The organism is Prevotella sp. P5-50 (genome assembly GCF_002251295.1).
GTDB lineage: Bacteria > Bacteroidota > Bacteroidia > Bacteroidales > Bacteroidaceae > Prevotella.
The window spans coordinates 57,672-105,775 of record NZ_NPJA01000039.1 but is presented as its reverse complement, the minus strand read 5'-3'; the positions used below and the strand labels follow the sequence as shown (position 1 = coordinate 105,775).

General features: G+C 46.4%; 38 protein-coding genes and 2 tRNA genes (1 of these 40 only partly in view). 28 read left to right on the top strand and 12 right to left on the bottom strand.

Annotated features, from left to right (window positions below):
- Window positions 1-740: 740 nt before the first annotated feature.
- Window positions 741-1,463, bottom strand: coding sequence for a Bax inhibitor-1/YccA family protein (locus tag CIK88_RS09290; protein ID WP_094436055.1), 723 nt, complete (start codon window positions 1,461-1,463; stop codon window positions 741-743).
- Between the two features lie 146 nt (window positions 1,464-1,609).
- On the opposite strand from CIK88_RS09290, the gene CIK88_RS09285 reads away from it, so the two are divergent.
- From CIK88_RS09285 to CIK88_RS09270, 4 genes are read left to right on the top strand one after another with little or no spacing between them, the layout of a single operon-like run.
- A complete protein-coding gene (locus CIK88_RS09285; protein ID WP_094389462.1) occupies window positions 1,610-2,425 on the top strand; it encodes an SGNH/GDSL hydrolase family protein in 816 nt (271 codons plus the stop codon).
- Between the two features lie 31 nt (window positions 2,426-2,456).
- Window positions 2,457-3,194: a (Fe-S)-binding protein gene (locus CIK88_RS09280; RefSeq protein ID WP_094389461.1), complete on the top strand. Its 738-nt coding sequence runs from the start codon at window positions 2,457-2,459 to the stop codon at window positions 3,192-3,194.
- Window positions 3,195-3,230: 36 nt separating this feature from the next.
- Entirely contained in the window at window positions 3,231-4,598 is a 1,368-nt protein-coding gene (locus tag CIK88_RS09275; RefSeq protein WP_094389460.1) for a lactate utilization protein B, read from the top strand.
- 21 nt (window positions 4,599-4,619) lie between these two features.
- A complete protein-coding gene (locus tag CIK88_RS09270; RefSeq protein WP_094389459.1) occupies window positions 4,620-5,213 on the top strand; it encodes an LUD domain-containing protein in 594 nt (197 codons plus the stop codon).
- A 43-nt stretch (window positions 5,214-5,256) separates the two neighbouring features.
- On the opposite strand, the gene CIK88_RS09265 is transcribed toward CIK88_RS09270, so the two are convergent.
- The 8 genes from CIK88_RS09265 to CIK88_RS09230 form a co-directional block, all read right to left on the bottom strand.
- Window positions 5,257-6,372, bottom strand: coding sequence for a DegT/DnrJ/EryC1/StrS aminotransferase family protein (locus tag CIK88_RS09265; RefSeq protein ID WP_173815659.1), 1,116 nt, complete (start codon window positions 6,370-6,372; stop codon window positions 5,257-5,259).
- Window positions 6,347-7,186, bottom strand: coding sequence for a GNAT family N-acetyltransferase (locus CIK88_RS09260; protein ID WP_371591549.1), 840 nt, complete (start codon window positions 7,184-7,186; stop codon window positions 6,347-6,349). The genes CIK88_RS09265 and CIK88_RS09260 overlap by 26 nt, the downstream gene beginning before the upstream one ends.
- An 86-nt stretch (window positions 7,187-7,272) precedes the next feature.
- Entirely contained in the window at window positions 7,273-7,686 is a 414-nt protein-coding gene (locus tag CIK88_RS09255) for an FdtA/QdtA family cupin domain-containing protein (RefSeq protein WP_094447328.1), read from the bottom strand.
- Window positions 7,667-8,854 carry a formate-dependent phosphoribosylglycinamide formyltransferase gene (purT, locus tag CIK88_RS09250; protein ID WP_094389456.1) on the bottom strand — a complete coding sequence of 396 codons (1,188 nt, stop codon included), beginning with the start codon at window positions 8,852-8,854 and terminating at the stop codon, window positions 7,667-7,669. The genes CIK88_RS09255 and purT overlap by 20 nt, the downstream gene beginning before the upstream one ends.
- A 20-nt stretch (window positions 8,855-8,874) precedes the next feature.
- Window positions 8,875-10,011, bottom strand: coding sequence for a dTDP-glucose 4,6-dehydratase (locus CIK88_RS09245; RefSeq protein WP_094389455.1), 1,137 nt, complete (start codon window positions 10,009-10,011; stop codon window positions 8,875-8,877).
- Window positions 10,012-10,031: 20 nt separating this feature from the next.
- Window positions 10,032-10,529 carry a metallophosphoesterase gene (locus CIK88_RS09240; RefSeq protein WP_094389454.1) on the bottom strand — a complete coding sequence of 166 codons (498 nt, stop codon included), beginning with the start codon at window positions 10,527-10,529 and terminating at the stop codon, window positions 10,032-10,034.
- Window positions 10,530-10,542: 13 nt separating this feature from the next.
- Window positions 10,543-11,169: an AAA family ATPase gene (locus tag CIK88_RS09235; protein ID WP_094389453.1), complete on the bottom strand. Its 627-nt coding sequence runs from the start codon at window positions 11,167-11,169 to the stop codon at window positions 10,543-10,545.
- The gene (locus tag CIK88_RS09230) at window positions 11,156-12,511 is read right to left on the bottom strand and encodes an MATE family efflux transporter (RefSeq protein WP_094436051.1); all 1,356 of its coding nucleotides are present in this window, start codon (window positions 12,509-12,511) and stop codon (window positions 11,156-11,158) included. The genes CIK88_RS09235 and CIK88_RS09230 overlap by 14 nt, the downstream gene beginning before the upstream one ends.
- Window positions 12,512-12,970: 459 nt before the next feature.
- Here CIK88_RS09230 and CIK88_RS09220 point away from each other — a divergent pair, with 459 nt between their 5' ends.
- The 8 genes from CIK88_RS09220 to CIK88_RS09185 all read left to right on the top strand — a co-directional run bounded on the left by CIK88_RS09220 (window position 12,971) and on the right by CIK88_RS09185 (window position 21,097).
- Complete coding sequence (locus CIK88_RS09220) at window positions 12,971-14,410, top strand: S8 family serine peptidase (RefSeq protein WP_094436047.1); 1,440 nt, start codon at window positions 12,971-12,973, stop codon at window positions 14,408-14,410.
- A 4-nt stretch (window positions 14,411-14,414) separates the two neighbouring features.
- Complete coding sequence (gene xseA, locus CIK88_RS09215) at window positions 14,415-15,584, top strand: exodeoxyribonuclease VII large subunit (RefSeq protein ID WP_094436045.1); 1,170 nt, start codon at window positions 14,415-14,417, stop codon at window positions 15,582-15,584.
- Window positions 15,581-15,775 carry an exodeoxyribonuclease VII small subunit gene (gene xseB / locus CIK88_RS09210; RefSeq protein ID WP_094436043.1) on the top strand — a complete coding sequence of 65 codons (195 nt, stop codon included), beginning with the start codon at window positions 15,581-15,583 and terminating at the stop codon, window positions 15,773-15,775. The genes xseA and xseB overlap by 4 nt, the downstream gene beginning before the upstream one ends.
- Window positions 15,776-15,844: 69 nt before the next feature.
- Window positions 15,845-16,894 carry a branched-chain amino acid aminotransferase gene (locus CIK88_RS09205; protein ID WP_256387341.1) on the top strand — a complete coding sequence of 350 codons (1,050 nt, stop codon included), beginning with the start codon at window positions 15,845-15,847 and terminating at the stop codon, window positions 16,892-16,894.
- Window positions 16,895-17,035: 141 nt separating this feature from the next.
- On the top strand, window positions 17,036-17,689 hold the full coding sequence (locus CIK88_RS09200) for a DUF975 family protein (RefSeq protein WP_094436039.1): 654 nt from the start codon (window positions 17,036-17,038) through the stop codon (window positions 17,687-17,689).
- Window positions 17,690-17,699: 10 nt separating this feature from the next.
- A complete protein-coding gene (gene trmB, locus CIK88_RS09195) occupies window positions 17,700-18,470 on the top strand; it encodes a tRNA (guanosine(46)-N7)-methyltransferase TrmB (protein ID WP_094389467.1) in 771 nt (256 codons plus the stop codon).
- 133 nt (window positions 18,471-18,603) lie between these two features.
- A complete protein-coding gene (locus tag CIK88_RS09190; RefSeq protein ID WP_094436037.1) occupies window positions 18,604-19,809 on the top strand; it encodes a pyridoxal phosphate-dependent aminotransferase in 1,206 nt (401 codons plus the stop codon).
- Between the two features lie 40 nt (window positions 19,810-19,849).
- Window positions 19,850-21,097: an ABC transporter permease gene (locus CIK88_RS09185; RefSeq protein WP_094436035.1), complete on the top strand. Its 1,248-nt coding sequence runs from the start codon at window positions 19,850-19,852 to the stop codon at window positions 21,095-21,097.
- 47 nt (window positions 21,098-21,144) lie between these two features.
- Here the strand turns inward: CIK88_RS09185 and CIK88_RS09180 are convergent, their stop codons facing one another.
- Window positions 21,145-21,849: a tRNA1(Val) (adenine(37)-N6)-methyltransferase gene (locus CIK88_RS09180; protein WP_094436033.1), complete on the bottom strand. Its 705-nt coding sequence runs from the start codon at window positions 21,847-21,849 to the stop codon at window positions 21,145-21,147.
- A gap of 244 nt (window positions 21,850-22,093) precedes the next feature.
- Here CIK88_RS09180 and CIK88_RS09175 point away from each other — a divergent pair, with 244 nt between their 5' ends.
- The 13 genes from CIK88_RS09175 (at window position 22,094) to CIK88_RS09110 (ending at window position 40,253) form a co-directional block, all read left to right on the top strand.
- Window positions 22,094-24,073: an alpha-L-arabinofuranosidase C-terminal domain-containing protein gene (locus CIK88_RS09175; RefSeq protein ID WP_094436063.1), complete on the top strand. Its 1,980-nt coding sequence runs from the start codon at window positions 22,094-22,096 to the stop codon at window positions 24,071-24,073.
- Between the two features lie 32 nt (window positions 24,074-24,105).
- Window positions 24,106-25,143, top strand: a complete 1,038-nt coding sequence (locus CIK88_RS09170) for an alcohol dehydrogenase (protein ID WP_094436031.1) — start codon at window positions 24,106-24,108, stop codon at window positions 25,141-25,143.
- 35 nt (window positions 25,144-25,178) lie between these two features.
- The gene (locus CIK88_RS09165; RefSeq protein ID WP_094436061.1) at window positions 25,179-25,649 is read left to right on the top strand and encodes a PaaI family thioesterase; all 471 of its coding nucleotides are present in this window, start codon (window positions 25,179-25,181) and stop codon (window positions 25,647-25,649) included.
- A 59-nt stretch (window positions 25,650-25,708) separates the two neighbouring features.
- Window positions 25,709-27,820, top strand: a complete 2,112-nt coding sequence (locus tag CIK88_RS09160; RefSeq protein WP_094436028.1) for a prolyl oligopeptidase family protein — start codon at window positions 25,709-25,711, stop codon at window positions 27,818-27,820.
- A 572-nt stretch (window positions 27,821-28,392) separates the two neighbouring features.
- Entirely contained in the window at window positions 28,393-29,310 is a 918-nt protein-coding gene (locus CIK88_RS09150; RefSeq protein WP_094436024.1) for a fimbrillin family protein, read from the top strand.
- Between the two features lie 83 nt (window positions 29,311-29,393).
- Window positions 29,394-32,924, top strand: a complete 3,531-nt coding sequence (locus tag CIK88_RS09145) for a fimbrillin family protein (RefSeq protein WP_094436022.1) — start codon at window positions 29,394-29,396, stop codon at window positions 32,922-32,924.
- A gap of 48 nt (window positions 32,925-32,972) precedes the next feature.
- On the top strand, window positions 32,973-33,869 hold the full coding sequence (locus tag CIK88_RS09140) for a fimbrillin family protein (RefSeq protein ID WP_094436020.1): 897 nt from the start codon (window positions 32,973-32,975) through the stop codon (window positions 33,867-33,869).
- Between the two features lie 56 nt (window positions 33,870-33,925).
- The gene (locus CIK88_RS09135; protein ID WP_094436018.1) at window positions 33,926-34,987 is read left to right on the top strand and encodes a hypothetical protein; all 1,062 of its coding nucleotides are present in this window, start codon (window positions 33,926-33,928) and stop codon (window positions 34,985-34,987) included.
- A gap of 1 nt (window position 34,988) precedes the next feature.
- Entirely contained in the window at window positions 34,989-35,984 is a 996-nt protein-coding gene (locus tag CIK88_RS09130; RefSeq protein ID WP_094389436.1) for a hypothetical protein, read from the top strand.
- 3 nt (window positions 35,985-35,987) lie between these two features.
- The gene (locus CIK88_RS09125) at window positions 35,988-37,634 is read left to right on the top strand and encodes a leucine-rich repeat domain-containing protein (protein ID WP_094436016.1); all 1,647 of its coding nucleotides are present in this window, start codon (window positions 35,988-35,990) and stop codon (window positions 37,632-37,634) included.
- A gap of 35 nt (window positions 37,635-37,669) precedes the next feature.
- Window positions 37,670-38,239, top strand: a complete 570-nt coding sequence (locus CIK88_RS09120; RefSeq protein ID WP_094389434.1) for a hypothetical protein — start codon at window positions 37,670-37,672, stop codon at window positions 38,237-38,239.
- 36 nt (window positions 38,240-38,275) lie between these two features.
- Window positions 38,276-39,244: a serine/threonine-protein kinase gene (locus tag CIK88_RS09115; protein WP_094436014.1), complete on the top strand. Its 969-nt coding sequence runs from the start codon at window positions 38,276-38,278 to the stop codon at window positions 39,242-39,244.
- Window positions 39,245-39,485: 241 nt separating this feature from the next.
- Entirely contained in the window at window positions 39,486-40,253 is a 768-nt protein-coding gene (locus tag CIK88_RS09110) for a LytTR family DNA-binding domain-containing protein (RefSeq protein WP_094436012.1), read from the top strand.
- A gap of 1,826 nt (window positions 40,254-42,079) precedes the next feature.
- On the opposite strand, the gene CIK88_RS09095 is transcribed toward CIK88_RS09110, so the two are convergent.
- Window positions 42,080-42,153, bottom strand: a tRNA-Arg gene (locus tag CIK88_RS09095).
- A 269-nt stretch (window positions 42,154-42,422) separates the two neighbouring features.
- Window positions 42,423-42,496, bottom strand: a tRNA-Arg gene (locus CIK88_RS09090).
- A 309-nt stretch (window positions 42,497-42,805) separates the two neighbouring features.
- Here CIK88_RS09090 and CIK88_RS09085 point away from each other — a divergent pair.
- The 3 genes from CIK88_RS09085 to CIK88_RS09075 all read left to right on the top strand — a co-directional run.
- Window positions 42,806-44,704 (top strand): cation-translocating P-type ATPase, encoded by a 1,899-nt coding sequence (locus CIK88_RS09085; RefSeq protein WP_094436006.1) that lies wholly within the window; start codon window positions 42,806-42,808, stop codon window positions 44,702-44,704.
- A 3-nt stretch (window positions 44,705-44,707) separates the two neighbouring features.
- Complete coding sequence (locus CIK88_RS09080; protein WP_094436004.1) at window positions 44,708-45,781, top strand: AI-2E family transporter; 1,074 nt, start codon at window positions 44,708-44,710, stop codon at window positions 45,779-45,781.
- A 195-nt stretch (window positions 45,782-45,976) separates the two neighbouring features.
- Window positions 45,977-48,104, top strand: the 5' portion of a protein-coding gene (locus CIK88_RS09075; protein ID WP_094436002.1) for an ATP-binding protein. It continues 41 nt past the right edge of the window; 2,128 of the gene's 2,169 nt are visible here — the first part of the coding sequence; the start codon lies at window positions 45,977-45,979; its stop codon lies off the right edge, out of view.

Here is a 48,104-nt window from a genome sequence, read left to right as displayed (position 1 = left end):
CTTCTTAAAGAAGTGTCGTGTCTCTGTTCAGAACGAATCTCATATCCGGTAGTATCATGGATCATAAAGCACCTTGATTCCTAAAAATCGACGGTTCGTAAATTCACCCAAGACTGTACTCATAAAAAGTAAGTCTCGCTTCTTGTACTACTACTTCTCTGTTTTATGTAAATCTTTCAAAGAACTCTTCCTTAAGTGCTTGTCACCAGTTTTGTGGTGAAAGCGAATGCAAAGGTACGTACTTTTTCGATATCACCAAAGAAAATCCATGTTTTTTTTCATTTTTACGCATCATTTTTCCATTTCTTTTACATCATATTTTTCTACACCTTATTATATATATGCACTCTTAAACTTTTGCCGTACGTTTTGTACATTGGAATAGGTTCGTGAAGTGGCTTAACATTTGGAGGTTAAATAAAAGAAAATTGGAGCAGAATGAGGCAATGGATAAGTTTTTCTCTTAGGCTGTGTTCGGGATGTGTTCGGGATGTGTACGGGATACGTGAGAACTTCATTCTTATCAAAAGCGTCTATCAAATTATTGTAATACTTCCCAAGTAAGTTTGATATAAGTCCGATGCAAGTCCCTTTTTTAGCGAACGATATTGGATCATAGTGGGGACTATCATGAAAATTAGACTTATATAGTCTTGATAGAATTTAAGTGAAGAAAAACAAAGATCCCACTTTAAAAGGTCAGACCTGTTTTAAAGTGGGATCTATTAGATATTATCTTTTTATTCTCTTTTTCCAAAAATACGGAGAAGATATAAGAAGAGATTAATAAAATCGAGATAGAGTGACAATGCTCCGAGTAAAGCTATTTTTTGCGCTGATTCTCCAGCATCTGGAGCTTGTGCAAGCATTATTTTTATTTTTTGGGAATCGTATGCTACCAATCCTACAAAGATTAATACTCCGGCATAGGTGATGAAGAGTTCCACTCCTGTGCTTTTAAGGAAGAATACGTTTACGAGTGTGGCAATGATTATTCCCACGAGAGCCATCATCGCCAAGCGTCCTATTGATGTAAGATCTTTCTTTGTCGTATAACCAACAACTGCCATGACAGCAAATGTTCCTGCCGTAACCAAGAAAGTAGAAGCAATGGACGATGCTGTATAGATAACGAATATACTAGAGAACATAGCTCCGTTGATAACGGAATATAGTATAAACAGAAGTGTGGCTGATGTAAGCGACAATCTGTTTATGGCAGCACTTACTCCTATAACAATGGCAAGTTGAGCTATTACCATTCCCCACAACAACATTGGGTTGGAATAAATTGTCATGAGTACACCAGGACTTGTAGCTACGGCATATGCTGTGAATCCTGTAATTGCCAAGGCAAAAACCATCCATGTATAGACTTTACGCATCAGAGCAGGAAAGGCCGAAGAAACTTCCCATTGTCGCTGATATGCGACGCGATCATTTTCAAAATAATTGTTATTCATATTCGTTTTGTATTTATTCGTTTGCAAAGTTAGTCATTTTTTCCGCTAATTGCAGCATCAATAATATTAAAAAAAACAAAGGAAGTTGGTAGTTTCTTCATTTTTTTCTACTTTTGCAGTTAAATAATCCATAATTTAATAAAATAATGAAACGATATATTTTTTTTGCGCTGTATTTCATCCTTGCACTGGCTCATGAAGTCAATGCTCAGACCATTAGCTTCCCTCATCCATGGGCGCATAAGCGCGTGGCTTATTTTGGTGATTCAATTACTGACCCCAACAACGATGGTTCTAAATTGAAGTTTTGGAATTTTCTAGAGGACTGGCTCGGTATTACACCTTATATATATGGTGTCAGCGGTCGTCAATGGGACAACATTCCCACCCAAACAGAAAAGTTGCATCAAGAACATGGTGATTCGGTTGACGCCATCATCGTTTTCATCGGTACCAACGACTTCAATGCCGGTGTTCCCATTGGAGAGTGGTATGACATCAAAGAAGAACAAGTCATGGCAGGCATACACGAGCCCAAGCACATGGTAACTCGTAAACGTATGTATCCTATAATGGATAAATCGACCTATCGTGGACGAATAAACATCGCCCTCGACAAATTGAAGCGCACCTACCCTACCAAACAGATAGTATTACTCACTCCAATTCATCGGGCAGGTTTTTATCGTAATGAAAAGAATTGGCAACCTACAGAAGATTATTACAACCTCTGTGGCGAGCCCTTTCAGCGTTATGTAGAATCAGTAAAAGAAGCCGGTAATATCTGGGCCGTTCCTGTTATCGATCTCAACTCACTTTGTGGTCTATTCCCCATGATGGACGAATATACTACATACTTTAAGGACAAGGAGGTTGACAGACTGCATCCAAATGATGCGGGTCATCGTCGGATGGCTCAAACTCTTCTTTACCAACTGAGTACTCTCCCTTGCACATACTAAACAAACAATAATAAACAAGCACAATTCTTTTATGAAAATCGGACTATTCATCCCCTGCTATGTAGATGCCGTTTATCCGGAAGTTGGTGTTGCAACTTACAAACTGTTGCGCCATCTAAATCTGGATGTCACCTATCCACTCAAGCAGACCTGTTGCGGACAGCCCATGGCCAATGCCGGTTTTGAAAACGAAGCCGTTCCTTTAGCCAAAAAGTTTGAAGACAAGTTTAAGGAGTTTGATTACGTCGTAGCTCCCAGTGTATCATGTACCGCGTTCATTAAGCTCAACTACCCAAGGTTGTTGAAAGGAAAGCACGAATGTCAGACGTCTGACAAGATTATGGACGTTGTAGAATTCCTTCACGACGTAGTCAAGGTCAATCAGCCCTTAGGAACATTCCCACACAAGGTAAGCCTCCACAACTCCTGTCATGGTGTACGTGAACTGGGCCTTTCTTCCCCATCAGAAGAGCACGTCGCTCCATTCAACAAAATCAAAGACCTTCTTCAATTAGTACAAGGAATTGATGTTGTAGAGCCCGACCGTCCAGATGAATGTTGTGGCTTCGGAGGAATGTTCTCCGTAGAAGAGACCGCAGTGTCAACGCAAATGGGCATAGACAAAGTTGAACGTCATATTGAGACCGGTGCGAAATATATTACCGGTGCCGACTGTTCTTGTTTGATGCACATGGCCGGAATTGCCCGTAAACAAGGCAAAGACATACAATTCAAACACGTTATTGAGATTCTTGCCTCAGGCCTTTAACAAGACTTTATGTATTCCTATTAAAACGCATGCACTATGAGTACATCACATTCAAAAGCAGCCAAAGAATTCTTAAAAAACCAAGAATATGCAAAGTGGCACGACGCCACATTTTGGTCAGTTCGCACCAAACGCGACAAGATGGCCTATGGACTTGAAGAATGGGAGCAATTACGTGAGAAAGCTTCAGCTATCAAGCGTCACACCTTGACCCATCTTGACGAATATCTAGATCAGTTTGCCACCAATGCTGAGAAGAACGGAGTTATTGTACATTGGGCGAAAGATGCCAATGAATTCAATGAGATCGTCTATGATATCTTGAGCAGCCACCATGTTAAGAAGATGGTGAAATCAAAATCAATGCTCACGGAAGAATGCGAGATGAATCCCTATTTGGAAGCACGTGGCATAGAAGTAGTAGAAACCGACCTTGGTGAGCGCATTATCCAATTGAAAGGTCAGAAGCCGAGTCATATCGTAATGCCCGCTATTCACCTGAATCACAACGACGTAGGTGAATTGTTTGAAGAAAAGCTCAATTCAGAGAAAGGTAACCACGATCCCACGTATCTAACCTATTGTGCCCGATTGAGTTTGCGCAATGAGTTTCTTACTGCAGATGCAGGCATGACAGGTGCCAATTTCGGTATAGCCGAAACTGGTGATATAGTGGTGTGTACCAACGAAGGTAATGCAGACATGTCCACTTCCTGTCCGAAACTACATATTGCCGCAATCGGATTAGAGAAAGTCATCCCCAATTACGATTGTCTTGCCGTTTTCCAGCGCATGCTCTGCCGTGCAGGAACAGGCCAACCCACAACAACATACACCAGCCACTTCCGTAAAGCTCGTCCTACAGCTGACAATATGCACATTATCTTAGTTGATAATGGCCGTTCGGAGTGGATAGGCAATCCTACCCATTGGGAATCTTTGAAATGTATCCGCTGTGGTTCATGTATGAACACCTGCCCTGTTTATCGCCGTAGCGGTGGTTATTCCTACAGTTATTTCATTCCAGGTCCTATAGGAATCAACCTTGGTATGCTTCGTGACAGTAAGAAACATTCAGGCAATGTATCAGCTTGTACGCTCTGCAACAGTTGTCAGTCAGTATGTCCTGTCAAAGTAAACCTTGGAGATCAGATATACCTTTGGCGTCAGCAGTTAGATGAATTCGGCACAGCCAATCCACAGAAGAAGTTAATGTGTAAAGGTATGACTGCACTTTACAACCATTCATGGCTTTACAACCTTGCCACGGGCATGGCCTCATGGGCCAATATTCTTCCATCGTTTGTTCTTAACAATGGTCTGAATCCATGGGCAGAAGGTCATAAAATGATGCAATTTCCCAAGAAGCCTTTCCATGAGTTAATTAAGGAATTAGACAAATAACACCCTATCATACAACAGATTATGAGCAACAAGGAAGATATACTTAAGAAGTATCGTTCAAATATTCATGAACGTTTTGAAATGCCCGATCTAAGTGACATCACGCCCATTACTTATAAAGAACCACTTTCGCAATTTATAGAAATGAGCAAGAATGTTGGTGGCAACATCATAGAAGTAAAAGAGAATCAAGATATTAATGCTCTGGTCAAAGAACTCTATCCTGATGCCAAAGAGATTGCCTCCAACCTCTCCGAGATTACCATCGCCACACGAAATCCCGACACAATAGAGAATGCTCAAGCTCTCAACGGGACTGACGTGGGTATAATACGAGGAATGTTTGGTGTGGCAGAAAACGGATGCATTTGGATTCCTCAGCAAATGAAAGAAAAAGCCGTTTGTTTCATCTCCGAGAATATCGTCATTCTACTTCGTAAGTCTCAGATTGTAAACAACATGCACGAAGCCTACAAGCAGATTGCATTCGACTCGAAATATGATGGTTACGGTACCTTTATTAGCGGTCCATCAAAGACAGCAGATATTGCCCAGGTATTGGTAATGGGAGCTCAAGCAGCACGAAGCGTTACTATTCTTCTGATGCCAGATTGATGTTTGCATCAATGGATACTCCCTCCTAATGAGCTAATGAGGGTCAAAAAAAATCATTCAAGAGGCGGGCAATATGGTCTGCCTCTTTTTCTTTCATCATTGGATAACAAGGCAGACTTAATTCCTGCTGATGAATCAGCTCCGTTATAGGGAATGAACGTTTTAATGCAGGATAACACTTCTGTAGATGTGGGGGAACTGGATAATGGATTACCGTTTCCACATCATGTTCTTTCAAATATGTCTGAAGTTCATTTCGTTTTTCACAAAATAGAGGATAGATATGATAGACAGCCCGAGAAGACATTTTTGCTGTTCGAATCAATGGATTGTTAATCAGTTTATCGTAGATGTTAGCAATATTTCGTCTGCTCTGATTATCCGAATCCAACCATGACAGTTTCACATCAAGAACAGCCGCTTGTATTTCATCTATTCTCGAATTTCTTCCACAGCGTTCAAACAAATACTTCTGGGAACTACCATAATTCCCTAATTCTCTGATTATTTCCGCCAATTGTTCGTCATTGGTTGTAACAGCTCCAGCATCACCTAATGCTCCAAGATTTTTTGTTGGATAAAAACTATGTCCTGCTGCATCTCCCAATGCCCCTGTTTTTATACCATTCCATTCACATCCATGAGCCTGCGCATTATCCTCCACTAATTTCAGCTCGTATTTCTTACAGATTTCAGCAATACGTTTACTATAAGCACACGAACCATATAGATGCACGATCATAACGGCACGTGTTCGTCTGGTAATCGCCTTTTCTATCTGACTTTCATCAATTTGCAACGTTTCGAGATTTGGTTCAACAAGAACAGGAACGAGTCGATTCTCTGTAATAGCCAATAAAGAAGCAATATACGTATTGGCAGGTACGATCACCTCGTCTCCTTCGTTTATCACTCCCATTTCTTTATATGCACGAAGAATCAGCCACAAAGCATCAAGTCCATTGCCACAGCCCACACAATATCGCGTTCCAATATAACGGGCATAATGTCTTTCAAAGCGTTCTGTTGCTTCCCCTCGTAGATACCACCCACTCTGTAAAACAGAATCTATGGCATCATGTAATTGCTCTTTTCTATGGTCAGACAATAATTTCAAATCGCAATATTTCATATCAAAGATTCCATTGGTACGTATCATAACAAATGCTTCTCGCCCCAAATCCTTCTTTTTGATAAGCCAAGGAAGCATTCAACAGGCAACTGTCTGTTGCTGTTGATTTTCCGAAATCAAAATAGTGGCATTCTTGCGGAAGATTTTCCAGAAGGAAATCGAAAAGGCAATCAAGTACATGTAAACGTTTGCCTTCAGCAGAAGCAGATATATACTGCACATGAACTACATTTCGAGTCATGTACAAAACAGTTCCTCCCATGACACGACCATTAATCTCTGCCACAAAAAGTCTGATTTGTTTTGGAAAAAGATGATGAAGCAAATGTATTTCATCTAACGTATGAACAGGAGATACGCCATATTTTGTCTGTAGATTCTCAGTCAGAATATTCCAAAAATCAGAATAGTTTTCCCCCCCACGAATAACACAACCATGTTGAATTGCTTTTTTAGCTCCTTGTTTACGGATATTCCTCCATGGTAGCAAATGATTTGTGCAGGCGACAGCAGCCACATCACGTCCCACGAGTTGAGCTTTACATACATTATACAAAGCATAAAGATCCTCTTCTGCAGCATACTGATGATAGATCCATGGTACTGGTTTATAGAAGACTGTCCTAAATCCTTGGTTTCGCAGGTAATCATTCATTTCTGCAAACAACACAGATATTCTTTCTGCAGTAGCCTTTTCATCCATTATCAATCCACCGTACGTCAATCCATTATGTGAGCAAAGCGTATCTCCGTCTTTGTGGGCAGGTAACAAAGCGACCAGTCTTCCTTCAAGATAAAACATCAATGAGGCATCCTGAAAACGATCAGCATGATAATCCATATAATGTCTGTCAAAAAGGAACGTAGCATTTTTCGAACGCTCCACAAAAGCATTCCATTTTTCGTATTCAGATGAATGGTAAGGAGTTATTTGGAACATTTCACATACTTCAAAAACTCGTTGTAATCATCAATATAATCTGCGGCATTATAACCTTCTGATGCTAAAACCAAACAAACGGCACCTGGTGAAAATTGATCAAGAGTCACCCATAGTGTCTTATCAATGAACAATCCTTGATAGGGATTATTGAGAAGTATCGTTTTTCGTTCGTAGCCATTATCGAGTGTGACATGACAAGCGCCACTCACAGCAACAAGAAGTTGCTGGAGCCGGCGATGTGCATGTCCTCCCCTACTGCCGTTTTCTGGGACTTCATACAACCAATAAACCCTTTTTATATCAAAGGGCACGTTATCGAAAGCCTCTGCAACGGTGAGGTTTCCCCTTGAATCGGCAATTTTTGGAAGAGTAATCAGTTTAGTGTTCAATTTTTGCATAAGGATCTGTTCCCAGCACAGTCTTTGCCAATCGTTTAGCTTTATTGCGCAAGGCATCAGTATCGGCATCAGTATCACCATAGCATAGGACCACACCCATGCGTCTTCCCGGATGAGCTTCTGGTTTTCCGAAGATACGCACTCGTGTGCATTCCTCTTTTAGTGCATCGACGAGGTTGTAATCAAGTGGACCTTTCTTTTCTATAGGCGAAAGGACTACCGCAGAAGCGCCTGCATGTTCCAGTCTAATATCGGCGATAGGCAAGCCCATGATAGCTCTGAAATGAAGTTCAAACTCCGATAGGTTTGTTGTATGTCCGAGAGTTACCATTCCCGTGTCATGTGGGCGAGGGCTCAATTCAGAGAAAATGACTTCTCCTTGTTTGGTCAGGAAGAATTCGACGCCCCATATTCCGTATCCTGTCAGCGCTTTAGTCACTTGGTCAGCCATATGCTGAGCTTGTGCAAGAGCCTGTTCTGATATTTTATAGGGTTGCCATGACTCGCGATAATCTCCGCTCTTTTGTACGTGTCCGATAGGTGGGCAGAATATTGTTGGAGCGTTTTTCTGTGTCACAGTAAGAAGAGTGAATTCAGATTCAAAATCAATAAATTCCTCAATAATCACCTCTTTTACATCTCCACGACTACCTTCCATAGCATCTTTAAAAGCCTGTTCAAGTTCGTCATCATTGTGTACATAGCTTTGTCCATGTCCAGAAGATGACATTAGTGGTTTTACCACACATGGGAATCCGATTTCGTCTGCAGCTTTTTTAAATTCATCAAATGTTTTAGCGTAAAAATACTTGGCAGTACGAAGACCCAATTCGCGTGAGGCCAGATCGCGGATAGCGCGTCTGTTCATAGTAAAATTCACGGCGCGAGCAGAAGGTACAACTTGAATGCCTTGTTTTTCAAAATCAAAAAGACGTTCTGTACGGATTGCTTCAATCTCAGGAACGATAAGATCTGGTTTATGCTTATTGACGACAGCCGTAAGGGCATCACCATCCAGCATAGAGAAAATCTCTCGCTCATCTGCCACTTGCATGGCAGGAGCATTGTCATAACGATCGCATGCCACCACGTAGGCACCTGCACGCTTTGCGGCAATTACGAACTCTTTACCAAGTTCTCCGCTTCCAAGTAGTAATACTTTCTTCATTAATAATGTTACTGTTAAAATTATGATTGTTGTGAATACATATTGTCATAGTATTTCTGATAGTCTCCCGAGGTCACATTATCGAGCCAGTCCTGATTGTCGAGATACCAGCGTACCGTTTTCTCTATACCCTCTTCAAACTGTAATGAAGGTTCCCATCCGAGTTCTTTCTGCAATTTTGTAGAGTCAATAGCATAGCGCAGGTCATGTCCAGCTCGGTCTGTTACGAAAGTAATGAGATCCATATCTTCTCCTTCTTTACGTCCGAGCAATCTGTCAACGGTTTTAATCACCACCTTGATAATATCGATATTCTTCCACTCGTTAAATCCTCCGATATTATAGGTATCAGCTATTTTTCCTTTATGGAAGATCAGATCAATAGCTTTTGCATGATCTTCCACGAAGAGCCAATCGCGTACATTTTCACCTTTTCCATATACGGGCAATGGTTTGCGATGACGTATATTGTTAATAAACAAAGGAATCAACTTCTCCGGGAACTGATAGGGTCCGTAGTTATTAGAACAGTTTGTCACCACTATAGGCATTCCGTATGTATCGTGGAAAGCTCTAACGAAATGGTCAGAACTTGCCTTCGATGCAGAATATGGAGAGTGTGGGTTATACTTTGTTGTTTCGAGGAAGAACTGTTCTCCGTAAGCCAGATGGTGCTGTGCAGACGAAGCTGTTGTAGTATATGGTGGTTTGATACCCTCTGGATGTGTCAGTTCAAGAGCTCCATACACTTCGTCGGTAGAAATGTGATAGAATCGTTTTCCTTCATATTTTTCGGGCAATGACTCCCAATAGAGTTTTGCAGCCTGAAGTAGCGCGAGTGTTCCCATCACATTGGTTTGTGCAAATGTAAATGGGTCTTTGATAGAGCGATCCACGTGACTTTCTGCGGCAAGATGAATGATGCCATCGACATGCTTTTCTTGCATGAGTTTATAGAAGGCGTCGAAGTCGCAGATGTCCATTTTCACAAACTCATAGTTAGGTTTATCTTCCACATCTTTAAGATTGGCCAGATTACCTGCATAAGTGAGTTTATCGAGGTTGATGATGTGATACTCAGGATACTTGTTCACGAACAGGCGCACTACATGGCTTCCTATAAAGCCTGCGCCACCAGTAATGACGATTGTTTTCATATCTATCTGCTTCCTATGGTTTATAAATGATGACCAAGAGTGATGACCTCACAGTCTTTAAATTCATTTTTATCTATGGTCAGTCTGACCAGTGTGCGTTCCTTGTGCCAACCTTGTTGTCCGGCAGCACCAGGATTGATGTGTAAGAGACGAAGTGTCTTATCGTATTTCACTTTAAGGATGTGTGAATGTCCACTGATAAACAATTGTGGCGGTGAGGCATAGATTTGTCCTCTTATGCTGGCATCATAGTTGCCAGGATACCCACCTATATGTTTCATAAGCACTTCCACATCTTCACATTTCCATCTCAGCACTTCAGGGTACATCAGTCTTAGGTCTCCTCCGTCGCAGTTTCCGCAAACAGCCCGTAACGGTCTGAAAGCCGCTAATTTTTCTGCCACTTCTACCGAGCCAATATCTCCAGCGTGCCATATTTCGTCACACTCTTCGAAATAGGTAAGATATTTATCATCCCAATAAGAATGTGTGTCACTGATGATTCCGATTCTCTTCATATTTCTTTTTGTTTCAATCGAGGTCGAGATATTTTCTTATGAAGTCAGCAATGATGTGTTCCGTTGCTTGCAATCCAAGTTTTGAAGAGTCGATACAGAGATCATAAGACGAAGCATGTCCCCATTTCTTTCCGGTATAATAATTATAGTATGCAGCACGTTTTGACTCACCGTTTTCAATGAATTTTCGTGCTTCCTCCCTTCCTATATTTTGTTTATGCATCACTTGGTCTATGCGAAAATCCATATCTGCAGTAACAAACACGTTGACGACATTAGGGTAATCACGCAGCACATAGTCAGCACATCTTCCAACAAAGACGCACGAAGACTCTTGTGCTGCCTTTCTTATAGCATCGCTTTGAAATTTGAAGAGATTCTCTTGCGAGAAGTCGTTGCTGTACATGTTATTATCCCCCATGTGAGGTGCATGCAGATGAAAGAGTGTTCGCAGAAATCCACGTTGTTCATCATTCTGTTCGAAGAATTTTTCGCAGAATCCACTTTCCTTGGCAGCCAGGTTAAGCAATTCTTTATCGTAGTATTTCGCATTGAAATCCATGGCGAGCATACGTGCGATGTCGTGTCCGCCACTACCGAGTTGTCGGCCTACGTTGATGATGATTTTATTGTTGAGCATTTGTTCTAAGTTTTTTCTTATAGGTTTCCATTGTCACCCACGTCACAATAAATGCAATTCCATCACTAGCAGGTAGTGCAGCCCATACTCCGTCTATTTTAAATATCGGTGGTAGGATAATGAGTAGTGGCACGAGGAATAGCATTTGTCTCGACAAGGAGAGAAGCATGCTGATTTTTGCTTTTCCTATCGATTGGAAGAAACAGGTGACCACCATCTGGTATCCTATCAAGGGGAATAGGAGCATATTAACCCTAATAGCTTGTATGGAATGATTGATGAGTGTTTGGTCAGAAGTAAAGAGTCTGGCGCAATAGTATGGCAACAGTTGTCCTGTAACCCATCCTGCCACAACCACTACTGTTGCAGCAAGCATTGCCAATCTTACTACGTGTATGAGTCTGCTATGGAGTTGTGCACCATAATTATATCCAGCAATGGGCTGCAATCCCTGCTTGATTCCCATAACAATCATCACAAAGATAAAGGCAATTCTATTAGCGATTCCATAGGCTCCAACGGCCATGTCACCACCGTAGCGTACCAATGCTGTATTGATGAAGATAACCACAATACAAGCACAAGCATTCATGGAGAAAGGAGAAATACCAATAGCCAGAATATTCTTGATGATATCCGCTCTCAACCGATATGTTCCCTTTTTAAAATGGAGCATTTCTTTAGGATTGGAGAAGATGGACAGTTGCCAACATAGTGCCAGCATCTGTGCAAGAATCGTAGCCAATGCTGCTCCTCGTATGCCCATATCAAATACCCAGATGAATATGGGGTCCAGAATCGTGTTGACAACAACCGTAAATATGGTTGCATACATGGCCTGTTTGGGTTTCGAAGCTGCCCTCAGCAAGGCATTAAGTCCAAAATACAGATGCGTTGCCACATTTCCCACTAAGATAATCTGCATATATTCACGTGCATATCCTATAGTGTTCTCTGTTGCACCGAAGAAATAAAGGATAGGGTCAAGGAACAAGAGGCATACGGCTCCGAATAGGATTCCCGTAATAATTTTCAGAACGATAGCATTTCCCAAAAGCAGCTCTGCGGTCTTATAGTCTTTCTGTCCAAGTTTCACAGAGAGATAGGTGGACGCTCCCACACCAATGGCAGCTCCTACAGCTCCCGACAGGTTCATAAAAGGAAATGTGATTGCCAATCCCGAAATAGCCATAGCTCCTACACCTTGTCCTATGAATATGGAGTCAACCATATTGTAAAGACTGGAGGCGGTCATTGCCACAATGGCAGGTAGCGCATATTGCATAAGCAATTGTCCTACAGGTTTGGTTCCAAGTTCAAGGGTCGCTTGTCTATTATCCATTCGTTTATATTTTGTGCAAAGATAGTGCAATTCGAGCAGAATACCAAATTTTGGAGCAGCGAAAGCAGAGTACCAATACATTTTTACTCTGTTGAGTCGCGACATAATAAGCCAAAGGCAAATTTTGGAGCAGCGAAAGCAGAGGGAAAATACATTTTTTAAGTTTTGTGAACAAACATCTGTCTTGCTTATTCTCTACGAACACCTGCATCCCGAACACATCCCGAACACATCCCGAACACATCCCGAAAGCAATAAGACTGCCCAAAAGCCACTCTAAAGTATAATATCCATTCCCACTTAAGAAAGAGCAATTCATTTTTTTTACTATGTCGAAAAGCGACAAAACAATCCAAAGGCAACCAACAAGCGACGTCTTCAACGGAAAAACGAACATTTTTTTGGCAGTTTCCCCATTTCTTCGTAACTTCGCAACCTAAAAGAAAATAGGATTGAAACATGCGAATCACTCTGTTGACATTGTTAACGGTAATATGTTGCATCACCACAACGGCAGCAACAACACAGGCTAGCGCCAAGCGGGTCAGAAACAAGGTGTGTCCGGCTTATATATACCGTATCACGTTGACAGACAAAAACAAATCACCCTACTCCATCGACCATCCGTCACGTTTTCTTTCCCGTCGAAGCATTGAACGCCGTAAGCGCCAAGGACTTGCCATCGATTCTACCGATCTTCCAGTCAGTCCACATTATATTAGAGCAATCGAAAACCGCCAGACCGCCGTTATCGGACAAAGCCGATGGAACAACACCGTTCTTGTTGAAATGCGCGACACTTCCGACATCCAACGCATCCGCCATCTTCCCTTTGTCAGCAATTGCCGAAACGTATGGCAAGCCCCCGACTCCATCGAGCCGACTGCCATCCGAACAAAATTCCACGATTCTTTTCTACCTAACGACTCTATTCCCGACACCATGTACGGTCGCGCAGCAGATCAGATTCAGACCACCAACGGCCAAAGACTTCACGACATCGGCTATCGTGGTGAAGGACTGACGATTGCAGTCTTAGACGGAGGATTCAAAAACGTCAATCGCATACCTGCCTTCTCGAAGGTTGACATCAAAGGCACACGTGATTTCGTATTTCCAAACTCACCGTCGGTCTTCTATGAGACTGACCACGGCACACGCGTTCTATCCACCATGGCCATCAATACACCTTATTATTATATAGGAACAGCCCCTCAGGCTTCTTATTGGCTTCTGCGCTGCGAAGACCCGCAGTCAGAACAAGAAGTAGAGGAAGACTATTGGGCAATGGCAGTAGAATTTGCCGATTCGGTAGGATGCGATCTCATCAACTCATCCCTTGGCTATCATCAATACGACCACGGTATCGGGTCACATCAACTCTGGCAACTCGACGGCCACTCAACATTCATCAGCCGTACTGCATCAATGGTCATCGGAAAAGGTATTATCCTTGTCAATTCATCGGGCAATACGGGTATGGGAGGCTGGAAGAAACTTACCTTTCCTGCTGATGCTGAGGACTGTCTCACCGTAGGCGCCGTTACGGAGGAACTCGGAAACGCTCCTTTCAGCGCAGTAGGTCCCACACAAGACGGACGCATCAAACCAGATGTTGTGGCCATCGGAAGTCCCGCAACCATTGTTACAGGACGTGGAACCATTGCCCAGGATATGGGCACCTCCTTTGCCTCACCCATCATTTGCGGCCTGACCGCCTGTTTGTGGCAAGCCTTACCGAAACTGACCGCGAGGCAGATTATACAACTCATTCGTCAGACCAGTCGCAATAGCGAACATCCCGACAACATCACCGGCTACGGACTTCCAAACTTTTGGCGAGCCTATATGGTAGGGCGCATCCAGCAGAAATCTGATCAGCCATCCCAAACGGAATAGAATTATGGAGCAAAGCCACCATTTCTCACTATATGCACTCAACGCATTAGTCCACGAAGCCGTCAGCAACGCCTTACCCGATGAGTATTGGGTAGAGGCAGAATTGGCAGAATGTCGTGAGCGCAATGGACATTGCTATATGGAACTGGTAGAAAAAGACGAGCGTTCCAATTCGCCCATTGCCAAAGCATCTGCCAAATGTTGGCGACAGACCTGGACACTACTCCATGCTACGTTTCTTCGAGCCACAGGACAACCGTTACGCGCTGGCATGAAAGTACTGTTGCGAGTCTATCCACAATTCCACGAAGCCTATGGCTTTTCCTGGATTGTCAGCGATATTGACCCTACCTACACCATCGGAGATTTAGCACGTCGCCGACAAGAAATTATCAAGACATTGAAAGCCCAAGGAGTTTTCGACCTCCAACGCGAACTACGTCTGTCTCCCTTTGCTCAGCGCATTGCCGTTATCTCGGCAGAATCGGCGGCAGGCTACGGAGACTTCTGTCGGCAATTGCTCGACAACGAATACAACCTTCAATTCCACACCGAGCTCTTCCCTGCCATCATGCAAGGCGAACGCGTAGAACAAAGTGTCATCCAGGCACTCAACCTCATCAATAACCGTATCGACGACTTCGATGCAGTAGTCATCATCCGCGGTGGAGGAGCTACCAGCGACATGAGCGGTTTCGACACCCTTCCGTTGGCAGAGAACGTTGCCAACTTCCCGTTGCCCATCATCACAGGTATCGGTCACGACCGCGACGAATGTGTGCTCGACATGGTGAGCCATACCAGAGTAAAGACTCCAACAGCCGCAGCCACACTACTGATAACCCACCTTTGCAACACCTTACAACAGGTGGCTGATGCAGAAAATGTCATTGCACATTATGCACTAGACCGACTGCAGCGCCATCGACTGCAACTGGAACATATCACCACGCTTCTACCTCATCTGGCGCAATGCCTTATGACAGAAGCACACCACAGCCTGGAGCGCATCCAACTCAAACTGGAAGGCTACGACCCACAGTTACTTCTCCAACGCGGTTACAGTATCACGCTCCACAACGGACAGATTGTCAAGAGCCCCCAAGACGTTAAATCCGGTGACGAGATAGAGACACGACTGAAACAAGGAACCATCAAATCCATCATACAATGAATCATCCCCAAAAATACGAAGAAGCCTTTGCACGGCTTCAGGAAATCGTCCGTAAAATGGAGGGCGGCCAACTGGACATCGACCAGATTACCGCCCACATGATAGAAGCCCAAGAACTCATCACACTTTGCAAGAAACGGCTCACCGAAACGGAAAAGGAGATAGATAAACTCACCAAAGCCGAGAAATAATCGATAAAGATGAGCATTTTGAGCAACAAAAGCATCGAAATTATTGCAAAACTTAACAAAAATGCTTAAATTTGCAAGCACAACTGTCAAACATATAAAGATATGAAACAATTAGATTGGGCTAATCTGCCTTTCGGTTACATCAAGACCGACTACAATGTACGCTGTTACTATCGTGACGGTAAGTGGGGCGAAATAGAGGTTTGCTCCGACGAGTATCTCAACCTGCACATGGCTGCCACCTGTCTGCACTACGGACAAGAGGCCTTTGAAGGTCTGAAGGCTTACCGCTGTCCAGACGGAAAGGTACGCATCTTCCGTGTGAAGGACAATGCCGAGCGTCTGCAGAGCACTTGTCGCGGTATTCTCATGCCCGAACTTCCCACCGAACTCTTCACCGAAATGGTCAAAAAGGTGGTACGTCTCAATCAGGAATGGATTCCTACCTATGAGAGTGGCGCAACACTCTACATCCGTCCATTGCTCATCGGTACCAGTGCACAGGTTGGTGTACATCCTTCAAAAGAATACTGTTTCCTGATTTTCGTAACTCCCGTAGGCCCATATTTCAAGGGTGGTTTCTCTGCCAACCCCTACGTCATTATACGCGACTACGACCGTTCTGCTCCTCTTGGCACAGGAAAATACAAGGTGGGTGGCAACTATGCTGCATCCCTCTTTGCCAACAATCTGGCACACGAGAAGGGTTACGCCTGCGAATTCTATCTCGATGCTAAAGAGAAGAAATACATTGACGAGTGTGGTGCCGCCAACTTCTTCGGCATCAAGAACAACACCTACGTCACTCCGAAGTCAACCTCTATTCTTCCCTCTATCACCAACCGTTCACTCATGCAGTTGGCCGAGGATTTAGGCATGAAGGTTGAGCGCCGTCAGATTCCCGAAGAGGAGTTGGAGACATTCGAAGAGGCAGGTGCTTGTGGAACAGCAGCAGTTATCAGTCCCATCAGCCATATTGATGACCTCGACACAGGCAAGGTTTATTCCTTCGGCGACAAACCAGGTCCTTGGTCTGAGAAACTCTTCAACCATCTGCGCGACATCCAGTATGGTATTGCAGAAGACAAGCACGGATGGACTACTGTAGTCATCGAATAATATCATTCACGCTAAAGTCTGCTTAGGCAGCACTTCAGCTGAAAGGATGTTTATTACATCCATCCTTGTTCATAAAATCTCCGTCGGGCCGTGAACATTCTCGGCCCGACATTATCATAAAACATAACACAAAGAAAAAAAATGGGATACATCGTAAATTGTAAAGAGAGAGCCATTAGCAGTCTTGACCACAAATGGGGCGAGAGCGCCATTCTTGTCCTCATATATCTCCTTATCGGTGGTACTGTAAGCTGTGGCACAGGATTGCTGATGCCTACTACATCAGAAATAACATCATCGCTTACCAGCAACATCTTTTCTCTTTTACTCATCCCTATGTCATGGGGCGTGACCATCACCTTTTTGGAAGTGTCACGTAGCATGAAAGTAAACTACGGAAACCTGACTAAGGGTTATCACGATTTCACACGCATCTTCCTGACAATACTCCTCAAAGGTATCTATACCTTATTATGGTCTTTGTTGCTTATCATACCAGGCATCGTCAAGAGCTACTCCTATGCCATGACCGAATTTGTCCTTGTCGACCGTCCTGACTTGGCTTACAACGAGGCCATTGAGGAAAGCATGCGACTGATGCAAGGCAACAAATGGCGCCTCTTCGTACTCGACCTGAGTTTCCTTGGATGGGCATTGCTCTGCATCCTCACCTTGGGAATCGGTTATCTCTTCTTAGCTCCATACATGGAAGTGGCACATGCCCATTTCTATGCCGACCTGAAAGCCGACGACCAAGAGTTTTCAGATGATACCATTACCATCGAAACAATATAATCCATACTACATGGGAAAAGGAAAACTACAGAAATTTGCAGAAATGGAGACGTTCAGCAACGTCTTCCAATATCCATTCTCAGTCATCGAGAATGTACCTTTCGAAATGAAGGGACATTGGCGCGAACAATATTTTCATAACGACAATCCCATCGTCCTCGAACTGGGTTGCGGTAAGGGTGAATATACCGTAGAACTGGCACGCCTCTACCCACAGGTCAACTTCATCGGTGTTGACATCAAAGGAGCACGCATGCATAAAGGAGCAAAAGAAGCACTTACAGCAGGGCTGTCCAACGTGGCCTTCCTACGCACCAATATCGAGATCATCGACCGTTTCTTTGCCAAAGACGAGGTTCAGGAGATCTGGCTTACCTTCAGCGACCCCCAGATGAAAAATCCACGCAAACGGCTCACCAGTACTTATTTCATGAACCGCTACCGCCATTTTCTCGTTGACGGAGGTCTCATCCACTTGAAGACCGACTCCAACTTCCTCTTCACCTATACCACCTACATGGTCGAGGCAAACCGTCTGCCCCTGCTCTTCCGCACCGAAGATCTCTATCATACCGACGGTATCGATGAGGAGACTCGCAAAATTCTGTCCATCCAGACTTTCTACGAAGCACAATGGATTGCCCGTGGCCTCAATATCCGCTACATGAAGTTCCATCTTCCTCAGCAAGGCGAACTCGTGGAGCCCGATGTTGAAATACCATTAGACGACTACCGTTCTTTCCACCGCGATAAGCGCAGCAGTTTGGAAACAAGCAAATAAATGACAATAGGATTTCTATGCCATTAGCCACAAGGTAAGTCAATCACAGCAAAGACAAAGAAAATCGACGTTTTTCTTTGTAGTTCAGTTGGTTTACAGTACCTTTGCATTTTGAAACGAAAAAAAGAAAACAATGCCAGAAATATCAGTTCGCGGACTGGAAATGCCCGAGTCACCTATCAGAAAACTCGCTCCATTGGCCGCAGCAGCAAAAAAACGGGGAACCAAGGTCTATCACCTCAACATCGGACAGCCTGACCTGCCTACACCGCAGGTAGGACTAGACGCATTGAAGAAAGTGGATAGAAGCATTCTCGAATACTCACCATCTCAGGGTTACCTCAGTTATCGCGAGAAATTGGTGGGCTATTATGCCAAATACCACATCAACGTATCGGCAGACGACATCATCATCACCTCTGGCGGTTCCGAAGCTGTTTTGTTTGCATTCATGTCGTGCCTCAATCCTGGCGACGAGATTATCGTACCCGAACCGGCTTATGCCAACTATATGGCGTTTGCCATTTCTGCCGGTGCAAAGATTCGCACCATCGCCACAACGATCGAGGAAGGTTTCTCCTTGCCTAAGGTGGAGAAATTTGAAGAACTCATCAACGACCGCACACGCGCCATCATGATTTGCAATCCCAACAACCCGACGGGTTATCTCTATACGCGTCGTGAGATGCAGCAAATCCGTGACCTTGTGAAGAAATACGACCTCTATCTCTTTTCCGATGAGGTTTATCGTGAATATATTTATACCGGTTCACCCTATATTTCCGCTTGCCATCTTGAGGGCATCGAGCAGAATGTCATCCTCATCGACTCGGTTTCTAAACGCTATTCAGAATGTGGTATTCGCATCGGTGCGCTCATCACCAAAAATGCAGAAGTGCGCAAGGCAGTCATGAAGTTCTGTCAGGCACGCCTCTCTCCTCCTCTCATCGGACAGATTGTGGCAGAGGCTTCACTCGATGCTCCTGAAGAGTACTACCGCGATGTCTATGACGAATATGTCGAACGACGTAAGTGTCTGATTGACGGACTCAACCGCATTCCTGGTGTCTATTCGCCCATCCCCATGGGAGCTTTCTATACCGTAGCAAAGCTCCCCGTTGACAATGCAGAAGAATTTTGCCGTTGGTGTTTGGAAGAGTTCACCTACGAAGGTGAAACTGTGATGATGGCTCCTGCCGCTGGTTTCTACACCACGCCTGGTGCTGGCATCAATCAGGTGCGTATTGCCTACGTGCTGAAGAAAGAAGACCTTGAGCGAGCGCTCCTCGTATTGCGTAAGGCATTGGAGGCTTACCCTGGTCGCGTTGATGAACAGTAATATTCGGTCTGCCACCATTTAAGGTATTTGGATAAAAACCATGAATTTCCCACTTTTCATAGCAAAACGCATCTATAGCGACAAAGGCGACCGCCGTAAAGTGAGCCGCCCAGCTATTCGTATTGCCATGATAGGCATCGCCATCGGTTTAGCGGTTATGATTGTCACGGTTTCGGTAGTGTTGGGATTCAAACACACCATTCGCGACAAAGTGGTGGGCTTCGGCAGCCATATCCGAGTGGAAAATTTCTTATCATCACAGTCTCCCATGCCCGCCCCAATCTGCATTGATGACTCGTTGGCAAATGCCATCAAGCACATACCGGGCGTCAAACATGTAGAACGTTATGCTTTGAGCCAAGGCATTCTCAAGACTGACGCAGATTTCATGGGTATTGCGCTCAAGGGCGTCGGAAGCGATTACGATGTCACATTTCTCAACAGCAACCTTACTGCTGGCATCCTGCCCAAATTCTCCAGCGAAAAGAGCAGTTACCAACTGGTCATATCGCAACAGATGGCCAACAAGCTCAATTTGAAGGTCAACGACCGCATCACCGCCTATTTCATCAGCTATGATAATGTACGCGCCAGAAAGTTTACCATTGCTGCCATCTATGCCTCTAATATGAGCCAGTTTGATGAAGTCATGTGCTTCACAGATCTCCCCACAGCCGTTCGTCTCAATAATTGGGAGAAAGACCAATGTAGTGGCGCAGAACTGCTTGTTGAGGATTTTAACAATCTCAACGCAACTGCCGACCGCGTCGTACAGCGCATCAACCGCCATACCGACCATTATGGTGAAATCCTCACCTCCCACACCATCTACGAATCGTATCCACAAATCTTTTCCTGGCTTTCATTGCTCGACATGAACGTATGGGTTATTCTGATACTCATGGTGTGCGTTGCATGCTTCACGATGATAAGCGGTCTGCTCATCATCATCCTCGAACGCACACAGATGATAGGCCTATTGAAAGCACTTGGAGCTCAGACAAAATCTATTCGCTATACCTTCCTGTGGTTTGCTGTCTTCATCGTGGGACAAGGCATGTTGTGGGGAAATATTCTGGGCATAGGCCTTGTCGTACTCCAACAAAAGACTGGTTTCGTCACACTTGACCCTGCCAACTATTATGTCAGCGAAGCTCCCATGGAATTAAACATCCCGTTAATAGTAGCTCTTAATGCTGCCACGCTATTGGTTACTATGGTCGTACTTTTAATACCTACCGTACTCATATCACGCATCCATCCGGCACGTTCCATGCGCTACGAGTAAGCCTTTGCATCATTTCTATTTCCCGTTTCTACAACAGTTACTTGACGCTATAGATAGAAATATCCGGTCAATCGACGATAGGTTTCATCGCCCAACACCATTTCTTCAGACTCCATCCGTCTTGGCTTCTTCGTATAAGACAACAATACACGACGAGGCGGTTTCCGATCGGTGGTACGAAACATACAGATTCTGTGGGGGAACAGTCCGACTAAAATAGCAGCTTCGTCCATTAGCGACTTTACCTCAACAGGAATCACAACAGATATTTCCCCTTCTTCCGCCATCAGCCTCTCAGCCGACGCCATCAGTTCGGAAAAGGTCAACGTTTCCGCGTGTCGTGCCACAGTACGCTTATTATCAGGACATTGTAGCGAGTTGATAAAAAACGGCGGATTACATACAATAGCGTCATAAAGCGGTAAGGTCTGAGCATCATGAACGCAGCGATGAATAGGTTGCCATTCCTGCACTTTTGCTCTTGCAACGATGATGCGGTCGCTAAAGGGCGACTGCTCCACATTACGATGTGCTGTTTCAAAAGCATCATGGTCAATGTCAATGGCATCAATCTCGGCAGCAGGAAAACGCTGTGCCATCATCAAGGCAATGAGACCTGTGCCACATCCCACATCGAGGATACGATGACCTCCATTGGCCCAAGAACCAAGCAGAACACCATCGGTTCCAACCTTCATGGCGCAACCTTCTTGTACGACATCAAACTGACGAAAACTAAATCTGTCTTTCATAACGTTCTTGCTTTATAACGTTGCAAAATTACGAAAATCCATCGATAACGCCATCATATTGACCTTATTTAATACGCTCGCTGCTCGCTTATTCGTACCTCTGCAACATAGTTGCGGAGGTACTTTCGCTCGAAAACGAAAAGAAATGCGAGCATTTCTTTTGCATTTTGCTCGCTTATTCGTACCTTTACACCTTAAAACAAGTACTAACGAATACTAACGAAACACTAACAACACTATGACTATGAATTTGAAAATGGTGGCGACCACAATGGTGGCTTTGACCTTTGCCTGTAACACACAGGCACAATCACATGTGCTGCAGGTAAACACCAAGAAAACTGTGGCTCCCATACAATCCACCATGTACGGACTTTTCTTTGAAGACATCAACTATGCTGCCGACGGTGGACTCTATGGCGAACTCGTCAAAAACCGATCCTTCGAGTTTCCACAGCCACTCATGGGGTGGCAGACCTTCGGTCATGTCACTGTGGAAAACGACGGGCCTTTCGAACGTTGCCCACACTACGTCACACTCGCCTATCCCGGACACCGCGAGCGCCGGTCAGGACTCGTCAACGAGGGATATTTCGGCATCGGAGTGCTGAAAGGCGAAGACTACCGCTTCTCCGTATGGGCAAAAGCGCCCAACGGGGAGGCGCGTATCAAAGTGCAACTCATCGATGAAGGTACGCTTGAGGAACGACAGGATTTCGCCACGGCACATATCGACATCAACTCCAATGGATGGAAGCGCTATGAGGTGAAGATTCATTCACCCAAAACCGACAACAAAGCGCGACTGCGCATCTTCCTGGAAGGTCAGCAACCCGTGTCGCTCGAACATATCAGCCTCTTCCCCGTTAACACTTTCCGCAACAGAACCAACGGTATGCGACGCGACCTTGGACAGGCACTTGCCGATATTCATCCGGGGGTATTCCGATTCCCTGGCGGATGTATCGTTGAGGGCGAAGAACTTGCCAACCGCTATCAATGGAAGAATACCATCGGTCCCGTGGAAAACCGTCCGCTGAACCGCAACAGATGGGAGTTTACCTTTGAACATCGTTACTATCCCGACTATTTCCAAAGTGGCGGTCTGGGATTCTTCGAGTATTTCCAACTCTCTGAAGATATTGGTGCCGAACCATTACCTGTACTCAATGTGGGCATGGCGTGCCAGTATCAAAACTGGAACGATGCCAATGCCCACCAGCCTGTTGACCAACTCGATCCCTATATCCAGGATGCACTCGATCTCATAGAGTTTGCCAATGGCGACACAACCACCACATGGGGTCGCCAACGCGCAGAAATGGGCCATCCTGAACCATTCAACCTAAAGTTCATCGGAATAGGCAACGAGCAATGGGACTCAATGTATTACGAGCGCTTAAAACCATTTGTAACTGCCATCCGTAAGCACTATCCCAACATCAAGATAGTAGGTTCAAGCGGTCCCTATCCAGAGGGTGGAGAGTTTGACCGAGGTTGGGCAGAAATGCGTCGCCAGAAAACCGATTTGGTGGATGAGCATTACTACCGCGACGAACAATGGTTCCTTCACAACGGACTGCGCTATGAGACCTACGACCGTCGTGGTCCTAAGGTCTTTGCGGGTGAATACGCTTGCCATGGAAAAGGAAAGAAATGGAACCACTACGAAACGTCACTCTATGAGGCAGCCTTCATGACCGATCTCGAGCGAAATGCCGACATCGTTCACATGGCCACCTACGCTCCCCTCTTCGCCCATATTGAAGGATGGCAGTGGCGCCCTGACATGATTTGGTACGACAATACGCGCATGTTTAAGACCACGAGTTATTACGTCCAGCAGATGTATGCCACACACAAAGGCACGCATGCGTTGCGCCTTACGATGAACGGCAAACCGGTGGCAGGACAAGACGGACAGGATGGTCTCTTCGCCAGTGCTGTTGCCGACAAAGCCAAGCACACCATTATCGTGAAGGTCATCAACACCAGCAATCAGCCCCAACCGGTCAGCATCCGCTTGCAAGACAGAAAATCAGCCAATGACGTGCATACGCTGACACTCTGCCACACCGAGATGGACGAAGAGAACACCCTCGACAATCCCGACCTCATCTGTCCTGTTGCAGGCAAACTCGCTGCAAAAACCGTCAAGGGTTCCGTCGTCATCGACGACATCATACCAGCCAAGAGTTTCCGACTCTACGAAACTGCAGAATAACACAGCATACCCCTCAATAACAATCAGACGATATGAAAGCATTTACCTATATTGAAAAAGGCAAGTTTGCCATGACCGACAAGCCACGCCCTTCAATCCAATCCCCCACCGATGCCATCGTGCGCGTCACCCTGGGCAGCATCTGTACCAGCGACCTGCACATCAAGCATGGTAGCGTACCCCGTGCCGTACCAGGCATAACCATGGGCCACGAGATGGTGGGCATTGTAGAAGAGACGGGAAGCGAGGTAAAGGGTGTCTGCGTCGGCGACCGCGTGACGGTCAATGTAGAAACCTTCTGCGGTGACTGCTTTTATTGTCGTCACGGTTATGTCAACAACTGCACCTCGCCCCACGGCGGATGGGCATTAGGCTGTCGCATTGACGGTGGACAGGCAGAATACGTGCGTGTTCCACTGGCGTCACAAGGCCTCAACCGCATCCCCGACAGTGTGACCGACGACCAAGCGCTGTTTGTTGGCGACATCCTCGCCACAGGCTTCTGGGCTGCACGCATCAGCGAGATAAGTCCCGACGACACCGTCCTCATCATCGGAGCAGGTCCCACGGGAATATGCACCCTACTCTGCGTCATGCTCAAGCATCCGAAGAATATCATCGTCTGTGAACAGTCAGAAGAACGACGCCGGTTCATCCGCAACAACTATCCCGATGTGTTGGTCACCACCCCCGAGGAGTGTTGCGACTTCACAGCCGCCCACAGCCTTCATGGAGGCGCCGACCGCGTGTTGGAAGTGGCAGGAGGTCCCGACACCTTCCAACTGGCCTGGCAGTGTGCCCGTCCCAATGCCATCGTCTCCATTGTGGCCCTCTACGATAAGCCGCAACTGCTGCCGTTACCCGACATGTATGGCAAGAACCTCACCTTCAAAACAGGTGGTGTAGATGGTTGCGACTGTGCCGAGGTGCTCCAACTGATCGCACAAGGCAAGATAGACACCACCCCGCTCATTACCCACCGTTTCCCGCTCAGTCGCATCGAAGAGGCTTATCGCATCTTCGAAAACAAGGAAGACAACGTCATCAAGATTGCCATTTATAACGATTAAAAGCAAGATTAAAAAACAACACAGATAACATGGACATGAAGAAAATCACAAATCCTTGGACCGGATTAAAAGGTTACAACTGCATCGGTTGCGCCCCCGACAACCCCTTCGGTCTTCACCTCTGCTTTTACGAAGACGGAGACGATATCGTCAGCAAATGGCATCCGTCTGCCAACTACCAAGGGTGGCTCAATACGTTGCACGGCGGCATCCAGGCATTACTTCTCGATGAGGTGTGCGGATGGGTCGTCACTCGCAAATTACAAACAGCAGGTGTTACCTCAAAGATGGAGACACACTATAAGCACCCCGTATCAACCGACGATTCAGAGGTGACCGTGCGAGCCCATATCCGCGAGCAGAAGCGAAATATCATCATCATCGATGCCACACTCGCCGACTCTTCTGGCAAAATATGCACAGAAGCCACATGTACCTATTTTGCATTTCCGAGAGAAAAAGCCGAAAGAGACATGCACTTCAAACCCTGCGAAGTGGAGGAATGAAAATCCACCGCTGAGCACGTTTAGAAAAACATATCCGGGAACAACAAAACGAAACAACTATGATAAAACAGATTCTTTGCGCAGCGGCACTCTCTTTGACTGCCGCTGCCGTTTATGCACAACAGCTGCATTATCCTACGCCACCTACCGACAATACCATCGACGAGTATTTCGGAGTGAAGGTGTCTGACCCCTATCGTCCACTCGAAAACGACACCAGCGCAGCAACGGCAGCATGGGTCGAAGCAGAAAACGCAGTGACCAATGCCTATCTGGCCAAGATTCCACAGCGCGCCAAATATCTTAAACGGTTGCGCCAGGTTGTCAACTACGAGAAAGTCTATGCCCCATTCAAAAAGAATGGCAAATGGTATGTTTATCGCAACAACGGACTGCAAAACCAGTCGGTGCTCTATCAGATGGACCAGTTGGGTGGTGAACAGCGCGTCTTTCTCGATCCAAACAGTCTCAGCACCGACGGAACCGTTGCGGTAAAGGGCATTTCCTTCTCCAACGACGGACGCTATTTTGCCTACGTCATTTCGCGTAGCGGCAGCGACTGGGAAGAAATCTATGTCAAGGATGTGGCAACCGGAAAACTCCTTGACGACCATATCGTATGGGCAAAATTCACCAATGCCACATGGCGAGGCGATGGTTTCTATTACAGTGCCTACGATGCACCTGAGAAGGGCCTTGAGACCTCAGCGAAGAACGAGGTACAGAAAGTTTATTACCACCGCATCGGCACCCCTCAGAGCGATGATGTGCTGTTCTATCAAAACCCGGCACAACCCCTGCGCTTCTACGGTGTAGGACTCAACGACGAGGAGACGCTGATGTTTCTTACCGAGTCTGGCATGGACCAAGGCTACAACCTCTATGTGCGCGACCTCCGTGTGGCAGACTCGCAGTTTATCCAGATGACAGCAGACGCCAGTAAGACCTATTCGACTGTAGAGATGATCGGCGATTCCATCTATATCCTCACCAACCAAGGTGCTCCACGCTACCGCTTGATGGTGGCTGACGTGCGTAAACCCGGCATGACCGACTGGCATGAAGTGGTAGGTGAGCAAGACGGTGTGCTTCAGGATGTGCTTTTTCTGCCCGCTGACCGCATGATTCTTACCTACTCTAAAGACAATTGTACCGAGGCATGGCTCTATTCTGTCAAGGGAGAGCGTCTCCGCCGCATTGAGTTGCCAACCTTTGGTAGCGCCTCATTCAGCGGCAGCCGCAAACAGGACGAGTGCTTCTTCAGTTTCACCTCCTATACCGTTCCTACCACCATCTATCGTTTCGATCCTGCCACAGGCAAGAGTCAGGTAGAAAGTCAGCCCAAGGTCAACGTCCGTCTTAACGACTATACCACAGAGATGGTGTTCTGTACCAGCAAGGACGGCACCAAGGTGCCTCTGTTCCTCACCTACCGTAAAGGTCTCAAGCGCAACGGCAAGAATCCCGTCATGCTCTATGGCTATGGAGGTTTCAACATTTGCTATCCCCCATCGTTCTCACCCATGCGCATTCCCTTCTTGGAGAATGGCGGCATCTATGCCTATGCAGCGCTCCGCGGTGGCGGTGAGTATGGTGAGTCATGGCATTTGGCAGGTACAAAACTGCAGAAGCAGAATGTGTTTGACGATTTCATCTCAGCAGCCGAGTGGCTCATCAGCGAGAAATATACCGATTCCAACCATCTTGCCATCTATGGCGGTAGCAATGGAGGCTTGCTGGTAGGAGCTTGTATGACTCAGCGTCCCGACCTCTACCGTGTCTGCATCCCAGCAGTGGGAGTGATGGATATGCTGCGCTATCATAAGTTCACCATCGGTTGGAACTGGGCTCCCGATTACGGTACGAGCGCCGACAGTCCTGAGATGTTTGAGTATCTCAAGGGCTATTCCCCTCTCCATACTTTGAAGCCAGGTGTGAGCTATCCTTCCACTCTTGTCACGACAGCCGACCATGACGACCGTGTTGTTCCTGCCCATTCGTTCAAGTTTGCAGCCCGTCTGCAGGAGTGTCAGAGTGGCAAGTCGCCTGTATTGATTCGTATCGACAGCAAGGCAGGACATGGCAGTGGAAAGCCTCTTGCCAAACAGATGGAAGAGCAGGCAGACATCTTCGGTTTCTTGCTTCATGAAATGGGTGTGAAGATGAAGTAACGTCTGTTTACCGCATCTATCCTGCGGTGATTATTTTTGAAACATTCAACTGTGAAGGTGGAGATTGGATTTCATCCTTCGTTTTCTCGCCATGGCAGACCTCGAACGAGTTCGGGTCTGCTCATCTGGCTTAACGAAAACGTTCTTTGAGTGCCATAATCAGGTAGATTTAATAACAATATATTATCACTTTCCTAACATTGTGTATGGATAAAAATCGTACATTTCCGACATCATAAGAGCAAAACCAATGTCAATTCCAAGCGTTACAGTTTGACAGTTGACAGTTTCCGAAAACGATTTTTTTTGCGTTACAGTTACAGTATTACAGTTTTGAAAAGCAAAATCGTACATACACAGCAATGCTTTCACGGATTTAACAGTTGGCAAGTGGAACTGGAACCAGTTCCCCTGTTTCCGCTCCCCTAAAAACATGTTGTTTAACACCTTTTCCATATATGAACCATTATGAACTTGTATAATACCACTTCTTTTCCTACCTTTGCAAAGTAAATGAAACTAGCTGTTCCAGATACACCTATGAAAAAGTAATCATATAAAACGAAGAAATCATGAAACAGAAGAAGTATTTAGCAATCGTAGGGAACATGCTCCTCGCATTAACCGCATGTTCCGGTGGAGGTTCAGAATTAGACCCTACACCTAGTCCACCCCCTTCAGCAAAAGTACCTATCAACATCAGCACTTCGATAACCCGTGCTACTGATTTGGCTTTTGAAACGGGAGACCAGATAGGATTGTTTGTTGTCAACCATCAAGCCGATGGCTCTGCCGCAACACTTCAAACGACAGGTAACTATATAGACAACACGAAATTTACTTATGATGGAACCTGGAAGGCTGCAACTCCAACCTACTGGAAAGACAACAGCACCCACGCCGATTTCTACATTTATTATCCATATACAGCCACTATCAGCAACATAGAGGCGATGCCTTGGACCGTAAATGCTGACCAGAGCACAACGGAAAAATACAAGGCTAGCGAACTTCTGATAGGCAAGACTACAGATGCGGCTCCTACAGAAAGCGCCGTGAAGATAGAAGCCAAGCACGTGTTGAGCCAGATAATCATCAACCTCGTGGCAGGAAACGGATTTACAGAGGCTTCGCTTGCTGCAGCCAAGATTAGCGTAAAGATCAACCGTCTGAAGACACAGGCTACAGCCAATCTTTCTACAGGTGCCGTAACAGCCCAGGGTGATGATACAAACCTCATTCCGCTCAAGGAAGAAGGCAACAGCTACATGGCGCTCATCATTCCGCAAGCCGTAGGCGATGGAAATCTCATTACCGTAAATGTTGACGGCAGAGATTTCAATCTCCCTAAGTCATCCCAGTTTTCCGCTTTCGAGGCTGGCAAGAAGTATAAGTTTACCGTTACGCTCAGCAAGACCAGCAACGGCGTGAATGTAAATATCAGCAAGTGGGAAGACGACGGTATTGACTATGGCGGAACAGCTGAATAACAGAACAGACGATTTTCTATCTAGAAATAATACGAGATGATCTTTCTTACTGAGAAAGGCCATCTACCCAAAAAGAATTATTTATGAAAAAAGTAAAACATTCCCTATTATATCTGCTTGCGGCAGGAGCCATGCTCCTGACGGGCTGTAGCGAAGACTTCTTCGGCGACAAGACCGAGCAGCACGACAGCAACCGCATCCGGCTTTCTGGCGATATCGACCAGCTTGCCGTAACCCGCGTCAACGACAACGGTTTCTGCAACGGCGACGTGATGGGCGTTTACATCGTAGATTACGAGGGAAACAAGCCTGGAACCCTGAAGGTAAACGGCAACCGTGGCGATAATGTGCGCCACACTTTCGATGAGCCTAACTATAAGTGGAACTCCGCTTATGACCTTTTCTGGAAAGACAAGCATACGCATATTGATGTGTATGGTTACTATCCGTTTGCCAACCCAGAGAGCATCGAAGATTATCAGTTTGAAGTTCAGAAAGACCAGAGCAAGGCTACCGAGAATGGCGAAATGGGTGGCTACGAAGCGAGTGATTTTCTCTGGGGCAAGGTGTCTGATGTGGCTCCTACCACCAGCGTAATCCGTTTGCCTATGGCGCATCGCATGTCTAATGCCCGCGTTACCCTGATCCAGGGTTCCGGTTTTGCCGAGGGCGAATGGGCGAATCTGGAGAAGATTGTTCTGACAGCCAACGTAGCCCGCAAGGCAAGCATCAACCTTTCTACTGGCGAAATCAAGACTGCAGGTGCTGTAGAGAACACCATGACCATCCCATCTCGTACTAACGACGAGTGGCGCACCATCGTGGTTCCTCAAACCGTGTCAGCCGGCACAACTCTCTTCAGCATCACCATCGGCGGCGTACCTTATAAATTTGTTAAGAACGAGGCACTTACCTATGTGGCTGGCAAGATGATGAACTTCGGCATCAAGGTAGATAAGCAGGCAGGAAGCGGCGCTTACAAACTGACTTTGGTAAGCGAAAGCATTACTCCTTGGGAGAATGATCTGGTAAGCCATGATGCTGCGGCGAAGGAGTATGTGGTTATCAACTCAACGAAAGGTCACCTGAAAGAGGCGATTGCTGCGGCTAATAAGGACTATACCAAGATTAAGAATCTGAAGATTACGGGTGAAATTAGTGCACAGGATTTCTATTTTATGAGAGATTCTATGGAGAATCTTGCGGCATTGAATTTAAAGGAAGTAATTATTAGAGGTGGAGAACAGAGATTGACAGGTGGAGCTCAAGGAATGTATCCACATAATGATTATGAAATTCCATATGAAGCATTACGAGGCAAGAAATCTTTAAATCTTCTTGTTCTTCCTGACAAATTGACTAAAATAGGAATTGCTGCATTTGCAGACGACCAAAATATAACGGGTTCTCTGATTATTCCAGAAGGAGTTACGGAAATAGAAGTCGGTGCATTCTATGATTGCCGTTCTATGAATGGAACTCTTTCACTACCAAGTACACTCAAATATTTAGGACGAGGTATTGACCTTTGGTGGTATGGAGGTGTGTTCACGTATTGTGGTTTTACGAGTGAGCTCATATTGCCAAATAACCTCGAATGCATTGCAGGCAATAACACTTTTGCTGGTTGTGAAGGCTTACATGGAGAGTTAAGGTTCCCTGAAAAACTTACAGAAATTAGCGATGGAGCATTTAATGGATGCAAAAGCTTAACTGGTAGTATTACAATACCGCAAGGTGTTCACAAATTACCAACTAGTGTTTTCCAGTTTTGTGACAATCTGAATGGAACACTAACTCTTCCTGATGGTATAACGTCTATTGGATACAACTGTTTCCAAGGCTGTGCCTTAAAAGGCGAACTTAAATTGCCGAAAAACTTAACAGTTATTGCTGACGAAGTCTTCAATGGTTGTGATTTCTCAGGGGAACTTGTTCTGCCAAAAACGATTAGAAGCATTGGTAAAAGAGCATTTGCCAACAACTGGCGATTAATGGGTATAGTTGAATTTCCAGAAGGTTTACAGTCGATTGGTGCTGGAGCATTTGCAAATTGTAGAATGATAGAAGGTCTCGTCTTTCCAGAGAGTTTGGAAAGCATTCGGGCAGAAAATAGTTACAACGAAGATGGGGGAGCTTTCCAAGGGTGCTATGGTATAAATAGTATCGTTTGTAAAAGTGATATGCCTGCTTATGTACAAGATAAAGTTTTCGATGGCGTAGCCAAGGATAACTTCACTCTCGAAGTTCCTGAGTCTGCCATTTCCCAGTATCAGGCTGCACCAGGCTGGTGCGACTTCAAGCGTATCGCAGCTCACCACGAGCTCGTTTGCCGTCCATCTGTAGCTTGCGCCTTGAGCACGGAGCACAAGCAGAAACTGGTGATTAACGCCGAGGGCGAATGGGAAGTAGCCAGCAAGCCAGACTGGTGTGAGGTTTCTCCTGCCAGCGGCAACAAGAAAACAGAAGTTACTTTGACCATCAAGGGAATGGCTAAGAATGCCGATAGCCGTGATGGAAAGGTGGTATTCCGCCTGAAAGACAAAGACTATACCCACGAATGTAGCGTTTCGCAGTATGGTTATGAATATGGAGAGGACGAATGGATTACCCTACAGAAGGCTACCAAGGGCAATAATGGTGGAATCAACATCGTTCTGCTCGGCGACGGCTTTAGCGCAAAAGATATTGCCAGCGGCAAATATCTGAAGGATATCAAGCAGGAAGTGGAGTATTTCTTCGGTATTGAGCCTTACAAGACTTACCGTGATTACTTCAACGTCTATACCGCCATTCCGCTTTCTACGGAATCGGGCGTAGGAACCGTGAACACCATCCGCTACAACCGATTCAATACCACCTTTACCGGTGGCGTAGGATTAAAGGCAGATTATGACGAAGTATTCGATTATGCTCTGGGCGCTCCAACCGTCAACAAGGGCAATCTGAATCAGACGCTGATTATCATCGTTCCTAATTCTACCGATTACGGCGGCATCTGCCAGATGTGGGAAGATGGTTCGGCTATTGCCTTCTGTCCGCAGAGTACCTACGACTATCCACTCGATACCCGTGGCGTAATCCAGCATGAGGCAGGCGGACACGGATTCGGAAAGTTGGGCGATGAGTACATTTATCACAACGCCTTCATCGACTTCTGCGACTGCACCTGCTGCGAACACGTTTTTGAATTCAAAGCAGCCAAGTCACTCGGTTGGTTTGATAACCTGGAACTTACCGGCAAGATACATAGCGTAGGCTGGAGTCATCTGATTTTCGACGACCGATATAGCGACATCGTGGATATTTACGAGGGAGGCTACATGCACAATCGAGGCGTCTTCCGTTCGGAGCCGAACTCCTGCATGAACAACGATATTCCTTACTACAGCACCATCAGCCGTGAGAGTATCGTGAAGCGCATCAAGGCTTATGCCGGAGAAACCTACAGTTTCGAAGATTTCGTGAAGAACGACAAGCGGGATGCGGGAATCGTACAAAGCCGTGCTTTCGGCGGCAATGGCGACCAACGCACATCCGGAACCTACCAGCATGCTCCAGTCTTCCATAAAGGCAGTCCGCTGAAAATGGCAAAGGTTAGAAAGCATCGCTAAGAGCGAGAGCAAGGTAAATCAGAATATGGACCATTAAAACAAAAAAAAATGAAGAAACATATAATAAAACACGCCAGTTTTGCGTTGGCTATATTAGGAATGGTTTCATGTAGCGAGGAGGTGGAAACAACCTCCCGCTTCAAGGATGCCCAATCTACACCGATGACTTTTGCCGTAAACTATCCCGGCCAGAGCCGTGCCACGGCAACCAGTTTCGAGTCAAACGACAAGATAGGTCTCTACGTGGCAGAAAGCAAGGCTCCACTCGAAATAGGCGGCAATCTCGTGAACAACGAAGCGCTCACCTACGATGGCAGCAAATGGGAAGCCGCCCGCACCCTCTATTGGGACGAAGGCACCTACAACGCCTACGCTTACTACCCATACATACAGGGCGTAAGCAGCACGACAGACCAGCCTTTCAGCGTAGCCCTCGACCAGAGTACCCCGAAGACGGCAACTGCACCCGGCGGTTACGAGGCAAGCGACCTGCTCTTTGCCACCAGCAAGGACATCCAGGCATCCAACTCCCCTATCAGCCTCAACTTCAAGCACATCATGAGCAAGCTCAAGATACGCCTGATCAAGGGCGAAGACTTTGAGGGAGACATGCCTACCCATGCCCAGGTAACCATCCACAGCACGGTACCTACAGCCACCATCGACCTTCAGGCAGGCGTAGCAACCCGTTATGTGAAAGGAACCCAGCAGAGCATCATCGCCCATCAGGAGAGCGACTACATCTACTCGGCCATCATCGTGCCTCAACGCATAGAAAACCGAAGACCACTCATCGAAGTAGTAATGAAAGGTGTAAGTTATCTCTTCGAGAGCAGATTCTGGTTTAAACCCGGAACCGAACATCTTGTCAACTTCATTATTTCTGACAACCCAGACCAGGTGAAGATAGAGATAGGCGGCGAGATTCAGAACTGGGGGAAATAAATAAGAAAGCCTTTCTCCCGAAGGGCTATGAATGATAAGAATACAGAGAATTATAAATGAAGAAGACGGTATTGATATTATCCCTTCTAGCATTCCTTCTCGGAGGATGGGTGGCAGCCTTGTGGCTGCTGCCCTCTGCCGTTTATAAAGGCGACTGTCAGGAAATCCGATACGGAGTGAACGAAGGACTGGAACTTGTAGAACAGGACAACGGCGCGAAAGGCAAGCGATACGTGGTAGAAGATGCAGACGGTAACGAGCTGTTTACCATCCCTTTGCGTGGCTGTCTGCTAGACACCCGTTTCCGCAACGGGCAGCTCCGGTTCCGCGAGCAAAACTCTAAGAGAGAGGGATTTATCGACCGTCAGGGTATGGTAGTATTCACAGAAGACAGTAAATATGCGGTTCCGGAAGCCAACAGGCAGCAGGCGCAGATGCTGATGAACGGAGAGACGGAAGAAGGCACGAAGAGTGCGACTGATTACCAACCGGAAGAACAGGCAAGCAGGCAAGCGAAGGCATCAAAAGCAGGAAAGACCAGCCATCTTTCGCAGGTAGATCTCAAGACGATGGCGCAGTCGAATCCTTTCTACAAGGAAGCCTTGAAAATCATGCAGGGCAAACTCACAGAGACCGATGCCAGACGCCGCCACACCATCCTCAACTACTGCGAACATTTCCGCACAGCCTATACCACCAAGGATCTTGATTTTCTGAAACAGGTGTTTAGCGACAAGGCACTCATCATCGTAGGAAACGTGGTAAAACCTGTAGCCAACGACAACAAGTGTCAGGCTGAAGCAAAAGTAACCTACGCCATTCACTCGAAGAAAGACTATATTTCAAGACTGGCGAAGGTATTTACAGTCAACCAAAAGATAGACCTGAAATTCTCGGGATTCCGCATCATGCGCCATCCTACGATGGACGGCATTTACAGCGTCACCCTAAGACAACAATACAAGAGCGACCGCTACGCAGACGACGGCTATCTCTTTCTGATCTGGGATTTCCGCAACCCGTCCATGCCGCTCATCCACGTGCGTACCTGGCAACCGGCAGGAACCGTACATAGCGGAGACGATGTAATCAGTATACAAGACTTTAATTTAGAATAATATGATGGCAGTTAGGAGTGAGAAGTTAAGAGTTGGTGGTTTTAGACTCACGATACTCTTATTCATATTAAGCCTGTGGTCGGCATCCGTCCAGGCACAAGAGTTTTCGGTAGCAGGTTTCCGTCTGTTGCCCAACGACGTGAGTGCCTTTATCACCCCCGTGCGCGACCTCAACGATGACCCTTGTGCCCTGGTGAAGGTAGAAGCACCCTCCGACTTTGCCTTCTCCACCCCGCTCGGAATCGTATCGCGAAAAGATAAAGTGGGCGAAATCTGGCTCTATCTTCCTAAAGGCTCCAAACTGCTTACCATCAAGCATCCGGAATGGGGCGTGCTCCGCGATTACCGGTTCAGCGAACCGCTGGAAAACAGAATGACCTACGAGCTGAAACTGAAACTGCCCAAGCCTACTCCTATCATCCAGGAGAAGCACGACACCATCGTAGAGGTAAAGACGGTAATAGATACGATTGCCATCCCACAAGTACGTAAGAAGATGCCACTCGCCCTCTACACGCTCGCCACGCTATCCCTTCATGAAGACGGACCGTCCTATGGTCTCTTCTTCGCCCTGATGCGCCGCCACGGCTTCTTTATCCATGCCAGCAGCAACCTCAAGAGCATAGGCAGCACAGAGGGAACCTGCAACAAAGAAGGTTTAACGCCGGGCAGCAGCATCAAACCTTATTATACAGGCAGTACACGCCACCAGAACTACACCTTTACCGCTGGAGCCATCCACCACATCACGCATGGCTTCTGTCTCTTCGAAGGCGTAGGCTACGGCAAAGCCGCTACAGCCTGGCAACAGACCGAGAGCAGCGGAGGCGGATACCTGCTCAACGAAGACCTTACCCACAAAGGCTTCGCAGCCCAGCTGGGTGTGCTCGCCTCGTTCAACAGAGTGAGCATCGCAGCCTCAGCCATCACCATCGCCGGAAAACAATGGCAGGGCAGCATCGGCATAGGTATTAAAATAGGAAAACAAAAGAAGTAAGAAATGAACATAAAAAGCATATTACGCAACATCAGATTTCTTGCCCTCCTGATAGGAAACATGATGATGGCAGGGTGCAGCAATAGCGATAAGCCTGCCTATCTGGAGCCGCATCTGATAACCACAGAGGCGACCCATATCACCCGAACAGAGGCTACCCTCAACGGATCAGCTACCATAGAGGGAGAAACAGAAATGCCGAAACTTCTGTTCAGATACGGCACTTCGGAGAGCATGGACCTCAATACCAGCGAGGTTCATGCCCAGGGAGCTGACGTCTCGCTGGTTCTGACGGGGCTCAAAGCGGGCACTACCTATTATTATATGCTGCAGGGCAACAACGGCCGAATAACCACAACCAGCAACATGATGAGTTTCACCACTCTACCCAATATGAGTCCGAAACTTACATCGGCCACGCTCTTGAGCCACGGACCGATGAGCGCTTTCGTAAGTTACGAAATAACCGATGATGGCGGCGAACCGATGACCGAAACCGGATGCTACGTTTATCAGACCGGCGAGCCGGAGAACAAGCAGAAATACATCTTAGAAAACTTTGACGGAAAGGAGGGCAAGATCAAGTTGCGTATCGGAAATCTGGAGCGGAATGCCCACTACGAGTTTCAGCCTTTCGCCCGGAATACGGTAGGAGAAACCATAGGAACCGCCATCAAATATAATACGAGCGACGCCATTACGCTAAACGAAACTGGCGAACTGACCCAGCTGATGGGCAACCATCTTTACGATTATACCCAGCTGACCATAGCCGGAACCCTGAACGGCGAAGACCTCAGTTGTCTGAGATTGATGATGGGGCGCGACAATAATAATGCATCCACCCCAGGCAAGCTCTCAGATATAGTCCTTACCGACGTTCACCTCGCAGCAGGCGGAATGGTAGGTCCTTATCATCACGAAGCTGCAGAAAACCAGATTGTGCAAGGCACATTTGCCGGTTGCGAGAAGCTCACCCACGTAGTTCTCCCAGCCGATGCAACCACCATCGGGAAAGATGCGTTTGCCGATTGCACTTCGCTCCGCGAGATAGAGATTCCTGCCTCAGCAGACAGCATTCTCCCTTCCAGCGGATGCACGGCGCTCGAAGCCCTTACGGTTTCGTCTGCCAACGCAAACTACCAAAGTCTGGACGGCGTGCTGCTGAATGCAGAAGGCAACAAAATCGTCTGGTTTCCGATGGGCAAGAAGGGCAAATACACCCTTCCTTCCACCTTTACCTCCATTGGCGCCTACGCCTTCAAGGAATGCAGCATCGAGACGTTTTATCTGTCAGACAACGTTGAAACCTTAGGGCAAGGTGCCTTCATGGACAGCCAGATAAAGGAAATACATCTCGGGGCAGGCATCAAGCTGATTCCTACGGGCGTTTTCCAAGGCTGCAGGAAGCTCACGAAAGTATATCTAGGAGTAAAAACCGAACATATCAGCAACTACGCTTTCGATGAAAGTCCGCTTACCGACCTCTATGTTTCTGCTTCCATGATACCTTACTGCGAAGAAAACGCCTTCTCCAACAAGGCAACCAACCTCTTCACCACCTGCGTGGTCCACATTCCTGCAGGCATGAAAAAGGGGTATCAGAACCATAAGATATGGGGCAAATTCACCCATATCGTTGAAGAATAAAATTGTCGAACATTCATACTGTTAAAGAATAAATTATGACAACACCAGAAATAGAAGAGCTCAAATCGCTCGTAGAACAGAAATATGGCAAGATTCTTGCCACGACAACCGACTTCGAAGAGTTTTCACTCTATCTGGAGAAGAAAACATGTGGAACTATTTCTCCATCCACCCTCAAACGACTCTATGGATACGTGAGCGACAATCATAAGCCGCGCATGGTAACCCTCGATGTGCTTTCCCAATACATCGGGCATAAGAACTACATGGAATTTACCCATTGGCTCAAGACCAGCACCAAGTACAACAGTTCTTTCTTCAAGGCAAGCCAGCTGGTAAGTAGCGATTTACAAGAAGGTACTCTTGTTTCTATCGGTTGGAGTCCCAACCGTCTGCTGCAGCTCCGCTATCTGGGCGACAGCACCTATGAAATAGAGAAATCAGAGAACAGCAAACTGCAGCCTGGCGACCGCTTCGTAACAGGCTGTTTCATCAAGGAGCAGCCCCTCTTCCTGCCCTACATCGAGCGTGGCGGCGAGCGTACAGCCTCGTTCGTAGCCGGCAGAAACGGCGGACTTACCGTCATCAGCATCAACGAGAAATAAAATAACAGTAATCAAGAAAAAGAGGAATCCGTGAGCATGGAAGAAACTGAAGAAAAGAAGAAGAAAACGACATCGGGATTTACCGAGGATATCAGCAAGGAGATGAACAATTCAAACCCCTTGCCTGTGGAGGATGCATTCAGCAATCTCCACCAATGCTACGTGTCTATTTCGGGCCATACACGCATCTTTACAGCCACCAAATACGGCAAGCGTTTCATGTTGAAATGTCTCAAGAACGATTTTCTCTACACCCCTATTTACCGCCAGGCACTCGCCAAGGAGTTTGAAATAGGTCAGCAGCTGGAACATCCCAATATCTGCCGTACCATCGACCTGGAAAAGGTTGACAACCTGGGCACGGTAGTTGTGATGGAATATATTGACGGCGATAATCTGGAACAGCTCATCAAGAAGAATGCCCTCTCGGCAGAACTCGCCCGCAAGATAGCAGGACAGCTGATGGATGCACTGGAATACATGCACAACAAACAGATGATTCATCGCGATCTGAAGCCTTCCAACATCATGATTACACATAACGGACAGAACGTGAAGCTCATCGATTTCGGTCTCTCGGATAGCGATTCTTTCTGCGTATTGAAATCGCCAGCCGGAACTTCGGGCTATATTGCTCCCGAACAGATGTTGCCGGGAGCCAAGGCTGAACCGCGTGCCGATATTTATTCTCTGGGCATGGTTCTGGGCGACATGGCCAAGGCTACGGGCGATAAGGCGCTCAGCAAGATGGCAGAAATCTGTAGTTGCCGCGACCCGCAAAGCCGTCCGCAGAATATCGTCCAACTGCGCCAGCGCCTGTCCTGTACGCCCCGTTACCGCCACGCCTTGCTCCTGCTCTGTGCCCTCATCATCGCCCTGTTGGCAGCCCTGGCCGGGAGCTATTATCATCTGGAGAAGAATGCCCAAGAACCTGCATCTTCGGCAAGCGACAGCATTCAGCCCAACGACAATAAGGTAATCGACTATCAGCTTTGGGGTAAATAAAGCAGGAACAGGCCCTGGGTTTGACATCCGTGCCTACAACAATACCAAGGCACGAATTGGTCTGAATATCATCCGCCACACTATGGCGATTATCAACGAAGAAAACAAAAACTCAAAGATCCGTTTCGATATTCATAATAATAATGGATGCAGCGCTATGCTTACGGTTCCGAGACACTTGAAAGCACTATAAAGTAAATATTTTACGAATTTAAACTATTATTCTACAAATTAGATACTTATGAAAACAATTATTATAGACAACGAGATTCTCTCCATCGAAACTTTGAGTCGCATGCTCTTGGAATATGACGATATCGAAGTTGTGGGTAGTGCCTGCAACACCATGGTGGCAGAAGGACTGATCAAGGCAGCTTCTCCTGACCTCGTCTTTCTTGATGTAGAACTGCCGGGCATGTCGGGTGTGGATTTCATCCGCGAGGTGAAACGTCTGACGCAAGGACGCTGCCGGGTGGTGATGTACACCGGACATAAGGACTCGATGCTTTCTTCGTTTCGTAACGAGGCATTCGACTTTCTACTCAAACCCGTTGACCGCGACGAACTCTCGGCGATGATTCAGCGCTTACGCCTCCATATCGAATCCTCCAACCAGAAGGCGCCTGACAACAATCCTGCCGACATCAACAGTACTGTACGGCGCGACCGCGAAAAACTGATTTTCAATACCAACTTCTCTGACTTTCGAGTGGTTTCCATTGCCGACATCGGACTCTTTTACTACAATAGTGACCAGCGAATCTGGGAAGTCGTTGTGTCGGGATGTGAAGAACCCATACGCCTGAAACGTAACGTCAACTGTGAAACATTGCTCGCCCTCGACCCTTGTTTTGTACAGGTGAGCCAGCGCTTTGTCATCAATATCAACTGTTTGATGGAAGTGTGCGACAATGTCTGTCGCCTCTATCCACCCTTCGACCATATTAATAATGTCAAGGTGGCGCGGCTCTATCGCAAGAAACTCATCAGTCGGTTTAACACCATTTGAACCACTATTGCCGACAAAAAGAACTTGTCAGGGGGTCTATGTCATCATTCCTAAGCGTTACAAATAACAGATAACAGTTAACAGTTTCCAAAAACGATTTTTTGCGATTCAAGCGTGACAATATAACAGTATTACAGTTTTTGGAAAGCTAATCGCACATACACAGCAATGTTTTCACGGATTTAACAGTTGGCAAGTGGAACAGGAACCAGTCCCCCTGTTTCCAAATCTCGAAAAAATCAAATTCGTATAACTCATTGAATACTATCAATTTAAATCATGTCCAAGATTTTTTCTTTGGACAGCCGTGAATCTTTAACTAAAATCTCTGACCAAAATGCGCTCGAGTACCTCGCTTCTGGAAAGAATTTTATTATGGATCGCCTACGGTTCGAATTTTTGGAGCAGCGAGAGCAGAGAATAAATCCAAAAATTTATTCTTTGCCGAGTCGTGACAAAAATAACCTATAGGTAAATCTAAAACAAAATCTTTAGAATAATCTTCAACTAGAATCGTTTCCGTGTCCTCTGTGTGTTCCGTGGATAAGAAAAATTTCCGTGCGACATTACACCATTCACATATCTCAACACAACAAATAGCATATAAGGTAATTGTTTTATACATTTGACTACAAAATTCACTCACCAACCAAGCAATTATCGTTCGCTTCTCGTTGACTTCTCGTTCGTCCCTCGTTCGTCTCTCGTTGTGCTTTCGTTCGTTATTCGTTAGCCGATCGAGGACATAACGAATACCGAACGAGAAAACAGCGAAATGACAACGAGAAGACGACGAAAAGACGACGAGAACAAATCGAAACGGGGACGAGAAGCAAACAAAACAAACTACAGACCACAATCACCAACTATTATACCCGTTTTTGGCCATTTACATGGCGCGTGCTGCAAATCAACCCATCAGGCAGTACACCCTAAGCTCAAGACAAAACAAATGGCTGTAATAGTCTCTTTTTAACAACACAAAATCTGAAACTGCTCGCGCGCGAACCTATTAATACCTGGCGAAGCCCTTTACACCCTACCACATACTATCACCCCCTGAACCAAAACACAGCCTGGTCATTTTTACCCGTGTCATAACATACAGCCAAGACCGTCAGACACACATCTAAAAGCAACATAACAAACTGCATATCAAATACATACAGAAATAAAATACAGCTAATCAGTAAGAATGGGACACCAATCTACAACAGTCCAAACAGATTTACAGACAAAATGCATCAAAAATGACACAAACATTTACAGAAAGTAGCATTTTCACTACCTATCACAGCAAAGGGCAGGAGTCTCCTGTGAGAGTCCAGCCCTTTTATGTGATTAGAAATAATGAAGTCTTGTGATCAGAAACCTATCAAGGCTTCACCTTGAGTTGTTTTTTAATAGAGATTGATTGTCTGTTGCATGAGTTTACTTATCTGCAATTCTTCTCGTCTTTAGTATCAGCGTTACTCGTTTATTGTTATTTTCCTGGATTGAAACGAGAAAAGCAAGTGTAAAATCGAGAATAACTCTTAATTGGCTTTCCCTCCGGCCGCCGAACATTACCGAAATCAGCAATCATGCTACATTTGTGTGCTCATCTTCATTAGAGGATGCGATAGTGGTGGGAACGTCAGCGATGATAGGAACGGAGCTTGATAGCATCGTGAATCAACACACGGATAAGTTCTGCAATCCCGTCGTGTTACTTAGAACAAAGTCCGTTGCCCGTGATTCATCCGAGATCCACTTCTTTCAGGCGTCAGGCAATGCCCATGCTGAGCGTACAGAAAAAAAAAGAGAACCATTGCTGATTCTCTTTGTGATTCCGGCGGGATTCAAACCCACAACCTTCTGATCCGTAGTCAGATGCTCTATTCAGTTGAGCTACGGAACCTCTCGTGGCGCCTCATTTCTCAATTGCGGGTGCAAAGGTACTATATTTTTTTCAGACTACCAAACTTTTTTGCCTTTGAATTTTGCCAGTTTTTATTTATAGGTTTGATTCCTGTCCAGATGCGCACGGACAAGTAGCTGATTCATTGCATCTTCCGTATTGAAATCATAACATCTGACTGAATAGAGATGTGTACGACGTCTTCAAGACATAAACCGCACAGAAACAAAACAGAAACAAAAAAAGAGAACCATTGCTGATTCTCTTTGTGATTCCGGCGGGATTCAAACCCACAACCTTCTGATCCGTAGTCAGATGCTCTATTCAGTTGAGCTACGGAACCTCTCGGGTGCCTCATTTCTGAATTGCGAGTGCAAAGGTACTATGTTTTTTTCACTCGACCAAACTTTTTGGGATTTTTTTTCAAAAAAGGTGCATTTTCCTTGGTTTTCCTGCCATTTCTTAGCCTTTTTACACCTGTTTTTCAAAGGAGAGAGAGACAATTATGCAAAATGATCCTCAACAACTGCGAGACAAAAAACGCTGTGCCCCACCCTTGCCTCTTGATTTATATAGATGAATTTAGGTATGATAGATTACAATTAGAAGAAATCCGTTGGCTGTCTCACGAAAATATTCTACCTTTGCAAGCATGAAGAAGACATTTGCCGTATTGGGAATGATGTGTGCAGGATGTGCAGCAAGTGTGGAAAAAAAACTCAAAACCACAGAAGGGGTGACAGACGCTGCTGTCAACCTGCCTGCACGTACAGTATTGGTGGAATATGACGAACACCGCACGTCACCAGAACAACTACAGGCATCGCTGGCGCAAGTGGGCTACGACCTTGTTGTGGAACAAGACCGCAACGTAGAAGCCATTGAGCGAAGATCATGGCAGCGAATCCTGCGACAGGCCCTGCTCTCGTGGGGCTTTGCCCTCATGGTCATGTTGGTGGCAATGGGTTATATTCCGATGGGAAACCGCAATACGGAAAACCAAGTGATGCTCGTCATCGCGCTGCTCAATCTGTGTTACTGCGGACGGAGTTTCTACTGTAATGCGGCTCGACAACTCCTGCACCGTTCCGCCAATATGGACACCCTTGTGGCACTCTCCACCGGTATTTCGTTTGTCTTCAGCAGCTTCAACACCTTTTGGGGCGATAGCTTCTGGGGAGCACGAGGCATGGCGTGGCACACCTATTACGATGCATCGGTCATGATTATCAGTTTTGTGCTGACAGGCAGACTCCTGGAAGAGCGTGCCAAGCACAACACAGCCTCAGCAATCCGCGCCCTGATGGGACTCACTCCAAAGACCGCCCACCTCGTTGTAGATGACACGGTAAGCGATGTGATGCTGGCAGCCCTGCAACAGGGTGACACGATAGAAGTGAGACCTGGCGAAAAAGTACCCGTAGATGGCACCATTATCCCAGACTGCCGCACCAGCATCGACGAGAGCATGATTACAGGTGAAGCTGTGGCTGTGGAAAAAGCCCCCGGCGACAAGGTGCTGGCAGGTACCATCGTGAAAGAAGGCACGTTCCGCTTCACGGCAGAAGAGGTGGGTCAACAGACCGTTCTGTCGCAGATGATTCGCATGGTGGAAGAAGCACAAGGTTCCAAAGCGCCCGTACAGCGTGTTGTGGATCACGTGGCTGCGGTATTCGTGCCAGCCGTGGGACTCATTGCCGTAGCAACCTTCCTGCTCTGGTATCTTATCGGAGGCAGCAACTGTCTGCCGCAGGCTGTCATTTCTGCCGTATCCGTACTGGTCATAGCGTGTCCATGCGCCATGGGACTTGCCACGCCAACCGCCCTCATGGTGGGAATAGGCAAGGCGGCAGAAGCCGGCATACTGATCAAGGATGCCACCGCATTGGAACTGTTGCGCAACGTGGACTGCATGGTAGTAGATAAAACAGGAACCATGACTCTCCCCTCACCCGATGGTCAAGGCGAACAACTCAAGCCCTTTGCCCGTGAAGCCGTGGAGGAGTTACATAAAATGGGCATCACCCTCTACATGATGAGTGGCGACAAAGAAGAACGCGTCAGACACTGGGCACAGGAGGCTGGTATCAGCCACTACAAATGGCAGGTATTACCACAAGACAAAGACGATGCGGTAAAGGCCCTGCAACAAGAAGGCAGACACGTGGCCATGGTGGGAGACGGCATCAACGACTCGCAGGCATTGGCACGTGCCGATGTGAGCATTGCCATGGGACGCGGCACCGATGTGGCGATGGACGTGGCGCAAGTCACACTCATGGGCGACGACCTCAGGCGCATCCCTGATGCTATCCGATTGTCAAGACGCACGGTGGCAATGATCCGTCAGAACCTCTTCTGGGCATTTATATATAATATGGTGTGCATCCCACTGGCAGCCGGACTGCCTTACGGCTTTGGCGCACACTGGCAGATCACCCCGATGTGGGCATCTGCCTTGATGGCCTGTTCGAGCGTCAGCGTAGTGCTCAACAGTCTGCGACTGAAACGAAGCAATACCGTCATTCCGTCATTCACGAAACAAGCATAACAAATGGAACGCAAAGAAATCACCTTCGACACCTTTATCCGTGGCGTACTCTTCGTAGCCGTACTGGCAGGTATCATCCTCCTGCTGCGCCGCCTCAGCGGAGTGCTGCTGCCTTTCTTCCTGGCATGGCTCATTGCCTACCTGCTCTTTCCGCTGGTCAAATTCTTTCAGTACAAATGCAGGCTGCACTTCCGCATTCTCGGCATCCTTTGTGCCTTTCTTGTGGCAGGAGGCATTGTGTCACTCGCTTTCTGGCTCATCATACCACCCATGGTGGAAGAAGGAATAAGAGTGAAGGATCTGGTGCTCCATTATATAGAGACCAATGCCACCTTCAACAACATACCAAGTCAGATACAGGAATACCTGCACCGTCACCTTACCGGCGATGAGGTCAAAGCCATGGTCACGCAAGAGGGATTCATGCAAGCCATGAGAGAGGCCATGCCCAAGATATGGGCCATCATCACCCAAAGTATCGGGGCGGTAAGCAGTCTGCTCTCGGTCACTATGGTATTCCTATACACCCTGTTTATCCTCATCGACTATGAGAGACTGACCACAGGATGGCCCGACCTGTTGCCACAACGCTACAGAGCCTTTGCCGTGCAACTGGTACACGACGTAGAGGACGGTATGAACAAATATTTCCGCGGACAGGCCTGCGTGGCATTCTGCGTAGGTGTGCTGTTCAGCATCGGATTCCTCATCATCGACTTCCCTATGGCGGTAGGTTTGGGCATGCTCATCGGCCTGCTCAACATGGTACCTTACCTGCAAATTGTAGGTTTCGTACCAACGGTACTGCTTGCCATCGTCAAAGCGGCAGACTCAGGAGAAAACTTCTGGATTGTGTTACTCATGGCACTCATCGTGTTTGCGGTGGTTCAGATCATTCAAGACACCATTCTCACCCCACGCATCATGGGTAAGGTCATGGGCCTCAACTCAGCCATCATCCTACTCTCACTGTCTATTTGGGGGTCGCTGTTGGGCATGTTGGGTATGGTAATCGCCCTGCCTCTCACCACATTGCTCATCACCTATTACCAAAAATACATTGTCAAAAAAGGATAAAAATCAGATAATTATTTGTCATTATCCCATTTTGTTCGTACTTTTGCATGCAAAAGACCATGGTTTATGGCAAAGAATATCATACGGTTATAGACATACAAAGACAACATATTAAGAATATTACAGAACACATCGATATTAGTGGATACAACAACAAACAAACGACACAACAAAATAAAAAGATTGTTTTTAACAATGGGGAAAGGATTACAACAACATATTGTGCGAGCCATTGTCACTGTGTTCTTCATCATATACACAGTGGCTTTGTCGGCACAAAACAACCAATACCGCATGGATGACGGTCTCTTCAAACTCTACGAAAAGGCCTACAAAGAACGAAAAACGCTGGCAGGAAAAATTCTCGCAGATACCATCATAGAAAGAGCTAAAGCCATAGGAGACCGAAATGGCGAAATCACGGCAATGACCATCCTCTTGCTGTACAACTACTATCAGGAAGACAATATGCCCGCTGTGGAACGCGAAGCAAAAAAACTGATGGATAAGGCTACTGCATACGAAAAATGGACCTACTACTATTTCGCAGCAGCCAACCTCACCAACTATTATATCAGGGAAAAAAGATACCTCGAAGCCTATACGATAGCTCTGGAACAAAGAAAAATCGCAGAGAAAAACAACCATCTCATAGGCATTCGAGACAGCTACTATTCACTGGCAACCATACAACAATACCGAGGAGAATATGCGAGAGCTATCGACAATTACCGCGAGTATATCAAATACTCGAAAGACCACAATATACCTTCCAATTTCACAGACACTTATGCAAACATCTGCAATTGTCTAAGAAAGACTCAAAGCTTTAGAGAAACACTCCAGGAAGTGAAGGAAGCATGGGCCGAATGTAAGTCGGACTACAACCGGTTTGACATTAAACTACAGGAATGTTACGCACTCTTCATGCTGGGAAGGTATGATGATTTCAGGAAAGAATATAACTATCTGAAACAACATGAAGCATACGACCGTGATCTGCACGGCGACGTGAAAGAAGCTGTGGAAACATTCAAGAAAATGCTCGACGGAAAAGACCAGGAGGTGTTGGAAACCATCAAGAGACTCAAAGAGGAAAGCGAACTGGAAGGGTACAGACTGGCTGTGGCATACTATAAATACAAAGGGGACTACGCCAAAGCGGTCAAAAACCAATGGATGCTCATTGATGTTTATGGAGATTACGCCGGCGAACTGGTTCAAAACGATGATCGTATCGTAAAAAACATGTCCAACATACAGCAACATGAAAGAGAGGTGCAGCAGATGGACTATCAAAACACCCAACTGGCCATGGCCAACGCACAACTCTCACTCAACAAATCAACCCTCGAACTCAACAAATCACAGGACAATGCACAACTCGCACAACTGCAGGCTGACAGAAACAAACTAAACTACCAGAACCAACAACTGGAATCGCAAAGACTGCAAAACAAGCTTGAACAAGAAAACAAAACACGACAGGCGGAAGCAGAACAATACCGCCTCAAGAAAGAGGGAATGGCACTTTGTCTGACCTTTGTCGTACTCATCGCCATCAGCTTCACACTCTATGCTATCATACGATGGAGACACGGAAGACAGTTGAAACAGGGCATTAGAAAACTGCGAGAGAGCATCTCGCTACTGAATACCGCCAAACTCAGAGCCAGTGAATCGGAACTGACTAAGACACGCTTCATACAGAACATGAGTCACGAGATAAGAACACCACTCAATGCCATCGTGGGATTCTCTAACGTACTCGTCACCATGGGCAACGAACTGTCAGAAGCAGAAAGTCAGGAACTGACACAATATATCACAACAAACTCAGAACTGCTCACCACCTTGGTCAATGACATTCTCGACCTGACTAACCTGCAGAGTGGTAACTTCGTCATGACCAAAGAAATTGTAAAGGTCAACGAACTCTGTCGAGAAACCATGGAAACCGTCAGACACAGATTGGCAGGAGGCGTGACGCTGACATTCGAAACAGAGTTGAATGAAGATTTCGAAGCCGTAACAGACCGCAAGCGTGTGCAACAGGTGCTCATCAATCTATTGACAAATGCTGAAAAGAACACAGAAAAAGGCAGCATCATACTGTCTTGCAAAAAGATAGAAAATACCGATATGATCTCTTTTACTGTCACAGACACAGGAATCGGCATTCCTGTCGAACGGATGGATGAGATATTCAAACGTTACAAGAAACTCGACGACAAAAAACAAGGTTCCGGACTCGGTCTCGACATCTGTCGCACCATTGCAAAAAAACTTAATGGTGAAATCAACATCGACCGCCAATACACCA

Excerpts from the sequence above, each read along its gene's own strand:
- CIK88_RS09290 (WP_094436055.1), bottom strand. The coding sequence starts at position 1,463 with ATGAATAACAATTATTTTGAAAATGATCGCGTCGCATATCAGCGACAA.
- CIK88_RS09285 (WP_094389462.1), top strand. The coding sequence starts at position 1,610 with ATGAAACGATATATTTTTTTTGCGCTGTATTTCATCCTTGCACTGGCT.
- CIK88_RS09280 (WP_094389461.1), top strand. The coding sequence starts at position 2,457 with ATGAAAATCGGACTATTCATCCCCTGCTATGTAGATGCCGTTTATCCG.
- CIK88_RS09275 (WP_094389460.1), top strand. The coding sequence starts at position 3,231 with ATGAGTACATCACATTCAAAAGCAGCCAAAGAATTCTTAAAAAACCAA.
- CIK88_RS09270 (WP_094389459.1), top strand. The coding sequence starts at position 4,620 with ATGAGCAACAAGGAAGATATACTTAAGAAGTATCGTTCAAATATTCAT.
- CIK88_RS09265 (WP_173815659.1), bottom strand. The coding sequence starts at position 6,372 with ATGATACGTACCAATGGAATCTTTGATATGAAATATTGCGATTTGAAA.
- CIK88_RS09260 (WP_371591549.1), bottom strand. The coding sequence starts at position 7,186 with ATGGATTATCATGCTGATCGTTTTCAGGATGCCTCATTGATGTTTTAT.
- CIK88_RS09255 (WP_094447328.1), bottom strand. The coding sequence starts at position 7,686 with ATGCAAAAATTGAACACTAAACTGATTACTCTTCCAAAAATTGCCGAT.
- purT (WP_094389456.1), bottom strand. The coding sequence starts at position 8,854 with ATGAAGAAAGTATTACTACTTGGAAGCGGAGAACTTGGTAAAGAGTTC.
- CIK88_RS09245 (WP_094389455.1), bottom strand. The coding sequence starts at position 10,011 with ATGAAAACAATCGTCATTACTGGTGGCGCAGGCTTTATAGGAAGCCAT.
- CIK88_RS09240 (WP_094389454.1), bottom strand. The coding sequence starts at position 10,529 with ATGAAGAGAATCGGAATCATCAGTGACACACATTCTTATTGGGATGAT.
- CIK88_RS09235 (WP_094389453.1), bottom strand. The coding sequence starts at position 11,169 with ATGCTCAACAATAAAATCATCATCAACGTAGGCCGACAACTCGGTAGT.
- CIK88_RS09230 (WP_094436051.1), bottom strand. The coding sequence starts at position 12,511 with ATGGATAATAGACAAGCGACCCTTGAACTTGGAACCAAACCTGTAGGA.
- CIK88_RS09220 (WP_094436047.1), top strand. The coding sequence starts at position 12,971 with ATGCGAATCACTCTGTTGACATTGTTAACGGTAATATGTTGCATCACC.
- xseA (WP_094436045.1), top strand. The coding sequence starts at position 14,415 with ATGGAGCAAAGCCACCATTTCTCACTATATGCACTCAACGCATTAGTC.
- xseB (WP_094436043.1), top strand. The coding sequence starts at position 15,581 with ATGAATCATCCCCAAAAATACGAAGAAGCCTTTGCACGGCTTCAGGAA.
- CIK88_RS09200 (WP_094436039.1), top strand. The coding sequence starts at position 17,036 with ATGGGATACATCGTAAATTGTAAAGAGAGAGCCATTAGCAGTCTTGAC.
- trmB (WP_094389467.1), top strand. The coding sequence starts at position 17,700 with ATGGGAAAAGGAAAACTACAGAAATTTGCAGAAATGGAGACGTTCAGC.
- CIK88_RS09190 (WP_094436037.1), top strand. The coding sequence starts at position 18,604 with ATGCCAGAAATATCAGTTCGCGGACTGGAAATGCCCGAGTCACCTATC.
- CIK88_RS09185 (WP_094436035.1), top strand. The coding sequence starts at position 19,850 with ATGAATTTCCCACTTTTCATAGCAAAACGCATCTATAGCGACAAAGGC.
- CIK88_RS09180 (WP_094436033.1), bottom strand. The coding sequence starts at position 21,849 with ATGAAAGACAGATTTAGTTTTCGTCAGTTTGATGTCGTACAAGAAGGT.
- CIK88_RS09175 (WP_094436063.1), top strand. The coding sequence starts at position 22,094 with ATGAATTTGAAAATGGTGGCGACCACAATGGTGGCTTTGACCTTTGCC.
- CIK88_RS09170 (WP_094436031.1), top strand. The coding sequence starts at position 24,106 with ATGAAAGCATTTACCTATATTGAAAAAGGCAAGTTTGCCATGACCGAC.
- CIK88_RS09165 (WP_094436061.1), top strand. The coding sequence starts at position 25,179 with ATGAAGAAAATCACAAATCCTTGGACCGGATTAAAAGGTTACAACTGC.
- CIK88_RS09160 (WP_094436028.1), top strand. The coding sequence starts at position 25,709 with ATGATAAAACAGATTCTTTGCGCAGCGGCACTCTCTTTGACTGCCGCT.
- CIK88_RS09150 (WP_094436024.1), top strand. The coding sequence starts at position 28,393 with ATGAAACAGAAGAAGTATTTAGCAATCGTAGGGAACATGCTCCTCGCA.
- CIK88_RS09145 (WP_094436022.1), top strand. The coding sequence starts at position 29,394 with ATGAAAAAAGTAAAACATTCCCTATTATATCTGCTTGCGGCAGGAGCC.
- CIK88_RS09140 (WP_094436020.1), top strand. The coding sequence starts at position 32,973 with ATGAAGAAACATATAATAAAACACGCCAGTTTTGCGTTGGCTATATTA.
- CIK88_RS09135 (WP_094436018.1), top strand. The coding sequence starts at position 33,926 with ATGAAGAAGACGGTATTGATATTATCCCTTCTAGCATTCCTTCTCGGA.
- CIK88_RS09130 (WP_094389436.1), top strand. The coding sequence starts at position 34,989 with ATGATGGCAGTTAGGAGTGAGAAGTTAAGAGTTGGTGGTTTTAGACTC.
- CIK88_RS09125 (WP_094436016.1), top strand. The coding sequence starts at position 35,988 with ATGAACATAAAAAGCATATTACGCAACATCAGATTTCTTGCCCTCCTG.
- CIK88_RS09120 (WP_094389434.1), top strand. The coding sequence starts at position 37,670 with ATGACAACACCAGAAATAGAAGAGCTCAAATCGCTCGTAGAACAGAAA.
- CIK88_RS09115 (WP_094436014.1), top strand. The coding sequence starts at position 38,276 with ATGGAAGAAACTGAAGAAAAGAAGAAGAAAACGACATCGGGATTTACC.
- CIK88_RS09110 (WP_094436012.1), top strand. The coding sequence starts at position 39,486 with ATGAAAACAATTATTATAGACAACGAGATTCTCTCCATCGAAACTTTG.
- CIK88_RS09085 (WP_094436006.1), top strand. The coding sequence starts at position 42,806 with ATGAAGAAGACATTTGCCGTATTGGGAATGATGTGTGCAGGATGTGCA.
- CIK88_RS09080 (WP_094436004.1), top strand. The coding sequence starts at position 44,708 with ATGGAACGCAAAGAAATCACCTTCGACACCTTTATCCGTGGCGTACTC.